55 protein-coding genes and 1 pseudogene (1 of these 56 cut by a window edge) are annotated in these 57671 nt (G+C 46.8%); 25 read left to right on the top strand and 31 right to left on the bottom strand.

Annotation, left to right across the window (positions count from 1 at the left end; all coding sequences use genetic code 11):
* Positions 1-516: the 5' portion of a hypothetical protein gene (locus Xkoz_RS14010; RefSeq protein ID WP_099142747.1), read on the bottom strand. 114 nt of this gene lie to the left of the window's left edge; 516 of the gene's 630 nt are visible here — the first part of the coding sequence; it begins with the start codon at positions 514-516; the stop codon falls past the left edge of the window.
* Between the two features lie 547 nt (positions 517-1063).
* Here Xkoz_RS14010 and Xkoz_RS14005 point away from each other — a divergent pair.
* Positions 1064-1321, top strand: a complete 258-nt coding sequence (locus Xkoz_RS14005; RefSeq protein WP_099142746.1) for a helix-turn-helix domain-containing protein — start codon at positions 1064-1066, stop codon at positions 1319-1321.
* A 385-nt stretch (positions 1322-1706) separates the two neighbouring features.
* Here Xkoz_RS14005 and fis read toward each other — a convergent pair whose 3' ends face one another.
* From fis to acuI, 9 genes are all read right to left on the bottom strand, one after another.
* A complete protein-coding gene (fis, locus tag Xkoz_RS14000; RefSeq protein WP_010847912.1) occupies positions 1707-2003 on the bottom strand; it encodes a DNA-binding transcriptional regulator Fis in 297 nt (98 codons plus the stop codon).
* Between the two features lie 7 nt (positions 2004-2010).
* On the bottom strand, positions 2011-2994 hold the full coding sequence (dusB, locus tag Xkoz_RS13995) for a tRNA dihydrouridine synthase DusB (protein ID WP_099142745.1): 984 nt from the start codon (positions 2992-2994) through the stop codon (positions 2011-2013).
* A gap of 284 nt (positions 2995-3278) precedes the next feature.
* Entirely contained in the window at positions 3279-4160 is an 882-nt protein-coding gene (prmA, locus tag Xkoz_RS13990; protein ID WP_099142744.1) for a 50S ribosomal protein L11 methyltransferase, read from the bottom strand.
* Between the two features lie 69 nt (positions 4161-4229).
* Entirely contained in the window at positions 4230-5675 is a 1446-nt protein-coding gene (gene panF, locus Xkoz_RS13985) for a sodium/pantothenate symporter (protein ID WP_099142743.1), read from the bottom strand.
* Entirely contained in the window at positions 5665-5907 is a 243-nt protein-coding gene (locus Xkoz_RS13980; RefSeq protein ID WP_099142742.1) for a YhdT family protein, read from the bottom strand. The genes panF and Xkoz_RS13980 overlap by 11 nt, the downstream gene beginning before the upstream one ends.
* Before the next feature lie 238 nt (positions 5908-6145).
* Complete coding sequence (gene accC / locus Xkoz_RS13975; RefSeq protein WP_099142741.1) at positions 6146-7495, bottom strand: acetyl-CoA carboxylase biotin carboxylase subunit; 1350 nt, start codon at positions 7493-7495, stop codon at positions 6146-6148.
* Positions 7496-7508: 13 nt separating this feature from the next.
* Entirely contained in the window at positions 7509-7964 is a 456-nt protein-coding gene (gene accB, locus Xkoz_RS13970; RefSeq protein ID WP_099142740.1) for an acetyl-CoA carboxylase biotin carboxyl carrier protein, read from the bottom strand.
* A gap of 27 nt (positions 7965-7991) precedes the next feature.
* Positions 7992-8444, bottom strand: a complete 453-nt coding sequence (aroQ, locus tag Xkoz_RS13965) for a type II 3-dehydroquinate dehydratase (RefSeq protein WP_099142739.1) — start codon at positions 8442-8444, stop codon at positions 7992-7994.
* Between the two features lie 155 nt (positions 8445-8599).
* On the bottom strand, positions 8600-9574 hold the full coding sequence (gene acuI, locus Xkoz_RS13960) for an acrylyl-CoA reductase (NADPH) (protein ID WP_099142738.1): 975 nt from the start codon (positions 9572-9574) through the stop codon (positions 8600-8602).
* A 693-nt stretch (positions 9575-10267) separates the two neighbouring features.
* Here acuI and mreB point away from each other — a divergent pair.
* The 10 genes from mreB (at position 10268) to Xkoz_RS13910 (ending at position 22008) form a co-directional block, all read left to right on the top strand.
* Positions 10268-11311: a rod shape-determining protein MreB gene (mreB, locus tag Xkoz_RS13955; protein WP_099142737.1), complete on the top strand. Its 1044-nt coding sequence runs from the start codon at positions 10268-10270 to the stop codon at positions 11309-11311.
* A 108-nt stretch (positions 11312-11419) separates the two neighbouring features.
* Positions 11420-12409 (top strand): rod shape-determining protein MreC, encoded by a 990-nt coding sequence (gene mreC, locus Xkoz_RS13950; RefSeq protein WP_099142758.1) that lies wholly within the window; start codon positions 11420-11422, stop codon positions 12407-12409.
* A complete protein-coding gene (gene mreD / locus Xkoz_RS13945; protein ID WP_099142736.1) occupies positions 12406-12894 on the top strand; it encodes a rod shape-determining protein MreD in 489 nt (162 codons plus the stop codon). Before mreC ends, mreD begins: the two co-directional genes overlap by 4 nt.
* A gap of 70 nt (positions 12895-12964) precedes the next feature.
* On the top strand, positions 12965-13552 hold the full coding sequence (locus tag Xkoz_RS13940) for a Maf family protein (RefSeq protein WP_099142735.1): 588 nt from the start codon (positions 12965-12967) through the stop codon (positions 13550-13552).
* The gene (gene rng / locus Xkoz_RS13935) at positions 13549-15018 is read left to right on the top strand and encodes a ribonuclease G (RefSeq protein ID WP_099142734.1); all 1470 of its coding nucleotides are present in this window, start codon (positions 13549-13551) and stop codon (positions 15016-15018) included. Before Xkoz_RS13940 ends, rng begins: the two co-directional genes overlap by 4 nt.
* Positions 15019-15127: 109 nt before the next feature.
* A complete protein-coding gene (gene yhdP, locus Xkoz_RS13930; protein ID WP_099142733.1) occupies positions 15128-18940 on the top strand; it encodes an AsmA2 domain-containing protein YhdP in 3813 nt (1270 codons plus the stop codon).
* Complete coding sequence (gene nit1, locus Xkoz_RS13925; protein ID WP_099142732.1) at positions 18937-19788, top strand: deaminated glutathione amidase; 852 nt, start codon at positions 18937-18939, stop codon at positions 19786-19788. Before yhdP ends, nit1 begins: the two co-directional genes overlap by 4 nt.
* 17 nt (positions 19789-19805) lie before the next feature.
* Positions 19806-21251, top strand: a complete 1446-nt coding sequence (gene tldD / locus Xkoz_RS13920) for a metalloprotease TldD (protein WP_099142731.1) — start codon at positions 19806-19808, stop codon at positions 21249-21251.
* Between the two features lie 39 nt (positions 21252-21290).
* Positions 21291-21734 (top strand): ribonuclease domain-containing protein, encoded by a 444-nt coding sequence (locus Xkoz_RS13915; RefSeq protein WP_099142730.1) that lies wholly within the window; start codon positions 21291-21293, stop codon positions 21732-21734.
* A gap of 4 nt (positions 21735-21738) precedes the next feature.
* Complete coding sequence (locus tag Xkoz_RS13910; RefSeq protein WP_099142729.1) at positions 21739-22008, top strand: barstar family protein; 270 nt, start codon at positions 21739-21741, stop codon at positions 22006-22008.
* Between the two features lie 125 nt (positions 22009-22133).
* On the opposite strand, the gene yjgA is transcribed toward Xkoz_RS13910, so the two are convergent.
* Positions 22134-22670 carry a ribosome biogenesis factor YjgA gene (gene yjgA / locus Xkoz_RS13905; protein ID WP_099142728.1) on the bottom strand — a complete coding sequence of 179 codons (537 nt, stop codon included), beginning with the start codon at positions 22668-22670 and terminating at the stop codon, positions 22134-22136.
* A gap of 198 nt (positions 22671-22868) precedes the next feature.
* Between yjgA and pmbA the strand changes: the two genes are divergently transcribed.
* Entirely contained in the window at positions 22869-24212 is a 1344-nt protein-coding gene (gene pmbA / locus Xkoz_RS13900) for a metalloprotease PmbA (RefSeq protein ID WP_099142727.1), read from the top strand.
* Positions 24213-24265: 53 nt separating this feature from the next.
* Here the strand turns inward: pmbA and rnk are convergent, their stop codons facing one another.
* From rnk to Xkoz_RS13835, 13 genes are all read right to left on the bottom strand, one after another.
* Positions 24266-24676, bottom strand: coding sequence for a nucleoside diphosphate kinase regulator (gene rnk / locus Xkoz_RS13895; protein ID WP_099142726.1), 411 nt, complete (start codon positions 24674-24676; stop codon positions 24266-24268).
* A gap of 204 nt (positions 24677-24880) precedes the next feature.
* Positions 24881-26113 carry an alanine racemase gene (gene alr / locus Xkoz_RS13890; protein ID WP_099142725.1) on the bottom strand — a complete coding sequence of 411 codons (1233 nt, stop codon included), beginning with the start codon at positions 26111-26113 and terminating at the stop codon, positions 24881-24883.
* 377 nt (positions 26114-26490) lie between these two features.
* Positions 26491-26763: a PTS phosphocarrier protein NPr gene (gene npr, locus Xkoz_RS13885; RefSeq protein WP_099142757.1), complete on the bottom strand. Its 273-nt coding sequence runs from the start codon at positions 26761-26763 to the stop codon at positions 26491-26493.
* Between the two features lie 17 nt (positions 26764-26780).
* Positions 26781-27632: an RNase adapter RapZ gene (gene rapZ / locus Xkoz_RS13880; RefSeq protein WP_099142724.1), complete on the bottom strand. Its 852-nt coding sequence runs from the start codon at positions 27630-27632 to the stop codon at positions 26781-26783.
* Between the two features lie 40 nt (positions 27633-27672).
* Positions 27673-28140, bottom strand: coding sequence for a PTS IIA-like nitrogen regulatory protein PtsN (ptsN, locus tag Xkoz_RS13875; RefSeq protein WP_099142723.1), 468 nt, complete (start codon positions 28138-28140; stop codon positions 27673-27675).
* A 165-nt stretch (positions 28141-28305) separates the two neighbouring features.
* Positions 28306-28593 carry a ribosome hibernation promoting factor gene (gene hpf / locus Xkoz_RS13870; protein WP_099142756.1) on the bottom strand — a complete coding sequence of 96 codons (288 nt, stop codon included), beginning with the start codon at positions 28591-28593 and terminating at the stop codon, positions 28306-28308.
* 38 nt (positions 28594-28631) lie between these two features.
* Positions 28632-30068 carry an RNA polymerase factor sigma-54 gene (rpoN, locus tag Xkoz_RS13865; protein WP_099142722.1) on the bottom strand — a complete coding sequence of 479 codons (1437 nt, stop codon included), beginning with the start codon at positions 30066-30068 and terminating at the stop codon, positions 28632-28634.
* A gap of 69 nt (positions 30069-30137) precedes the next feature.
* A complete protein-coding gene (lptB, locus tag Xkoz_RS13860) occupies positions 30138-30863 on the bottom strand; it encodes an LPS export ABC transporter ATP-binding protein (RefSeq protein ID WP_099142721.1) in 726 nt (241 codons plus the stop codon).
* A 6-nt stretch (positions 30864-30869) separates the two neighbouring features.
* Positions 30870-31409, bottom strand: a complete 540-nt coding sequence (lptA, locus tag Xkoz_RS13855) for a lipopolysaccharide ABC transporter substrate-binding protein LptA (protein ID WP_099142720.1) — start codon at positions 31407-31409, stop codon at positions 30870-30872.
* Entirely contained in the window at positions 31390-31983 is a 594-nt protein-coding gene (lptC, locus tag Xkoz_RS13850; protein ID WP_099142719.1) for an LPS export ABC transporter periplasmic protein LptC, read from the bottom strand. The genes lptA and lptC overlap by 20 nt, the downstream gene beginning before the upstream one ends.
* An 18-nt stretch (positions 31984-32001) precedes the next feature.
* Positions 32002-32565, bottom strand: a complete 564-nt coding sequence (gene kdsC / locus Xkoz_RS13845; protein WP_099142718.1) for a 3-deoxy-manno-octulosonate-8-phosphatase KdsC — start codon at positions 32563-32565, stop codon at positions 32002-32004.
* Between the two features lie 53 nt (positions 32566-32618).
* Positions 32619-33587, bottom strand: a complete 969-nt coding sequence (gene kdsD / locus Xkoz_RS13840; protein ID WP_099142717.1) for an arabinose-5-phosphate isomerase KdsD — start codon at positions 33585-33587, stop codon at positions 32619-32621.
* A gap of 35 nt (positions 33588-33622) precedes the next feature.
* Positions 33623-34600, bottom strand: coding sequence for a calcium/sodium antiporter (locus Xkoz_RS13835; protein WP_099142716.1), 978 nt, complete (start codon positions 34598-34600; stop codon positions 33623-33625).
* A gap of 229 nt (positions 34601-34829) precedes the next feature.
* Between Xkoz_RS13835 and mlaF the strand changes: the two genes are divergently transcribed.
* From mlaF to murA, 7 genes are all read left to right on the top strand, one after another.
* Positions 34830-35633 carry a phospholipid ABC transporter ATP-binding protein MlaF gene (mlaF, locus tag Xkoz_RS13830; RefSeq protein ID WP_099142715.1) on the top strand — a complete coding sequence of 268 codons (804 nt, stop codon included), beginning with the start codon at positions 34830-34832 and terminating at the stop codon, positions 35631-35633.
* A 10-nt stretch (positions 35634-35643) separates the two neighbouring features.
* The gene (gene mlaE / locus Xkoz_RS13825; protein ID WP_099142714.1) at positions 35644-36426 is read left to right on the top strand and encodes a lipid asymmetry maintenance ABC transporter permease subunit MlaE; all 783 of its coding nucleotides are present in this window, start codon (positions 35644-35646) and stop codon (positions 36424-36426) included.
* A gap of 4 nt (positions 36427-36430) precedes the next feature.
* Positions 36431-36943, top strand: coding sequence for an outer membrane lipid asymmetry maintenance protein MlaD (mlaD, locus tag Xkoz_RS13820; protein WP_099142713.1), 513 nt, complete (start codon positions 36431-36433; stop codon positions 36941-36943).
* Positions 36944-36976: 33 nt separating this feature from the next.
* Positions 36977-37606 (top strand): phospholipid-binding protein MlaC, encoded by a 630-nt coding sequence (gene mlaC, locus Xkoz_RS13815; RefSeq protein ID WP_099142712.1) that lies wholly within the window; start codon positions 36977-36979, stop codon positions 37604-37606.
* Between the two features lies 1 nt (position 37607).
* Positions 37608-37961 carry a lipid asymmetry maintenance protein MlaB gene (gene mlaB, locus Xkoz_RS13810; protein ID WP_099142711.1) on the top strand — a complete coding sequence of 118 codons (354 nt, stop codon included), beginning with the start codon at positions 37608-37610 and terminating at the stop codon, positions 37959-37961.
* Between the two features lie 129 nt (positions 37962-38090).
* Positions 38091-38345 (top strand): BolA family iron metabolism protein IbaG, encoded by a 255-nt coding sequence (gene ibaG / locus Xkoz_RS13805; protein ID WP_099142755.1) that lies wholly within the window; start codon positions 38091-38093, stop codon positions 38343-38345.
* Between the two features lie 58 nt (positions 38346-38403).
* A complete protein-coding gene (gene murA, locus Xkoz_RS13800) occupies positions 38404-39666 on the top strand; it encodes a UDP-N-acetylglucosamine 1-carboxyvinyltransferase (RefSeq protein ID WP_099142710.1) in 1263 nt (420 codons plus the stop codon).
* A gap of 57 nt (positions 39667-39723) precedes the next feature.
* On the opposite strand, the gene degS is transcribed toward murA, so the two are convergent.
* The 3 genes from degS to zapG form a co-directional block, all read right to left on the bottom strand.
* On the bottom strand, positions 39724-40785 hold the full coding sequence (degS, locus tag Xkoz_RS13795) for an outer membrane-stress sensor serine endopeptidase DegS (protein ID WP_099142709.1): 1062 nt from the start codon (positions 40783-40785) through the stop codon (positions 39724-39726).
* Between the two features lie 166 nt (positions 40786-40951).
* Complete coding sequence (gene degQ / locus Xkoz_RS13790; RefSeq protein WP_099142708.1) at positions 40952-42331, bottom strand: serine endoprotease DegQ; 1380 nt, start codon at positions 42329-42331, stop codon at positions 40952-40954.
* Between the two features lie 297 nt (positions 42332-42628).
* Entirely contained in the window at positions 42629-43027 is a 399-nt protein-coding gene (gene zapG / locus Xkoz_RS13780; protein ID WP_099142754.1) for a Z-ring associated protein ZapG, read from the bottom strand.
* 555 nt (positions 43028-43582) lie between these two features.
* On the opposite strand from zapG, the gene zapE reads away from it, so the two are divergent.
* The 5 genes from zapE to sspB all read left to right on the top strand — a co-directional run bounded on the left by zapE (position 43583) and on the right by sspB (position 47344).
* Positions 43583-44710 carry a cell division protein ZapE gene (zapE, locus tag Xkoz_RS13775; protein ID WP_099142707.1) on the top strand — a complete coding sequence of 376 codons (1128 nt, stop codon included), beginning with the start codon at positions 43583-43585 and terminating at the stop codon, positions 44708-44710.
* Between the two features lie 238 nt (positions 44711-44948).
* Complete coding sequence (gene rplM, locus Xkoz_RS13770) at positions 44949-45377, top strand: 50S ribosomal protein L13 (RefSeq protein ID WP_038259580.1); 429 nt, start codon at positions 44949-44951, stop codon at positions 45375-45377.
* A gap of 15 nt (positions 45378-45392) precedes the next feature.
* Positions 45393-45785, top strand: a complete 393-nt coding sequence (gene rpsI / locus Xkoz_RS13765; RefSeq protein WP_099142706.1) for a 30S ribosomal protein S9 — start codon at positions 45393-45395, stop codon at positions 45783-45785.
* A 428-nt stretch (positions 45786-46213) separates the two neighbouring features.
* Positions 46214-46855 (top strand): stringent starvation protein SspA, encoded by a 642-nt coding sequence (sspA, locus tag Xkoz_RS13755; protein ID WP_099142704.1) that lies wholly within the window; start codon positions 46214-46216, stop codon positions 46853-46855.
* A 3-nt stretch (positions 46856-46858) separates the two neighbouring features.
* Positions 46859-47344: a ClpXP protease specificity-enhancing factor gene (sspB, locus tag Xkoz_RS13750; RefSeq protein ID WP_099142703.1), complete on the top strand. Its 486-nt coding sequence runs from the start codon at positions 46859-46861 to the stop codon at positions 47342-47344.
* A 208-nt stretch (positions 47345-47552) separates the two neighbouring features.
* Here the strand turns inward: sspB and Xkoz_RS13745 are convergent, their stop codons facing one another.
* The 3 genes from Xkoz_RS13745 to gltB form a co-directional block, all read right to left on the bottom strand.
* On the bottom strand, positions 47553-48146 hold the full coding sequence (locus Xkoz_RS13745) for a hypothetical protein (protein ID WP_099142702.1): 594 nt from the start codon (positions 48144-48146) through the stop codon (positions 47553-47555).
* A 338-nt stretch (positions 48147-48484) separates the two neighbouring features.
* Positions 48485-49903, bottom strand: a complete 1419-nt coding sequence (locus Xkoz_RS13740; protein ID WP_099142701.1) for a glutamate synthase small subunit — start codon at positions 49901-49903, stop codon at positions 48485-48487.
* A gap of 10 nt (positions 49904-49913) precedes the next feature.
* Positions 49914-54371 (bottom strand): glutamate synthase large subunit, encoded by a 4458-nt coding sequence (gene gltB / locus Xkoz_RS13735; protein ID WP_099142700.1) that lies wholly within the window; start codon positions 54369-54371, stop codon positions 49914-49916.
* A 668-nt stretch (positions 54372-55039) separates the two neighbouring features.
* Between gltB and arcB the strand changes: the two genes are divergently transcribed.
* The gene (gene arcB / locus Xkoz_RS13725) at positions 55040-57376 is read left to right on the top strand and encodes an aerobic respiration two-component sensor histidine kinase ArcB (protein ID WP_099142698.1); all 2337 of its coding nucleotides are present in this window, start codon (positions 55040-55042) and stop codon (positions 57374-57376) included.
* Between the two features lie 208 nt (positions 57377-57584).
* Here the strand turns inward: arcB and Xkoz_RS13720 are convergent.
* Positions 57585-57671, bottom strand: a pseudogene (locus Xkoz_RS13720) (IS5/IS1182 family transposase); the annotation flags it as partial.

Raw genomic sequence — 57671 nt, 5'->3', positions numbered from 1 at the left:
CCCTGATATTGAAAGCACCCAAGCAAACACTTTTGTTCGTTTATATGTTTTCTCACCAGCCTTTACTCGCTCCCATTCGGCTTTGAGTAATGGCTTTGAGCTATCGATAAGATCCTTGGTGAGATTTGCAGCACCTGAGTAGTTATATGCATTGAACGCGTTTTGTATATTATTCAGAGAATCAAGAAAAGTTTGATTTATATCTCTGATTTTTAAATCCGGATCTTGTGCATTAATTCTTAGCAATAGGGAGGTACACGCCTCTACATATCGTTTATGTGAGCTTTCAATATCCTTGGGGTTTGGTGGGTTATTTGCATGTTGAGTCGAGTGGTAGTATGAAATGTAGAAAATAGATGCAATCAATCCCGATATATCTCCTCTGAGTCCATCTATCCATGCTTGTCTAAATTCTGAAACTTTTTGCTCTTTATTGTTAATAAGGGCGAATAGAGAAAATATGCCAGCCATAAAAGCTGCAAAAATGGTCCCAAATACCAATATCGATTTATCCATGAAAAATCCTTAGGTTACTAATCATTTCGAAAGGCGCTTAGTTGAACCACTACCAATGGCTCTATACACTTTAATTACTCAGCATCGCTGTTTTTGTGTTTGATTTCAATGCTCCTAACTTTTTTAAACCGACTTAACGACACTGTTTTGGTGGCATAGTCTTGGGCGCTATCCAAAGTCTGCTTCTGGTACTGTGCGACTGTCATATTTTCTTGAATCCAGAGTAGCAAGAGTGTCAGCTTGCATGAGCTGTTTAATAGCATATAACGCAAAAAGTTAAGTGTTTATACTGGTTCGCTTATTGAGTCCGATAAACCAATCAGTTAAAGTAGCCCCGCCATTGGCAAAATCCACTGGTCAAGGATCATCACCCTTGTAAAGAGCTATCCACTGGTAGGAAGTTTCTACCAGTGTGTCTGCTATCGCCCTTTCAATGGCGGTTCAGGTAAGGGAGGCTTCGGCCTCGCTGGAAGGTAGCTCCCAGTTGTGATGACCTTGCTTGAATCGCCACCATCAATTTTTTCAATTAATGGAAGGGGTAGCAGGAATGTTCAATGTTAAAAAAGGCTGGCATCAAGCCGACATTATCGCAGCATTACGTAAACGTGGTACAACCTTAGCGGCTGTTTCTCGTGAAGCGGGACTCAGCTCATCGACACTAGCGAATACGTTGTCGCGTCCTTGGCCGAAAGGCGAATGGATTATCGCTAATTATCTCAATGTACATCCCTCAGAAATCTGGCCGAGTCGCTGTTTTGATATCAACGGTCAACTCATTGAGCGTAAGGCTCGCAATAAGTCATAAAAATAGTCAAATCTCTATTAAATGTCTTCGGGAAGAGAGCCGTAACGGGATATCTTCTCACTGGCAGGGCTATCAGTTGGCTGTCAGTTCTATCGCTTAAGAGGCTCCGACGAAATACGTTGCGACCTCTATAGCTCAGAACGTTAAACGTACCAACCTACTTACTTTCGACAAAATTCGTCGTCAGTTATTAGCTCAGGATGTTTAGTGTACAGGCCTTACTACATCCCCTTAGCCTGATCTTCCTTTCACCTTGTGCTCATCTTATGCCTTGTTTGTAGATTTGTTCAGTAAACGATGTATAGACATTTATATAAACATATATAAAAAAAGCACTTCCCCAAACGGGAAAGTGCTTCTTGAACAACATGTGACTAGACTAGGATCAGTTCATGCCGTATTTTTTCAGTTTCTTACGCAGAGTACCACGGTTGATGCCCATCATCAGTGCTGCGCGAGTCTGGTTGCCGCGGGTGTATTGCATCACCATGTCTAACAGTGGCTGTTCTACTTCAGCCAGTACCAGCTCATACAGGTCATTAACGTCTTGACCGTTCAGTTGAGCAAAATAGTTCTTCAATGCTTGTTTAACTGAATCACGCAAAGGTTTTTGAGTTACCTGATCTTGTGAATTTACAGTAGCAACGGTTAGTACATCAGAATTTACGCGTTGTTCGAACATAGTTCTGTCAGCTCTTTTCTTTATTTACGCAAAAATTTTCGAAGTATGCCTTCAACGCCTCCAGCTGTTCGCTGGCATCCTCTATGGCGTTGAATGTGCGCCGAAACTGGTCATCAGGAGCATGTTCCTTGAGATACCAAGAGACATGCTTGCGTGCGATACGAACTCCTTTGCCTTGACCGTAAAAGTCATGCAGTTCTCGTACGTGCTCGCTCATTAAGCGCTGCACTTCGCCAAGAGGCATCGGTGGCAGCAACTCTCCTGTTTCCAGATAATGCTGGATTTCCCGAAAGATCCAGGGTCTTCCCTGAGCAGCGCGGCCTATCATTAGGGCATCAGCCCCAGTGTATTCAAGCACTGCTCTGGCTTTTAGCGGGTCAGTAATGTCGCCATTAGCAATAATTGGAATGGCAACAGTCTGCTTAACTGTCCGAATATTGTCGTACTCGGCTTCACCATTAAACAGGCAAGTTCGTGTCCTGCCATGTATCGTAAGAGCCTGAATACCACAACGCTCGGCCAATTGGGCAATTTCTACACAGTTACGTTCTTCCGGTGACCATCCTGTGCGGATCTTCAAAGTGACAGGGACATCAACTGCATTGACTACCGCAGAAAGGATTTTTTCAACCTGTTCTGGATAACGCAGTAACGCAGAGCCTGCCAGCTTACGATTCACCTTCTTGGCTGGACACCCCATATTGATATCGATGATCTGGGCACCATTGGCGACGTTAATTTTCGCCGCTGCCGCCATTTCGTCGGGATCACTACCGGCAATTTGTACAGAACGCACGCCGGGTTCGTCGCTATGAACCATACGCAGCCGGGATTTATCCGTCTTCCAAACCTGGGGATTGGAAGAAAGCATTTCTGAGACTGTCATTCCTGCACCCATCTGGTAGCAAAGAGATCGAAACGGGCGATCTGTTATGCCTGCCATGGGGGCGGCAATAAGACAGTTTTTCAACTGGTATTGTCCGATACGCATAAACGAAGAAAGAGTGGTCAACTGTGACTAAGGGCGCGTATATTACGCATTTTTCACAAGATATGAAAGGCCAAACTTTGAGCGAATCGCTATTTATAACGGATTTTTTCCAGTTGATTTTTTTAAATTTGGTTAATTATCGTTAAATAACATATAGTTAGATGTTATTTAAGAAATTTATTATTACTGACATTTCTAATCACAAAGAGAGCGGATTACCACCAATTCACCTCCTGGATGATCATTTTAGTGGATAATCTCGCTTTTCAATAGATGTTAAGTGATTATTTTTTAATCCCTGTGATGCGGCACCATTCTTCTTTTTCCGCTATCGGATCAATAATGAATTCATTGTCATAGGCCTGGACAACCCCTTCAGCCTGGCTCGCCAGAACACCCGATAAGCCCAATAATCCACCGGATTTAGGCAGTGAGCCGATGACAGGGGCGAGTTCACGCAGTGGGCCAGCCAGGATATTGGCAATCACGATATCGCATTCGAGGTCTTTAGGTTGATCTTTAGACAGGTAAAGGGTTAATTGATCCGATACGCCGTTGCGTTCGGCGTTATCCCGGCTGGCTTGAATGGCCTGTGGGTCGATATCAATGCCGATGGCGTGTTTTGCGCCCAGTTTCAGGGCGGCGATAGCCAATATGCCTGAACCACAACCGAAATCGATCACAGTTTTATCGGTTAGATCAAGGCCATCCAACCATTGCAGGCAAAGGGATGTGGTTGGGTGAGTCCCCGTGCCGAAGGCCAGGCCAGGGTCAAGCATGACATTGACGGCGTCTGGCTCCGGCACTTCGCGCCAGCTAGGGCAAATCCACAGGAGGTTACCGAAACGCATAGGATGGAAATTATCCATCCATTCCCGCTCCCAATCTTTATCTTCCAGTTGTTCAATCTTGTGGATAAAGCCTTCGCCCAGTTGTGGAAGTTGTTCTAATTGGCGGATAACCGCTTTCATATCCATTTCAGCGTCATACAGGCCGATCACATCGGTATCGCCCCATAAACGGGTTTCACCCGGCAGAGGCTCAAAAATGGGGGTATCGTGGCTATCCTGAAAGGTGACGGATACTGCGCCGCTTTCCATCAGCTCATCGCCCAAGGCTTCCGCTTGTTGTCCCGTGGTGTTTAATCTTAATTGTATCCAAGGCATAAAAAATACTCGTTTGGTGAATCACGTTAGTGTGCAAAATGTCATCATGTGGAGCAAATCCCGCTGTCATTATTGGGGAACAGCGGGTTGTGGTGCATATTTATTGCCCAGCATCGTTCCTAGCCAAAATGCCAATAGGCTCAGTAATAGCGATGGCACGATAGGATGGAAACCCAGGAGCTGGATGTTAAACGTTGCCAGCAAAGTATAGCTTGCCGCCCCTGTCAGCATTGAGCTGATTGCTCCGTGGGCATTGGCTTTTTCCCAATATAAGCCCAGAACCAGCGGCCAAAGGAAAACGGCTTGCAGTCCACCAAATGCCAGCAGGTTCAGCCAGATAATCATCTCTGGCGGGCGCCATGCTGCCAGTAGCAGTAATGCGCCTAAGAATAGGGTGGAGTAGCTGGAGAGGCGTGCCAGTTTTTTCTCCTGGCTTATCTGGTGTGGAAACAGATTTAAATAGAGATCCTTGACGATAGTGGCCGAAGATTGCAGCAGTTGGGCATTAATGGTGGACATAATCGCCGCCGTGGGTGCAGCCAGAAAAATGCCGGCAGCCACAGGGGGCAGGACGGTGATCATTAAGGTTGGGATCACCTGATCGGGGATCGTCAGATCAGGAATGATGGCTCGGCCAAGGGCACCGGCAAGGTGCATACCGAACATCAGGAGCGCCATTACGATCGTGCCAAGCACAATGCCGCGATGAACCGCCTTACTGTCTTTATAGGAGATACAGCGTACTGCGGTGTGTGGCAACCCAACGACACCAAAGCAGACCAGTACCCAGAAAGATGCCATAAATGGCCCAGTAAGGATATGATCGGCGCCATAAGGGGAAACCAGATTAGGGTCAATCGTGCGCAGTGTCGTCATTGCGGCTGACAATCCACCGGCTTTGTAGATAACGCCTGCCAGTAATAACGCCGTCCCCAGCAACATCACCAGCCCTTGCAAAGCATCGTTGAGGACGCTGGCCCTAAAACCACCAAATGCGGTATAGAGCGCGATTGAAATGCCAAAAATCAGTAATCCCGTATCGTAGGGGATACCTGCGGCGGTCTCCAGCAAACGGGCGCCACCAATGAATTGTACTGTCATGGCTCCGATAAAGGCGACCAGCAGGCTTAGACTGGCAATCCAGACCAGAAAGCGGCTTTGGTAGCGTGCATATAGCATGTCATTGAGAGTGACCGCATTGTAACGGCGGGCGAGGATAGCAAATTTTTTCCCCAGTACGCTCAGTGAGAGCCATATCGCAGGGAGTTGGATGAGTGATAACAACACCCAACCGATACCATACTTATAAGCGGCACCAGGGCCACCAATAAATGAGCTGGCACTGATATAGGTTGCTGTAATGGTCATTGCCAGTACAAAACCCCCCATTGAGCGGTTGCCAAGAAAATACTCATTCAGGAATTCACCGGTTTTTCGACGGCGATAAGCATAGATCGATAGCATAAAAACTAATGCCAAATATCCCGTGAGAGGCAGAATGACTTCACTTTGCATCACTATCCTCCAGCGGAATGTCTTTGAATATCAACTTCACCATCAAGGCGCAGAGGATGATGAATAAGGCGGGTAACAACAGGCAAGCCAGCTCAAACCAGCGAGGCAACCCCGTTATGCCGATGGCATCATTGGGTAAGTAAGCACATAGTAGCCAACCAACAAGATAAGCCAACGTCAGGAATATCGCCCAGCGTGCTTCTTTATGGGATTGAACAAATCGTCCGTCCATCCGTTCTCCGGGTAACTGATATGAAACAATATGGGGGGAATTGTACGGTAATGCGTAGATTTATTCAGGAGAAAATGTGCCGTGGAAATTAAAATAAAATCAGAATGCTGTCTCGATTTTTAGCAAAATAATATTTTATTGGGCTTTGTCACTATTTTGTTTTTCATCAGTAAAAATCCCATCGGAAACAGATGGGATTTCATCTCAACATGCAAAGCAACAGACGCTAAACAAGCGTCTATTTATCATTCATGCCCAGTTTCTTCTCCAGATAGTGGATATTGGTTCCACCTTTCTGGAAGTTTTCGTCACTCATGATCGCCAGTTGCAGATCGATATTGGTTTTGATGCCATCAATGATCAACTCCGCCAGTGCGTTCTTCATACGCGCAATGGCCACGTCACGGGTTTCGCCGTAAGTGATCAACTTACCGATCATGGAATCATAGTAAGGCGGTACGGTATATCCCGCATAGATATGGGATTCCCAACGCACACCAAACCCACCCGGCGAGTGGAACTGGGTGATCTTGCCCGGACTTGGCAGGAAGGTTTTTGGATCTTCTGCATTGATACGGCATTCGATCGCATGGCCTTTGATTTCGATGTCTTCTTGTTTGATAGACAGCGGCAAACCCGAAGCGATACGTAACTGCTCTTTAATCAGGTCAACGCCGGTGATCATTTCAGTCACAGGATGCTCAACCTGAATACGGGTATTCATCTCAATAAAGTAGAATTCACCGTTTTCGTACAGGAACTCAAATGTCCCCGCTCCGCGATAGCCGATTTCAGTACAGGCTTTGGCACAGCGTTCACCGATGCTACGGCGCAGTTCTGGAGAGATGCCGGGTGCTGGCGCTTCTTCCACGACTTTCTGGTGGCGGCGCTGCATGGAGCAGTCACGTTCAGCCAGATAGAGTGCACGACCTTGACCATCAGCCAGAACCTGAATTTCAACGTGACGTGGGTTTTCAAGGAATTTCTCCATGTATACCATGTCGTTGTTGAACGCCGCCTTGGCTTCTGCGCGCGTCATGGCGATGGATTGTTCCAGGTCTTTGTCGCTGCGTACAACTCGCATACCCCGGCCGCCGCCACCACCCGATGCTTTGATAATCACCGGATAGCCGATGCGGTTTGCAATCGTTTTGTTTTTCTCGGTATCGTCACCCAATGGACCATCGGAGCCAGGAACGCAAGGTACGCCCGCTTTTTTCATCGCGCTGATAGCCGAAACTTTATCCCCCATCAAACGGATGGTGTCCGCTTTCGGGCCAATGAAAGTAAAGCCAGAACGTTCAACCTGCTCGGCAAAGTCGGCATTTTCAGACAGGAAACCATAACCGGGATGGATTGCCTGCGCACAAGTGATTTCCGCCGCAGAAATAATGGCAGGAATATTCAGGTAACTTTTTGCTGAGGCCGCAGGACCGATGCAGACGGTTTCATCTGCCAGCAGGACGTGCTTCAGGTCACGGTCTGCCACAGAGTGCACAGCAACGGTTTTGATCCCAAGTTCCTTACAGGCCCTCAGGATACGCAGTGCAATTTCACCGCGGTTAGCAATGACAATTTTTTCAAGCATGGGGTGCGCCTCGTTATTCGATGACGACCAGTGGCTCGTCGAATTCAACTGGTTGACCGTCCTGAACCAAAATCGCTTTCACTACGCCAGTCTTATCCGCTTCGATTTGGTTCATCATTTTCATGGCTTCAACGATGCACAAAGATTCGCCTTGGTTGACATGCTGGCCGACTTCAATGAAAGGTTTCGCATCTGGGCTTGGTGAACGGTAGAACGTACCAACCATTGGGGAGCGAACGGTATGACCGCTAATTTCAGCCGGTTTGTCAGCCGCGGCTGGCGCTACGGGTGCAGCCGCCTGCACGGGGTGTTGGGCTGGTGCAGAAATATATTGCTGAGTCATCGGCATTGCCGCCACTGTCGCTGTCCGGCTGATGCGTACTGACTCTTCACCTTCAGAAATTTCCAGTTCAGAAATGCCAGATTCTTCAACCAGCTCGATCAATTTTTTTATCTTACGAATATCCATGAGTGTGGTTCCGTACTTTTAAGTCTATTAGTTGGATGTTGACAAGCGGTTGACCGCTGCCTGTAATGCGAAACTGTAACCATCCGCCCCCAATCCGCAGATGACGCCGACTGCAACATCGGAAAGATATGAGTGATGGCGGAATGGCTCGCGGGCATGCACGTTGGAAAGGTGGATCTCAATAAATGGGATCGCCACTGCCAGCAGTGCGTCGCGCAATGCCACGCTGGTATGCGTGTATGCCGCAGGGTTGATTAAAATAAAATCCGTGTTGCCCCGCGCTGAATGAATTCTCTCAATCAGTTCAGATTCTGCGTTGGATTGCAGATGGGATAATTCAATCCCCGATTGTTGAGCTTCTTTTGACAGTGTGTTAACGATGTCATCAAGCGTTAACGTGCCGTAGGTCTCAGGCTCCCGTGTTCCCAACAGGTTCAGGTTGGGACCATTCAAGAGTAAAATGCGAAACTTGTCTGCCATTGTGCGGGTATCTCCGGCAATCTGTCAACAATCGACCAAGATAACTCGATGTCAACGGTTTGTCATCTCTTTCTGCTATCCAGAATTGTAAATTTGACGATAAAGCCCGACATTATAAACATATCGTGGCATTTAGCAGCTAAATACTGGTCTTATCAGCATACTTTTACCACTGTCCTGCCCGTAATTTGGTTGTTAATCAATTTATTGGCGTGTTCGATCGCCTGTTCTAAGGTAATTTCATTGGCGGCTTGCTGGTAGAAGGAAGCGGGTAGCAGTGCTTGCAAACGCTGCCAAATGGCAGGGCGTTTCGAGGCAGGGACAGTGACGGATTCCACCCCCTGTAAACGAATATTGCGGAGAATAAATGGCATGACGCTGGTGGGGAGTTGGCTGTCACTCGCCATACCACAGGCGGCGACAGTACCGTTGTAACGTACCTGTGCCAGCAAGGTGGCTAATATCGTGCCGCCAACGGTATCTATCACACCCGCCCAACGTTGTTTTTCCAGTGGACGTGATGGTTGATTGAAGTCACTGGCAGGTAAAACCGTCTTGGCTCCCAGTGCGAGCAGGTAATGATGGCTGTCGGGTTTACTGCTAATCGCTGTGACGGAATAACCGAGTTGTGACAGTAAGGTGATTGCCGTGCTGCCAACACCACCACTGGCTCCCGTCACGGCAATTTCTCCGCTTTCAGGTGTTACGCCCCCTTGTTCCAACGCCATCACACATAACATGGCTGTGAAACCCGCCGTGCCGATGATCATCGCCTGTCGGGTACTGAGTGCGTGCGGCAAGGGTGTCAGCCATTCACCAGAGACTCGCGCTTGTGCTGCCAGGCCACCCCAGTGCGTTTCTCCTACGCCCCAGCCAGTCAGCAAAACAGCTTGCCCGACGTGAAAGCGGGGATCTTCGCTATGATGGACAACACCGGAAAAATCGATCCCTGGCACCATCGGAAATTGGCGGATAATTTTCCCCTTGCCCGTAATCGCAAGGGCATCTTTGTAATTGAGTGTCGACCAATGGATATCAACGACGACATTACCCGATGGCAACTGAGACGCATCAATATCTTGAATAGATGCTGACAATGTTTCGTGTTGTTCCAGTAATAAAGCTTTCATGATCATCCTCTCTTGATATACCCGTCGTTTTTCAAGTTGCCGCTTTGTTGGCTGTGCTCATTCATCCCAGTCACAGAGTTATCTATGCTTCTGGGGGTTCATTCCCTTGCCGCCGCGCTGCATCGTGAAATCCATAGGGTATAGATATCTATCTGACATGATTACCTGTTTAGCATTACCACGATTCGGGGATTACCACAATTTTGCGTCACGACCATTTTATGTCACTACAATATAGATAAAATCTGAGGCGCTGAAATAGGCAGGCAACAATGTTGTGATATCTCACCAAATTCATCTATTGTTTTTATTAATTAATGAACTATTTCGTCTTGGGACTTTCTTGGTTTATGGCTGTTGAAAACGAATTTATCAGTATCACATAGCCACAAAGATTGGGAAGCTCTCTGGGTTGCCGCATGCCAATATGCACTATAATGTTGTTTTTTTGGCGTATTAGATGATTTTGGGGGCTGTAATGAAATGATTGGTGAAATTAACCCATTTTTATGCAGTTTTTTTCTGCTCCGTTAGGGAAAAGTAACGTAGAATATCGTAATTCTGATGTGAATAACGTAGCCACTTTTATTGAAGTAGTAAAAGTAGTTAATTATGCGCCTTGTCGCTGCTTCATGTGGTTGGTAGAGTAGACGGACAATCTCCGTCCCCAGCTTGCAGGATTATCCTTTCGTTATGTTAAAGAAATTTCGTGGCATGTTTTCCAACGATTTGTCCATTGACTTGGGTACTGCCAATACCCTTATTTATGTCAAAGGCCAAGGAATAGTATTGGATCAACCTTCTGTCGTTGCTATTCGCCAGGACAGAGCCGGTTCACCCAAAAGCGTTGCAGCAGTAGGGCTGGAAGCAAAACAGATGCTGGGGCGTACTCCGGGTAATATCGCCGCTATCCGTCCCATGAAGGATGGGGTTATTGCTGATTTTTATGTTACCGAAAAAATGTTACAGCATTTTATCAAGCAGGTTCACAATAACAGCTTTATGCGCCCTAGCCCGCGCGTGTTGGTTTGTGTGCCTGTTGGGGCGACCCAGGTTGAGCGTCGTGCCATCCGTGAATCTGCCCAAAGTGCAGGGGCGCGGGAAGTCTTTTTAATCGAAGAACCAATGGCAGCGGCGATTGGTGCGGGTTTGCCTGTTTCCGAAGCAACCGGTTCAATGGTGGTGGATATTGGTGGTGGCACCACTGAAGTTGCGGTTATTTCCCTTAATGGGGTGGTTTATTCCTCTTCTGTACGTATTGGTGGTGACCGTTTTGATGAAGCCATTATCAATTACGTTCGTCGCAATTATGGCTCCCTGATTGGGGAAGCAACGGCAGAGCGCATCAAGCATGGCATTGGCTCAGCCTATCCAACGGATGAAGTCCGTGAAATTGAAGTGCGTGGTCGTAACCTTGCGGAAGGTGTGCCTCGCAGTTTCACCCTGAATTCCAATGAAATTCTTGAAGCCCTGCAAGAACCGCTAACCGGTATTGTGAGTGCTGTGATGGTCGCATTGGAACAGTGTCCACCAGAATTGGCTTCCGATATCTCTGAACGAGGTATGGTTCTGACCGGTGGTGGGGCGTTGCTGCGCAATCTTGATCGTTTACTGATGGAAGAAACGGGTATTCCTGTCATTGTTGCTGAAGATCCCCTGACCTGTGTTGCCCGTGGTGGTGGCAAGGCACTGGAGATGATCGACATGCACGGTGGCGATCTGTTCAGCGAAGACTGAAAGTGACTCTGCGAGCTGGGAGGTGGTGATGTTTTATTGGAGCCTCCTTGCTGATTGTTCCGGAGTTTTATCATTTATGAGACAACACAGCCTGATAATACGCCGTTTATGAAGCCAATTTTCAGCAGAGGGCCTTCTCTGCAACTGCGACTCTTTTTTGCTATCATTATCGCCATTATTTTGGTTGTGGTAGACAGCCGCCTTGGTGTTTTCAATAAAGTCCGTAGCTATATGGATACGGCTGTGAGTCCTTTTTACTTTCTTGCCAACGGGCCACGCCAATTTTTGGATGGCATCTCAAAATCTTTTGCTAGCCGCAATCATCTTGAACTGGAAAACAGAACCTTGCGCAATGAATTGCGCTTACAAGACAGTAAATTGCTGTTGTTGGGGCAACTGAAACAAGAAAATTCCCGTTTACGTGAGTTGCTGGGGTCGCCACTGCGTCATGATGAACACATGATGGTATCGCAGGTAATTTCTGGGGGTATGGACCCCTATCGCGATCAAATTGTCATTGATAAAGGGGCTAAAGATGGCGTGTATGAAGGGCAGCCGGTTATCAGTGATCGCGGCGTGGTAGGGCAAGTGACTTCCGTGAGTCAGTTGAGTAGCCGGATTTTGTTGATTTGCGATCCTTCCCATGCCATTCCTGTACAGGTATTGCGTAATGACACGCGTGTCATTGCCGGTGGAGCTGGGTGTACGGACGATCTCCTGTTAGAACCGTTGCCAAGCGATACTGACATTCGTGTCGGTGATGTATTGGTAACATCGGGATTGGGGGGGCGTTTTCCTGAAGGTTACCCTGTGGCTGTCGTCTCTTCTGTTAAGATTGATAACCAGCGGGCCCATGCGGTCATTCGTGCCCGTCCATTGGCCGAATTGCGGCGCTTGCGCTACTTACTACTATTGTGGGGGGGTGATAATGATCCCTCTGAACCATTGCCACCTTCAGAAGTATACCGGGCTGCCAATGAACGTTTGATACAGATGCTACCACAAGTGTTGCCAAATCCATCAAATGAGCCACCGCAGTTGCTGGCACCGAAATCAGCAGAAAAACCGACATCACCCGCTACAGGAAATCGTCAATGAGTCAATACCGTAGCCAAGGACGTTGGGTCATTTGGTTATCTTTCCTGATTGCCATCGTGTTACAGATTATGCCGTGGCCGGAGCAGTTTTTCATGTTTCGGCCCGATTTATTGATGCTGTGTTTAGTTTATTGGTTGCTTGCGCTTCCCCATCGTGTCAGTGTAGGTACTGGCTTTGTATTGGGAATTATCACGGATCTGTTGCATGGCAGTATCCTGGGGGCACATGCCCTGGCATTTAGCATTATCAGTTTTCTGGTAGCTTTCAAATTCCAGCTTATCCGCAACATGGCGCTGTGGCAGCAAGCCCTGGTTGTCGTTGGGCTTTCAACATTGATGAACCTCTGCGTATTTCTGGCCCATGCTTTGCTACTAAAGGTTATCTTCCATCCAGAAGTGTTCTGGAATGGGCTGGTCAATGGTATTCTCTGGCCTTGGCTATTCTTATTAATGCGGAAAATCCGTCGTCAATTTTCAGTTCGTTAAAGTAGGTTCCTGTATGAAGGTATATAACAAAAAATAGCGGGTTGGGAACGACTTCTAAGGATTATTCACCATGAAAACCATTTACTTAGCTTCTGGCTCACCAAGACGACGTGAGCTGGTGGGATTATTGGATTTTAACTTTGCAATCCTGGCACCCCAGGTCGAAGAAAAATGGCGTGAAGGGGAGTCACCCCAGCAATATGTTACCCGATTGGCCAGAGAGAAAGCACAGGCTGGCGTAGCCATTGCGCCACAAGACTATCCCGTTCTGGGCGCGGATACCCTTGTTGTACTGAATAACCGTATCTTAGAAAAGCCGCGAAATCCGCAACACGCGGCGGAAATGCTTAATGCTTTGTCAGGCCAGTGCCATCAAGTGATGACGGCTGTTGCTTTATCGAGCAGTCAGCATACCTTGAGTGAAATAATCGTGACAGATGTGATGTTCCGCCAGTTGTCCCAACAGGAAATACGGGAATATATTGCAACTGGAGAGCCAATGGATAAAGCCGGCGCTTATGGCATTCAAGGTAAAGGCGGTTGTTTTGTCAGAAAAATTAATGGCAGTTACCACGCTGTTGTCGGCTTGCCACTGGTGGAAACGTATGAATTAATCACACGGTTTTTAGCGTTAGCTGATGGGAAGGACTATTCATGACAGCAGAGTTATTGGTTAATGTAACACCATCCGAAACGCGGGTTGCTTATATTGATGGCGGTATATTGCAAGAAATTCATATCGAACGGGAAGCGAAAAGGGGCATTGTCGGCAACATTTACAAGGGGCGTGTGAGCCGGGTTTTACCCGGTATGCAGGCGGCTTTTGTGGATATTGGGCTGGAAAAAGCGGCTTTTTTGCATGCTTCGGATATTGTGCCCCATACGGAGTGTATTGCCGGCGAAGAACGAAAAAATTTCCATGTCAGGGACATTGCTGAATTGGTACGTCAGGGACAGGATTTACTTGTTCAGGTCGTGAAAGATCCCCTGGGAACCAAAGGTGCCCGTTTGACAACGGATATCACCTTACCGTCACGTTATTTGGTGTTTATGCCGGGGGCATCGCATGTTGGCGTTTCACAGCGCATAGAGAGCGAGGAAGAACGTGAGCGCCTAAAAAGCATCGTCATGGCGTATTGTGATGAGGAGGGTGGATTTATTATCCGCACGGCCGCTGAAGGTGTAGGAGCCGAAGAGCTGGCACAGGATGCCGCATTTTTGAAGCGCCTGTGGAGCAAAGTGATTGAACGTAAAAAACGCAATATCACCAAATATAAGGTATATGGTGAATTAGCACTGGCGCAGCGTGTCTTACGTGATTTTGTGGGTGCTTCTCTTGATCGCATTCGGGTCGATTCCCGCCAAACATTTATCCAATTGCAGGAATTTATTGATGAATATATTCCTGAAATGAACGCAAAACTGGAACATTATCAGGGAAACCAACCGATATTTGATCTGTTTGATGTGGAAAATGAAATTCAGCGGGCGCTGGAGCGTAAAGTGGAATTAAAGTCAGGTGGCTATCTGATCATTGATCAGACAGAAGCCATGACGACCATTGATATTAATACCGGCGCTTTTGTTGGACATCGCAATTTAGAAGAGACTATCTTTAATACTAATATCGAAGCAGCACAGGCAATCGCCCGGCAATTAAGGCTGCGTAATTTGGGTGGGATCATTATCATTGATTTTATCGACATGGGTAATGAAGAACACCGGCGCCGGGTATTGGCTTCTTTGGAACAGGCACTCAGTAAAGATAGGGTGAAAACCACCCTCAATGGTTTCTCACAGTTGGGTTTGGTTGAGATGACGCGCAAACGTACACGGGAAAGTATCGAACATATCTTGTGTGATAATTGTCCAACGTGTCAGGGACGTGGCACGGTAAAATCTGTCGAAACCGTCTGTTATGAAGTCTTGCGTGAAATTGTACGCGTCAATCGTGCAATTGATGCTGATCGTTTTCTGGTTTATGCCTCTCCCGCCGTCAGCGAAACCCTAAAAGGGGATGAATCCCACGCCTTAGCCGAGGTGGAAATTTTTGTAGGCAAACAGGTCAAAGTACAGACAGAACAGCGTTACAGTCAGGAACAGTTTGACGTAATTATGATGTAAAACAATCAGTTAGTTTGTGAGAGCTAATTTGTAACGGCGAGTCTGTAGGAGACGGTTTGTAAAAAAATTCGCTTACAGAGAAACAGCGCTGACAACCAAGGAGAAATGCGTGAAGCGACTGCCGGGGATATTATTAGCGACAGCCGCAATAGTCATTATCATTGTGGCTTTGCTTGTCAGCGGGTTGCGTTTCTTCCTGCCACATCTCAATGAATATCGTCAGCAATTAGTCGAAAAAATTGCTGACGTGACGGGTATTCCGGTCAATATTGGTTACATAAAAGGCCAGTGGGAATCCTTTGGCCCCAGTCTGGAAATTCGTGATATCAGTGCAAAAACGGAACAAGCCGATATTCATGCCAAAAAGATCATCCTTTCTTTGGATGTCTGGCGCTCACTTTTACAACGGCGCTGGCATTTTCGTGATTTGTCCTTTTACCAGCTTCAAGTCAATTACAATCAAGCCCTGTTTGGTGAGGATGGCGAAAACAAGCTTTCTAAGCCAGATAGCCTCTCTACGCTGTTTCTCGAACAACTTAATCATTTTGATTTGCATGACAGTCGCTTAACCTTTCTGACCCCATCTGGTGAAAAAGCTGATCTGCGATTGCCGCAGCTAACATGGCTGAATAGAGATAACCGCCATCGGGCACAAGGCAGCGTCAGCCTCTCTTCGATTAATGGGCAAGAAGGCGTTGTTCAGGTAAAACTTGACCTGAAAGATAGCAATGGGATTTTGGATAACGGCACGGTTTATTTGCAGGCTGATGATATCGACATGCGGCTGTGGTTAAGTCGCTGGCTAAAGGATAACACAGGGCTGGATAGCGCCCATTTCAGCTTAGCCAGTTGGATTACTCTCAAGCGTGGGCGGGTTGATAGTGGACGTTTGCAACTTAAACATGGCGGTGTCAACTGGCACGTCGGAGATGAAACACATCGGCTTGATGTGAGTGATCTCCTTTTGCAAATGCGCCGCCAAGGTGAAGGGTGGTTGTTTAAAATGCCAAATCTGGCGGGTCTGAAAACGGACAATCAACAGTGGCCCGCGGGAAAACTCTCGGCGCTATATATGGCACAATCACAGCAATATCAGGGGAATGATCACTGGCGTATTCGTGCCGAAAATATCCAGCTTGAATACCTGAACGGAATATTGCCGATACTCTCTTTTGTGACACCGGATACCGTCAAGGATTGGCAGCATCGACAGCCAAAGGGGATGATTGACAGTTTTGCCCTCGATATCACGCCAGTGCTGCCCGCTGAGATGGGAATTCGCCTGAAATGGCGGGGGGTAAGCTGGTTACGCTGGAAAGAACTGCCTTCAATCAACCAATTCAGTGGCATGTTAGCGGGGAACAAGCAGGGAGGGGATCTCCATTTTGCATTGAAAAACAGCACCATTGATTATGGCAACAAGTTTCAGGCTCCGCTTGAGATTGCCCGCAGCGCAGGAAAGGTATCTTGGGAAAATGCCCAAAATGGCATGGAAGTATGGAGCCAGGGGCTGGATGTGCAGGCCAAATCGCTATGGTTGAATGGAAATTTCCGTTACCTAAAACCCCGCCAGGGACAACCCGTTTTGGCAATGTTAGCCGGAATTCGAGTCAATGATCTGGGGGAAGCCTGGCGCTATTTCCCCAGGCTGCTGATGGGGGAGTCCCTGACAGACTATTTGTCCGCCGCCTTGATTAAGGGTAAGGTCGATAATGCGACGTTGGTTTTTCATGGTGATCCCCATGATTTCCCGTTTAAACAGAACAAGGGGCAATTTCAGGTACGGGTTCCCGTGCGCCATGCAACCTTCCAATACCAACCCGACTGGCCGGCTCTGTTTGATTTAGATATCGACCTGAATTTCCAGAATAACGGGTTGCAGATGCTGGCACAGAAAGCGCGTTTGGGCAAAGTGGAAGCCACTCAGGTTTCGGCTGTGATCCCAGATTATGGCAAGCATAAGCTGTTTATTGATACCACGCTATCTGGGGATGGCAAGAGCATTCATGATTATTTCAACCACAGCCCAATGGCAGACTCGATTGGTCGCGCTCTGGAAAATTTGCGGCTTGATGGCAAGGTGGATGGCAAGCTCCATCTGGACATCCCCTTAAAGCAGGGAGACGTTGTGGCGAGCGGAGAAGTGGCGCTGAAAGATGCGCGCCTGTTCATTAAGCCACTAAATAGCCAGATGAAACATCTCAATGGCAAATTCCGCTTTGACAATGGCCAGTTAAAAAGCGAAACCCTATCTGCTCATTGGCTAGGCAATCCGTTGTCCCTGAAATTTTCCACCCAAGACTTGCTAAAACATTATCAGGTGAATGTGAAACTGGATTCACATTGGGCAGCGCAGGCATTACCGGCACTTCCTGCGGAGATTCGGAACAAGCTATCTGGAACGCTAACGTGGCAGGGGGATGTGAATATTACGCTACCGTCTGGCGAATCAAAAGGTGACGTGAAATATCATGTTGCAGTTAATGCGGATTTGTCACATTTTAACAGTCAATTGCCCATGCTGGACACAGAATCGCTGAGGAAATGGCATAAGATTAATCTCCAGGCCGCAGGTGACATAAACCAACTTCAGATCAACGGCTCCGTGGGCGAACGATATACGTTCAATACCCAGTGGGGATTGGAAAAAACGCATGTCAGATTGCAGCGAGGTATTTTACATACCGGGGGGGATAGGCTGCCCGCGCTGCCGAAAAAACCGTTGGTGGCATTAAACTTGCCTGCCATTGAGGGGGAAAAATTACTGGCGTTGCTTGAACTTTTGCGTTGGAAACCCGCGGAAGAAGGTGGTTTGCTGTGGCCAAGCACATTTGAAATTTCATTGCCTGCACTGGATCTTGCTGGACAGCGTTGGAACCAGCTCACATTCCATGTTGTTCAACAAAACGGTGAAATGGCCGTGAGTGCAAAGGGGGCAGAGATAAATGGTAACCTTTTGATTGAAAAACACCGGCCGATACAAGCGTCAATCAATTATCTTTATTACGCTCCCCTGCGGGTGGCCGATCCGTCGGTTGATGGCAAAAAGTTAAGGTTAGCCAAGGCTTCTGCGCCCCATTATGCTTTGAACCGTTGGCCGGCATTGGATATCAAATGCGCAGAATGCTGGGTTGCCGGATTAAATCTCGGCAAAGTATCTGGATCGATTAAACCGGAAGGGGATTCTCTGGTCTTGACGAATGCGCAAATGGAAAATAGCGCTGGAAAATTGGCACTATCTGGGCGTTGGGATGAAAACAATACCGGAAGTCATAGCCATATCAAGGGGCAGTTATCAGGGCAAAAATTTGATGATATGGCTGCTTATTTGGGCTTCGTCGTTCCGATTGTTGATGCGCCTTTCAAATTTGATTTCAATTTGAAATGGCAAAATGTCCCGTGGCAGCCAGATCTCAAAACACTGAATGGTACGCTGACTGGAGACATGAACAAAGGGGCCATCGCCAAATTGGGGGGGGGTAGAGCTGGGCAATTATTAAGGCTCATCAGTTTTGACGCGTTGTTGCGTAAATTACAATTGGATTTTAGTGATACATTCAGTAATGATTTCAATTTCGATTCCATTCGTGGTGACGCAACGATAAAAAATGGCGTCATGTACACCGATAACTTTCTCATCGATGGATTGGCAGCGGACATCAATGCCATAGGGCAGACAGATTTAGTTCATCGCCAAATCAATATGGAGCTGGTTATTACGCCAGAAATTTCGACAACGGTGGGAGTTGCGACGGCCTTTGCAGTCAATCCTGTGGCTGGCGCGGCAATTTTTGCCGCGACAAAAGTATTGGGGCCCTTGTGGAATAAGATATCGGTGATTCGCTATCGGTTAACGGGCAGCCTCGAACAACCTAAAATTGATGAGGTTCTACGTCAGCTTAAGGAGAATAAAGGGTCATGAAAAACGTCAATGTTGCACTTTTACAATTATGCAGTGGTGCGAGTGTCAAACACAATTTAGCGCAAATTGAGCAGCAAATTAGACAGTTACCAGATACCGTAAAACTGGTTCTGACACCGGAAAATGCGCTGTTGTTCGCTGATGATGCTGATACCTACCGCGCACATGCAGAAATACAGGGAAGTGGGCCATTACAACAGGCAGTGAGCAAAATAGCACAGCATTATGGTATTTGGCTGTTGATTGGCTCTATGCCACTGGTCAGTCGCGAAGATCCCACTCGTATCACAAACAGTAGCCTGTTGTTTGATGACAAAGGAGAGCTTCAAGCCCGTTACGATAAAATCCACATGTTTGATGTCGATATCAACGATGAACACGGCGCCTATAATGAATCCGCCATTTATCAGCCTGGGGAACATATTACCGTTGTTGATACGCCCGTTGGTCGTTTGGGAATGTCTATCTGTTATGATTTGCGTTTTCCCGGACTTTTTCAGGCATTGCGCGAACAAGGTGCGGAGCTTATTTCGGTCCCTGCGGCTTTCACCCGCTTGACGGGTAAGACGCATTGGGAGCCATTGTTAAAAGCTCGTGCCATCGAAAATCAATGTATTATTTTGGCGTCTGCGCAGGTTGGTGTACATGGCACTTGCAGAACATGGGGACATACTATGGCAGTGAGTGGTTGGGGCGAAATTATCAAGAAAAATCCCCTGACCGTCAGTGCATTACCGCTTAATATCCGTCAGGATAGTTTGGCTCTCATGCGTGAGCAGATAAAATTGGTGAAACACAATCGATTCCGTCCACAACTGACTTCTTTGATAAAAAAGAATACAAATTAAGGTAAAGAGTAATCAATATGAGTTTAACTTACGTCAGTGAACATTTACTGGCTGCTAATAATTTGAATCATCAAGACTTATTTTCTGTATTGGGTCAATTGGCGGAACGTCGCCTGGACTATGCCGATCTCTATTTCCAATCCAGCTATCATGAAACTTGGGTATTGGAAGACCGCATCATCAAAGATGGCTCCTATAATATTGATCAAGGTGTTGGGGTTCGGGCGGTCAGTGGAGAGAAAACAGGTTTTGCTTACGCAGATCAGATCACATTGAATGCGTTACAGCAAAGCGCCCAGGCTGCGCGCAGCATCGTAAGGGAAGTAGGTAATGGCATTTCGCATACCTTAAGTGCTGTGACACATAAGGCACTTTATTCGGCGATTGACCCTTTGCAGAGCATGAGTCGGGAAGACAAAATTGCTTTGTTGCATCGCATTGATCATATTGCACGAGCAGAAGATCACCGCGTACAGGAAGTGAGTGCCAGCTTGACTGGGGTTTATGAACAAGTGCTGGTCGCGGCGACAGACGGGACATTGGCGGCCGATATCCGCCCATTAGTACGCCTTTCTGTCAGTGTCTTAGTGGAAGAAAAGGGTAAGCGTGAGCGTGGTGGCAGCGGTGGTGGCGCTCGTTATGGTTACGAATATTTCCTGCGTACTGAAAACGGCCAGATTCTGGCAGAGCAATTTGCTCGCGAAGCGGTTCGCATGGCACTGGTCAACTTGTCAGCGGTTGCCGCACCTGCGGGCACCATGCCGGTGGTATTGGGGGCTGGATGGCCAGGCGTTCTGCTGCATGAAGCGGTAGGGCATGGCCTTGAAGGGGACTTTAACCGCCGTGGTACTTCTGTGTTTTCGGGGCAGATTGGGCAAAAAGTGGCCTCAGAGCTGTGTACCGTCGTGGATGATGGCACCCTTGAGGGACGCCGTGGTTCATTGGCGATTGATGATGAAGGGGTTCCGGGACAATACAACGTACTGATCGAAAATGGCATTTTGAAAGGTTACATGCAGGATAAACTTAATGCTCGCTTGATGGGCGTGGCTGTGACGGGTAACGGTCGCCGTGAATCCTATGCACACTTGCCGATGCCTCGGATGACCAATACCTACATGCTGGCGGGAAATTCCACGCCGGAAGAAATTATCGCCAGTGTGGATCGTGGGTTGTATGCACCGAATTTCGGTGGTGGTCAAGTGGATATCACATCGGGTAAATTTGTGTTTTCAACCTCTGAAGCCTATTTGATTGAGAACGGCAAAATCACCAAGCCGGTAAAAGGTGCGACGTTAATTGGCTCTGGTATTGAAGCCATGCAGCAAATTTCAATGGTTGGCAATGACTTGGCTCTCGACAAAGGTGTAGGTGTTTGCGGTAAGGAAGGCCAAAGTGTGCCAGTAGGTGTTGGGCAACCGACCTTGAAACTGGATAGCCTGACCGTAGGTGGAACCGCCTGATAATTTCTTGGGCAACAGCGTGAATAGCTTGGGGTTATCATGAAAAAGAGCATGCTGGTGGCGGTATTATTGGTTCTGGCTGTTATCTATATCGCCTTTGCCAACGGATTTGGGCCATTTCGCACAGAGACAACTGAACAGAGCAAGCAAATTGATGTTCTGACTGAACAGCGCCGTGTTGCAGACTACCTTCGTCAGTATCACACATTGCCAGATTATTACATTACGAAGAAGCAGGCTCGTCGCCTTGGTTGGAACGCTCGTGCAGGTAATTTATGTGAAGTGTTACCGAGTAGGGCAATTGGTGGTGATAAATTTTCTAACCGTGAGAATAAATTACCGACAAAATCTGGCCGTCACTGGTTTGAAGCAGATGTGAATTATCGGTGTGGGCATCGGGGAAGTGACCGATTACTTTACTCTAATGATGGCCTTATTTATCTAACGATTGATCACTACAACAGTTTTACCCGACTGGAGTGATGGCATGAAAAAGGTAAAATTCGACTTTAGCCAAATCCCTGACTTAAACGCTTTCTATGATGAATTCAAAGAGTGCTTCGAGCTTGGGGATGATTTTGGTGCCAATCTGGATGCACTGTGGGATGCCGTGACGGGGCATATTCAGTTACCTGTTGAGATTGAATTTAGCCACTTTACCCCGCAAAAAAGAAAGCGCTTTGCGGCGTTAATATTGCTGTTTGAAGAAGCCGAAGAAGAGCTGGAAGGGGCGCTGTGCTTTAATGTGGTAGATTGAGTTTTTCTTCGGTATAAGTTCCTTTAGCCGCCTGTGATACGGGCGGCTTTTTACTGGTTAATGTCATGAAGAAGAAACAAAAAGAAATGACCGCCAATTCTCAACGAAATGGCGGCGAAAGGGGATTAGGGGGATTCCGATAGATCTTTCAAATATTGAAAAAGCTGGCGGTAAGATTTAGGGGGCTTGTTAGCGGCCTTTTCCTTTTTCGCATTCCGAACCAATGTGCGAAGTTGCTGGCGATCAGTATGTGGATACAGGGCGATGACTTCTTCAAAGGCATCATCACTTTCGATCAGTTTGTCACGCAATTCTTCCAGTTTATGCAAGATAACGACTTGCTGGTTGTGGCGATTTTTCAGTTTATCCAACGCCGTAGTGATGGGTTCAGGATCACGGGCACGTAACAGTTTACCAATGAGCTGTAATTGACGGCGACGTCCTTCACGCTTGATTTTCTGTGCCAACATAATCGCTGCCAGCAAATCTTCATCCAGCGGAATGCGTTCCAGTTGGTTTTTACTGAGTTCAACCAGTTCCACGCCCAACTTTTTCAGTATTTCAGCATCTCGCTTGATTTCACTTTTACTGACCCAGATTATCTCATCTTCTTCCTCTTCAGCAGGATTATTGTCGAGCCAATCTTCAGGCTGTTTTGCCATAATGGTTTTCCTTCTAAAAAGGCCGGATAAGGTCGATTTTGGGACATGACCTATCGTCCGGTGGGTGTTAACATCCTAATATTGTGTATTGTAACTGGGAAAATTGCCTGATTACCACTCGGCATTCATGTCATGAACTGGAAATGGGCATTTTTTCTGACGAATTCTCTTTTTAATTCATTGGATTATGGTTAATTAATGATAGTTACCAATCAACAAATCGCGGAACAACGCAAGTTGCTGGAAAATGCGGTTGCTCACGCTTTGGAATTAGCGAAAACCGGTTGTGATGCCGCGGAAGTTGCGGTCAATAAAACCACGGGGATGAGTGTCAGCACCCGCTTTAGTGAAGTCGAAAATGTTGAGTTTAACAGCGATGGTGCCCTGGGGATTACGGTTTATCACCAGCAGTGCAAAGGCAGTGCTTCCTCAACGGATCTCAGCCCAGAAGCGATTGCCCGTACTGTACAGGCCGCTATTGATATTGCACGTTATACCTCACCTGATCCTTATGCTGGCCCCGCGGATAAAGCGTTATTGGCCTTTGAAGCCCCTGAGTTAGATCTTTTCCATCCCGCTGATTTGGATGCCGATAAGGCCATTGAGTTGGCCGCCCGCGCGGAACAAGCATCATTGCAGGCAGATGCGCGCATTACCAATACCGAAGGTGGAAGTTTTAACAGCCATTACGGTATTCGGGTATTTGGTAATAGTCATGGGATGGTGCAAAGCTACTGCTCAAGCCGTCATTCTTTGTCAAGCTGCGTGATTGCCGAGCAAGATGGCAATATGGAACGTGATTATGCCTATACGATCAGTCGTCACTTTGACGAGTTGAAATCGCCTGAGTGGGTGGGGCAGGAGTGTGCCCGCCGTACGCTTTCCCGCCTGGGTGCGCGTAAGTTAGCAACGATGAAAGCGCCAGTTATCTTTTCTGCGGAAGTGGCTACGGGGTTGTTCGGTCATTTAGTGGGGGCGATCAGCGGTAGCAGCATTTATCGTAAGTCTTCTTTCTTGTTGGATAGCCTGGGCAAACCGATCTTGCCTTCATGGTTGACGATTGAAGAGCAGCCTCATCTATTGCGTGGGTTAGCTTCAACGCCATTTGACAGTGAAGGTGTGCGTACAACACCACGCGATATTATTAAGGATGGTGTGTTGCAGACTTGGTTGTTGACTTCCTATTCTGCCCGCAAGTTGGGCATGGTCAACACGGGTCATGCCGGTGGAATTCATAACTGGCGCATTGCAGGTCAGGGGCTGGATTTTGCTGGCTTGTTACGTGAAATGGGAACTGGCCTGCTCGTCACTGAGTTGATGGGGCAGGGCGTGAGCGCAGTGACTGGGGACTATTCTCGCGGCGCATCCGGCTTTTGGGTCGAGAATGGCGAAATTCAATATCCTGTCAGTGAGATCACCATTGCAGGAAATTTGAAGGATATGTGGGCAAATATGGTGACAATCGGTGATGATATCGAAACACGCAGTAATATTCAGTGTGGTTCGGTGTTGCTGCCGGAAATGAGTATCGCCGGTCAATAGTAGGGATACTCAATTAGCAGCAGCCAGTTCGGTATCACTGAGCTGGCTGAGAATTAGCGGTGATACTCACCTGCGGCTTCGGGTTGGTAAAGCAGTTCTAATACCTTGATGCGGGTCGCTTCGCCATTTGGCAATTGCCACGTTATTTCATCATTCACCCGCAAGCCCAAAAGCGCTGCCCCCAAAGGTGCCATGACGGACAGATGTTTGGTGCTGTCTTGTAGGGATGCCGGATAAACCAGGGTGCGAATACGTTCTTCATTGCTGCCAAGATCAATAAAGCGTACTTCACTGTTCATTGTGACAACATCGGCCGGGATATCTACCGGAGCCACGATTTCGGCGCGATCCAACTCGTCATTCAAGGCATCTGCGATGCGGGTATTGGCAAATGCAGGTTGCTCCAACAGGGAATCTAAACGTTCGGCATCCAATTCATTGATAATAATTTTAGGTTTTTTCATTCCACACTCCAAATTAAGCTCAATACAAAATAACACCCCACATCGCAAGGAGGGGGTGTTATTTTCAAAGTAATTAAAATGATATTAGGCTGTTCTGTCGCGAAAATAAAGAGATCATGATCACGAACTGTTTTGCATTGTTAATGAAACAGGGCTTAACCGCAATGGAAAAAAGAACAATTTGTCATCATTTTGGCATGCAGATTATAAACCTGTGGTAACAATACGTGGGTTGGTTTCTCCCCAAATGGAAGAAAACTCAACAACATGCATTCCACCCCATTTCTGGATATCGGACTGGGTGATTTCGTCGTTACCTTGTTTACCGAAAATGACCACTTCATCGCCACTTTTCACTTCCGGCAAGTCAGTGACATCAACCATGACGGTATTCATGGAAACGCTACCCACAACCGGTGCACGGTGGCCGTTGATAAGAACGTAGGCTTTGTTTGACATGACAGAGCTAAAACCATCAGAGAAACCAACGGGTAGATTCGCGAGCTTCGAGTCACGTTTCAGAATGTAAGTGTTGTCATAGCCGACGCCATTACCTTTAGGGTATGTCTTAACAGAAGCAACACGGGTTTTTACTTGGATCAAAGGCTTAAATTCGGGGTGGCTGGTGGTCAGAATGCCGTACAGCGCACTACCAACACGCGCCATGTCAAATTGTGCTTCAGGCATGCTCAACGATGCAAAAGAGCTTGATGCGTGCAGCGTGATTTCATCCCTGTTCAGGTTGGCTGTTTTGATCAGCCAGTCAGTTTGATCTTTAAAGTTCTTAATGCTGTTACGGATTGCATCCAGATCGGTGAATGCATGGTGGCTCATCATGCCGACCAGTTTCAAGTTAGTTAGCTGAGTCATTTTCAGCGCATCTTGTTTGCCCTGCTCAGTTTTCATTTCCAAACCATTACGGCTCATCAGACCCGTGTTCAGCATCAGGTGAGCGTGGATCTCTTTACCGTGTTTTTTGCCCAGGGCATCGAGGGCTTGGGCATGTTCCAGATCGCCGACCATCTCTTCCATGTTATAGCCTAGTGTGCTTTCGATTTCCGTTATGTCAGCAGTACGGACACGTATCAGTTGTCCTTTAAAGCCGCTTTCACGCACGATGCGGGCTTCTTCATTGCTGGTAACCCCTACGCAAGGTACGCCAGTTTTGATGATGGATGGCATCAACAGGCCGATACCATGACCATAAGCATCACCTTTCAAAACCGCACACATTTTGGTGCCTTGATTCAGTTTATTTTGCAGTGTATGGATATTATTTTCGAAAATCGCGGTATTGATTTCAACCCAAGCATTATTGGTAGCGGCGATGCTTTCTGCATGGGTGTTATCTAAAGAGAGCGCAGGTGCAGCCTGGGCAATACCGTGAGACAAGCTTAGGCCAAGAAGAATTGCCAGTGTGGCTTGATTAAAACGCATGAAGTAAACCTCCAGTTTAGGAATTGTTCATATAATGTTCTGCATGTAATTGCGCTTTAATAATAAGTTTTTTCTAATTTAATTTCACATGGTTAACTTGTTGAAAGCTAACATTTATTATCTATATTATACTATTTATAAATAGTTGGAGTAATGAACCAAATTAATCATTAAAACATCTTGTTTTTATTTTTGGTGAATGTTTAATAAACAGGTTATATTAATGTTTTTTTATCTTTGGTTGGTTTTTATCACTGATTTTACGTTTGTCTTGAAAATAGGACGCTATTCCTGAGGCGTTGCGGTAGACAAAATCATCCCCCAACAATCAAGCAGCCGTTCGAAAAGGGGATAATCTCTTTAGCAGGGGGGAAGGGTTAATCTTCGTCAAATCCGGCGTTGAAGAGTTCGATAATGGCCGCCAGTGCTTGTTGTTCATCTGGCCCATTGACTTCAACATCAATATGGCTGCCTTGTTCAGAATCCAGCATCAGCATGGCAATGACGCTACGGGCTTCGGCCTGTAAGTGATTGCTGTTGCGCAGGATCACTTCTGATTGAAACTGTTGTACCAGATCATGCAGTTTCATCGCAGGCCGAGCATGCATTCCGAGCCGATTTTTAATTTCAAGTCGTTGTTTGACTGTCATGGCGGGTGTCATTCATATTATTTGCGTTTTTCCAGTGTACGGTGACGTGATTGCACGTTTTTGCCACGGGAACGGAAATAATCAGCCAGTTGTTCTGCCACATAGACTGAACGGTGTTTACCGCCGGTGCAACCAATAGCAACCGTCAGATAGCTACGATTATTGGTTTCCAGCATGGGTAGCCAAAGCTCAAGATAGCTGCGAGTTTGGTAAATAAAATTATGCACTTCTGTATGGCGATCCAAAAACGCCGCCACCGGGCGATCCAAACCGGTCATCGGGCGTAGCTTAGGATCCCAATGCGGGTTTGGCAGAAAACGCACATCGAAAACATAATCAGCGTCAATGGGGATACCATGCTTGAAGCCAAAGGATTCAAATACCATCGTCAATTCCCGCTCCCGTTTGCCTAATAGGCGTGTCCTGAGCATTTCTGCCAGTTCATGGACGGACATTTCAGAGGTATCAATGATTAAGTCAGCACGTGAACGCAGGGGTTCAAGCAAATCGCTTTCTTTGTCAATTGCACTTTCCAGTGACAGGTTTTTGCTGGATAGTGGATGCAAACGGCGAGTGTCACTGTAGCGGCGGATCAGGGTATTACGATCTGCATCAAGAAACAGCAACTGTGGCGAAAAACTTTCCGGTAATTGCGTCAGGGCTTCTTCAAAAACTTCTGGCGACTCTGGCATATTTCTGACATCGATGCTAACCGCGGCCGAAATATCACGTTCGGCCAGTGTGTTTGCCAATTCCGGCAGCAACACAACAGGTAGGTTATCCACGCAATAGAAGCCCATATCTTCCAACGCACGCAAAGCAACGGATTTCCCAGAACCTGAACGACCACTGACTATCATCAGCACCATGAGGTGACTCCCCCTAAATGTTTATAATTATAATCGCTATTTATTCAGTAATAATTTTATACAGTTCTTCATCACTCTGCGCTGAGCGCAGGCGGCGGCAGAGATTTTTATCTGCAAGGCGCTTTGCAATCAATGATAGTGAGTGTAAATGGGTTTGACACTGGTCTGATGGCACCAATAAAGCAAACAGCAAGTCCACAGGCTGATTATCGATAGCGTCAAAGGTAATGGGTTGTTCCAGATGCAAAAACACGCCAACGGCATTCTCAGAACATTCTCTGTCCAATTTGCCGTGAGGGATCGCAATCCCATTGCCAATTCCTGTTGTGCCTACTTTTTCGCGCGAAAGTATGGCCTCGAATACGATGTTTTCCGACACTCCGAGCTGCTTTGATGCCAGCTCACTGATAATCTCTAAGGCGCGCTTTTTACTCGAACAAGGGACGTTGTTGCGTGTACATTCGGGTGAAAGCACTGAGCTTAGTGGTAAATCTGTTTCGTTGTTCATTTCTTTATTCACTTAGGGCCTTGTTATACCCGATGCCTGAGGAGGCATCCGGTATGGGTACACTGCGCTAAAACCGATCTATAGATCACACCTGTAGTGGTGCTATAGAAGGCGTTATAGATAGAACAGTGATAATTTTACGACAGCCCCGTTGCCTAAAAGCGATTAATGTTGTCTCAATTTACTTTTGTGTTTGGTCAATTGACGCGCTAGCTTATCTACCAGTGCATCAATTGCGGCATACATGTCTTCATGTTCCGAGGTTGCATGCAACTCACCTCCATTAACATACACGGTGGCTTCGGCGATCTTTTGTACCTTTTCCACTCGGAGAATGACCTGGATGAGGTTAATCTTATCGAAATATTGATCCAATTTGCCGCATTTGGTGTTCACAACGTTGCGCAGTGCATCTGTGATTTCAATATTGTGACCTGTAACATTGAGTTGCATGGTTTTGAGTTGCATCGTGTTTTCCTTCTCTGTGTTGTTCAAACCAGTTTTTTGCGCTGGTTTGAAGGCGGGATGGATAACGACTCTCTATATTTTGCGACAGTCCGGCGAGCCACCTGGATACCTTGCTCAGCAAGTATGCTGGTCAATTTACTGTCACTCAGTGGCTTGACCGGATTTTCTGCCGCGACCAGTTTTTTCACCAGGGCACGTATCGCGGTAGAAGAGGCTTCACCGCCATTGTCGGTATTGACGTGACTGGAGAAAAAATATTTCAGTTCAAAGATCCCGCGTGGACTATACAGGTACTTCTGTGTTGTCACACGGGAAATGGTGGACTCATGCATATCAATCTGATAGGCGATATCCGCCAGTACCAGGGGTTTCATGTGTTCCTCACCATACTCGAAAAAATCTTGTTGCCGCTCAACAATACAGCGGGCGACTTTCAACAACGTTTCATTACGGCTTTCGAGACTTTTGATCAGCCATTTGGCCTCTTGTAAGTTATTGCGTATGAACAGGTTGTCACTTTCATTATTGGCCCGTTGCCCCAGCGCTGCGTAGTGCTGGTTGATGCGCAGACGGGGGATGCTATCGGTATTTAGCCTGACTTGCCAGCTTTCATTTTCTTTCTGTATTAATACATCTGGAATGACATACTCGGATTCACCCGTATTAACCACTAAGCCAGGTTTAGGCTCCAGTGATTGAATGATATCAATGGCGCCCTTCAAGGCTCTCTCTTTTAATTTGCTCTGACGTAATAAATTACGGAAGTCTCGGTTGCCCAGTAGTTCAAGGTACTTGTTGACAATGAGTTTCGCATCATTCAGGTAAGGTGTCTCTGGCGGCAGTATTGAAAGCTGGATAAGCAAGCATTCGCGTAAATCACGGGCAGCAACCCCAATCGGATCAAAATGCTGTATGCGCTTAAGGACGGTTGCAACCTCTGCCAAGGTCAGTTCGTCATCGCCGATACTGGCAAGGATCTCCTCGATGGAAATGGTCAGGTATCCGGTGTCATTAATGGCATCAATAATTGACGTGGCAATGGCGGCGTCTGTTTCGGTAAATGGCGTCAACCCTGCTTGCCACATGAGATAATCTTGCAGGGTTTGGGTGGTTTCTCCCTGATATACGGGGAAATCATCCGCGCGATAGTCACTGTGGGTGCCTGAAGGTGTGCCAGCGGTATAAATTTCATCCCAACTGGCATCCAATGGTAGCTCTTCTGGCATATCCCTCTGTTCAAGCGCTTCGCGGGTATCCATGACGTCAGTAGTATCAGAAAGTCCCTGACTTTCCACTTCCTGATGCACGTCATCCTGTTCAAGCAGCGGGTTGGCCTCCAAAGCCTGCTGGATCTCCTGCTGAAGCTCAAGCGTCGATAGTTGCAACAAACGGATGGCTTGCTGGAGTTGTGGCGTCATCGTCAATTGCTGACTGAGCCTGAGTTGCAAACTTTGCTTCATAGCGTTACCACGTGTTCCTTAATCTAGCTTGAATAGTTCCTTGGATCGCGCCTGACAGAAGGATCAGGGTTAAAGGCGGAAACCCTCTCCCAAATAGACGCGTTTGACCTGCTCGTTATTCAGGATGTCATTTGGGGTGCCGTGAGCAATCAAATGACCTTGGCTGACGATATAGGCACGTTCGCAGACATCCAATGTTTCACGCACATTGTGGTCAGTAATCAGTACACCTAATCCATAATCCCGCAGGTGTTGAATGATCTTTTTGATATCCAGTACGGAAATGGGGTCAACACCGGCAAAGGGTTCATCCAACAGAATGAATTTTGGGTTGGCGGCCAATGCACGGGCAATCTCCACACGACGGCGTTCACCGCCGGAAAGTGATTGTCCAAGGTTATCACGCAGGTGAGAGATGTGAAATTCTTCCATCAACTCTTCTGCGCGTACTTTTCTCTGCTCCTGGTTCAGGTCCTTGCGGATCTCCAGTACTGCCATCAAATTGTCGAAGACACTCAAACGACGGAAGATGGAAGCCTCTTGAGGCAAATAACCTATCCCACGACGTGCGCGCTCATGCAGAGGCAGCAGACTGATATCTTCTTCATCAATGGTGATAGAACCCGCATCACGTGGAACAATACCGACAACCATATAAAAAGTGGTGGTTTTACCCGCCCCATTAGGGCCAAGTAAGCCAACAATTTCCCCTGATTTCACGTTTAGGCTGACGTTCTCAACGACCTTACGGCCCTTATAGGCTTTCGCCAGATTTTCTGCGTTTAGTATTGCCATCAGTCGTTATTTACCTTTTTTCTGCGCGTCAGCACCGGAGCCTTTTTCTTGTAGCTGAGCCGGTAACAGGACGGTGGTGACATGTTTACCTTTATCACTAAAAGCTTCCATCTGTTGGGTTGGAACCAGATAAGTGATTTTATCGCCTTTGATATTGCTGTCTAGCTGTTCAAGATAGGCGTCACCCGTTAGCGTGATCAGCTCCTTATCCATCTCATAGCGCATCTTTGATGCATGGCCTTTGAGGGGCTTGCCATCGTCTTGCAGTTGATAAAACGTGGCAGGATTACCGTATGCTTCAATCACGGTCTTGTTCGAATCCCCTTCGGGACGGGTAACAACGACTTTATTTGCATGGATGTCGATTGTGCCTTGTTTTACGATCACGTTATCCGTAAATGTGGCAATATTTCCGGTTAAATCCAGAGACTGTCTTGCTGAGTCAATGGTAATGGGCTTTTTGGTATCATCTTTTAAGGCCAATACGGGCAGGCTGACTGCAAAGAGTGTACTGGCAATAACGGTATTACGGATTAGGTTGTTCATGTGGAATCTCATATTGAGTGGTGACCTTTTCAATCAATTCAGCAGTTTTGTTTCGCAGATTGCCCCGCATTTTCATGCCAACAGATTTTAAACCGACACCGATCAGAGTGACTCGGTCATCGGAGGTGACATCTTGTGTTGTGAGGTTGACGATCGCATTGTCTGTTGTGATCCGCTGTAATTGTGAAGCATCATTCAGGCTATCCACTTGGACATCCCCATACAGATAGAGCATCTTATCTTTGGTCAGTTTGGCTTTGTTGGCACGTACTGTCCATGTTGCTATCGGGGTTCCTGGGGTGCCATTAGGGTCAAATGTTGTCAATACAGGGCGAGTAAACCAGGTCAGTTTGGTTTCCGTAAAGTTTTTAACATCGTCAGCGACCAGTTTGTAAGTCAGTTTTCCTTCCGGATCATAGACAAAAGTAATGGCTTCTTGTGTTTGATAATTGGGATAACCATCCTCCACAATCGCTGATGAGGCATCATCATTGATACCTGATAAATTCCAGCCAATCAGCGCAAGCGCGATGAGTGCCAGTACTGCGGTCAGCCAGGATTGAATTTTACTCATTCTTTTTTCAGTTTTAATTTATATGGATAACCCTTTGGCACCTTCGAGCTTATTTTGAGCGAAGAGCACCAAATCACAAAGTTCCCTGACTGCACCACGACCGCCGGCAATCTGAGTCACATAATCTGCTTTTGGCAACAGTAATGGATGGGCATCCGCAACGGCAACAGATAACCCAACTTGTGCCATGACAGGCCAGTCAATAAGATCATCACCAATATAGGCGACTTGCTCTGGCTGCAACGCTAGTTTATCCAACAGTGCCTGATACGCCAAAACCTTATCGTTTTGTCCCTGGTAAAGATGTGTAATACCTAGCGTTTTTGCCCGATTTTCCAGCAGTTTTGCTTTGCGGCCAGTGATGATGGCAACCTCAATACCCGAAGTGATTAAACAACGGATGCCATAGCCATCACGAACGTTAAAGGCTTTCAACTCTTCGCCTTCATTGCCCATGTAGATAAGCCCATCAGACATGACACCATCAACATCACAAATCAGCAGACGGATTTGACGGGCTTTTTCAATAATTGTTTTGTTAACTGGGCCATAACAGGTGTCCAGGTACGCTTTTTGACTCATTAAGAAATTCTCTTAAGATTTATCTTATGCTTGTTTGTATCAGTTTACTTGCTTTATACGACACCGGCTTGCAAAAGATCGTGCATGTGTAGCACACCCAGTAATTTGTCGCCCTCTGTGACCAATAGTGAGGTGATATGACGTGATTGCATCAGGTTTAAGGCATCAACCGCCAGTGCATTGGGTTTGATACGGATGCCGCCAGCCGTCATGACATCAGAAATTTTTGCATTGTTTAAATCGATGCCCATATCGAAAACCCGGCGCAAATCGCCATCGGTAAAAATCCCCTTGATCTGCATGTCATCACCACAGATAACGGTCATGCCCAATTTTTTACGGGTAATTTCCACCAGCGCCTCACGCAGAGTTGCGGTACGGGGGACACGGGGAATGTCAGCGCCTGTGGTCATCAAATCACTGGCTAGCAGCAGAAGTTTGCGCCCAAGTGTTCCGCCAGGATGGGAAAGGGCGAAGTCCTCGGCAGTAAAGCCACGGGCTTGCAAGAGTGCAAGGGCTAATGCATCTCCCATGACGAGTGTCGCGGTGGTGCTGGTGGTGGGCGCTAATCCCAATGGGCAGGCTTCTTGTGGAACTTTGATGCACAAATGAATGTCTGCGGCTTTGCCCATGTTGCTGTTGCGATTGTTGGTCATGCAGATGAGCGGGACTTTTTGGCGCTTGAGAACGGGGATCAATGCCAGAATTTCATTCGATTCACCTGAATTGGAAATCGCCAGTACGATGTCCTTTGCTGTTACCATGCCGAGATCGCCGTGGCTGGCTTCACCAGGATGGACAAAGAAAGAAGGTGTACCGGTGCTGGCAAATGTGGCCGCGATTTTTCGCCCAATGTGACCGGATTTGCCCATCCCCATCACAATAACTTTCCCTTCGCAGTTAAACATGAATTCACAGGCTTGGCTGAAATCGTCATTAATATATTGTTCCAGGCCGGCCAGCCCTTCGAGTTCAATATGTAATACTTCCTTACCTGCTTGCTGAAAATCGATCTTAGGCATTTTTATTTCCCACTCTTTTCCCACTCAATCGGTAATTACTCAATACCGTCATAATTAGAAACAAAAAGTACGACAAAATAAGCGATAAAACAGCCCAGTAACAAGATGCCGTTCAATCGGTTTAATCGATGCTTTCTTCCCAGACAAAATACTGTGAATAGCACACTCGCTGCCACCATGACCCAAAAATCACGGGAAAACGCTTGAGGCGAAAAGACACTGGGGGACAGCATGGCGGGGACACCCAGAACAAGGGTTACGTTGAATACGTTTGAGCCAATAATATTGCCCATTGCCATGTCATTCTCCCCTTTGATAGCCGCGGCAATGGCGGTAGCAAGCTCAGGCAAGCTGGTTCCTACGGCCAGAATCGTCAGGCCAATCACCAGTTCGCTGATACCATAAATACGCGCAATAACGGTTGCATTGTCAATCACCATGCGCGTGGATATGGGAAGAATAATTAACCCCAGAACAACCCAAAGAAGTGCAATTCCATTGTTGCCTTCGACAGGCAATTCTGCATTTCGTTCTTGGGTATAACTATCAACACCGTTGTGTTGGGATAACGCGGTCATCTTTATCATCAGTGAGATAAAGAAGAGGGCAGAAAGCACTAACAGGATACCATCCAACCGGCTCAGGTATCCATTGGACAGCAAATACCCGGCAAATAAAGTGATCGCTAACATCAGGGGGACTTCTTGGCGTAGAATTTCGGATTTCACCCTGATTGGCCGAATGCAAGCTGCCGCTCCCGTAATAAGCAGCAGGTTAGTAATATTGGAACCGATGGCATTACCCACAGCCATGTCTGGCTGCCCGTCTAACATTGCTGTGACAGATACCATCAGTTCTGGCAGCGAGGTTCCGATTCCCATAATCACCAAGCCGACAATAAAAGGGGGAATTTTCATAGTACGGGCAAAAACGGCCGCACCATAAACTAATCTATCGGAACCATACACCAGTAAAATCAACCCGGTAACGAGTAGTACAATAGTCAGAAACATGGATGTCCCTTAAGTCAGTTTTATTCCGAGCACAATGCCAATGATGGTTGATTTTTAAACATGGAATGTTTATTCAGCTAGACTTATACATTCTGACGATCAAGCGATAAAAAGTAAAATTTGTCACAACTTTGCTAACGCAAATTAGGCAATTTTTTGTAGTATGCATGATTAATTACTTCAATACAGTCATGAAGACAGTTCTATTAACGGTTAGGGGCTATCAATAATGAGTCAACAAACAGCAAATCTTATTGAGATCTGCGGAATGCATTTCACCAGAGGTCAACGCCCGATTTTTGCTGATATTAATCTGACCGTTCCGAAAGGAAAAATTACCGCCATTATGGGACCTTCCGGCATAGGAAAAACCACCTTACTACGCCTGATTGGGGGACAGATTCGCCCTGAACGGGGTGAAATCTGGTTTGATGGCGATAATATTCCGGCCTTGTCCCGCCCACGACTTTATGTTGCACGTAAGAAAATGAGCATGTTATTTCAGTCAGGTGCCTTGTTCACCGATCTGAATGTTTTTGACAATGTGGCTTTTCCCCTGCGTGAGCATACCCAACTGCCTGAGGCGTTGATTCATACCACCGTGATGATGAAGCTGGAAGCTGTGGGATTACGTGGCGCTGCGCACTTGATGCCATCGGAACTCTCTGGCGGTATGGCTAGGCGGGCAGCCTTGGCAAGGGCGATTGCCCTCGATCCTGATTTAATCATGTTCGATGAGCCGTTTGTTGGCCAAGATCCTATCACGATGGGGGTTTTGGTGAGGCTTATTGATGAACTAAATCATGCGCTTGGGGTGACGTGTGTTATCGTTTCTCACGATGTACCGGAAGTACTGAGCATTGCCGATTATGCTTATATTGTGGCTGAGAAGAAAGTGATCGCACAAGGTACGGCAGAACAGTTGAGAATGAATCAGGATCAACGGGTACGGCAGTTCCTTGATGGTATTGCTGATGGGCCAGTACCTTTCCGTTTCCCTGCCGGGGATTACAAAACTGAGTTATTAGGATAATGGAATGTTAATGTTAACACGGGCATTGGCGGCAATAGGCCGACGCGCGATTGAGGTGACCGCGTCATTCGGGCGTGCGGGCTTTATGCTGTTCAATGCCATCATTGGTAAGCCAGAGCCTGCCAAACAATGGACACTATTGCGTCAGCAACTTTATAGCATCGGTGTTCAATCACTTCTGATCATTGTCGTTTCAGGACTGTTTATTGGCATGGTGTTGGCCTTGCAGGGTTACCTGGTTTTGACCACATTTAGTGCGGAAGGTAGCCTCGGTATGATGGTGGCGTTATCACTGCTGCGTGAATTGGGGCCTGTGGTGACGGCACTGTTGTTTGCCGGGCGGGCGGGTTCAGCCTTGACCGCAGAAATTGGTTTAATGAAAGCCACTGAACAGATCTCCAGTCTGGAAATGATGGCCGTTGACCCGCTGCGTCGAGTCATTGCTCCGCGTTTTTGGGCCGGTTTTATCAGCATGCCTTTGCTCTCTTTGATCTTTGTTGCTGTGGGGATCATGGGGGGAGCAATAGTCGGTGTTGATTGGAAAGGCATTGATGGGGGCTTTTTCTGGTCGTCCATGCAATCTGCGGTGGAATGGCAAAAAGATTTGCTCAACTGTTTTCTCAAGAGTGTTGCTTTTGCGATTACGGTAACCTGGATTGCGCTGTTCAATGGTTATGATGCTATCCCAACATCAGAAGGGATCAGCAGGGCGACGACGCGTACGGTTGTTCATGCGTCGTTGGCGGTATTGGGTTTGGATTTTGTGCTGACAGCACTGATGTTTGGGAACTAAGTCGATGCAAAACAAGAAAAATGAAATTTGGGTTGGGATTTTTGTCTTGATTGCGCTGGCAGCAATCATTTTTTTATGCCTAAAGGTTGCCGATATCCGATCTTTCGGCAATCAGCCAACTTATCGTGTATATGCGGCATTTGACAATATCGGTGGTCTGAAAGTACGTTCACCGGTGAAAGTCGGCGGCGTCGTGATTGGTCGTGTGGAGAGGATCTGGCTGGATCATAAAACGTATACACCACAAGTTGAATTGGATATCTTCACGCAATACGACAATATTCCCAATACCAGTTCGCTTTCTATCCGAACGTCAGGGTTGTTAGGGGAGCAATATATTGCCCTCAATATCGGGTTTGATGATCCTGAATTAGGCACGTCCATGCTAAAAGATGGCGATCGTATTGAAGATACCAAGCCGGCAATGGTACTTGAAGATTTGATTGGTCAGTTCTTGTATAAGAGTAGTAGCGGAAACCAGGAAAAATCCGCTTCGGCACCTGAACAAGCACACTAAGTATCAATCTACTGATGAGGAGAAATAGCACTTATGTTTAAGCGATTACTTATGGTTGCGTTGCTGGTGGTTGCCCCATTAGCCAGCGCGACAGATCAAACTAACCCCTATGCATTGATGAAAGATGCAGCGGAAAAAACATTTAACCGTTTGAAGGAAGAGCAACCGCAGATCCGGGCCAATCCAGACATTTTGCGCCAGATTGTGCGACAAGAATTGCTGCCTTATGTACAGATAAAATATGCCGGTGCACTGGTTCTGGGACCTTACTACAAACAAGCGACCCCCGCCCAGCGTGATACCTATTTCAAGGCGTTTGAATCCTATTTGGAGCAGGCCTATGGCCAGGCTTTGGCGATGTATCACGGACAAGATTATCAGATTGCACCCGAACAGCCGTTGGGCGATAAGACAATAGTGGCTATCCGTGTCACGATTACTGATCCTAATGGACAACCGCCAATTCGTTTAGATTTTCAATGGCGTAAAAACAGTAAAACAGGTCATTGGCAGGCTTATGACATGATCGCAGAAGGTGTGAGTATGATCACGACCAAGCAGAATGAGTGGATGGATATCCTGCGTCAGAAAGGCGTTGATGGTCTGACTGAACAATTGATTCTTAGCGCGAAAGCGCCAATCACTCTCGAAAAGAAACAGTGATATGGAAAAAGGCACTCTCGACAACGGTATGATCAATAGCGAAAGCGTCAACCAAGCAACGGTGAGCTGGGAAAAAGCCGGTAACACATTGTTTCTGCAAGGTACATTGGATCGTGATAGTTTGCTTCCCCTTTGGCAACAAAAAGAGCGAGCTTTGGAAGACATCGACAACATTGATGTCTCCCAACTGAGCCATGTGGATTCTACGGGGTTGGCGCTGTTTATCCAATTAAAGGGCGAATGTCAGAACCGTGGCCGGGCATTGACCTTTTCAGGTGTCAGTGAACGCTTAAACACGTTGATAACCTTATATGGCCTGCAAGCTATTCTTAACGATAATCAGCCCACGGCGTAATTTTTTTGTTAATCAACGCCCTTGTAAGCCATCGACTTACAAGGGCGTTTTTCTTGGTTTAAGAGTTGGTTGGATTCCATTAGGATAGATATCTATTATTATTTTCTAATAACAAGTGTGAGCAACTTTATGGATACGAATGAAATTAAACAAGTGCTGATGGAAAAATTGGCACTTGATGAAGTCATCGTGAGCGGTGATGGCAGCCATTTTCAGGTTATTGCCGTTGGCGCACTTTTTGATGGCCTAAGCAGGGTTAAACAACAGCAAACGGTCTATGCGCCTTTGATGGAGTATATCGCTGATAACCGCATTCATGCATTGTCAATCAAAGCCTATACACCTGCCCAGTGGCAGCGTGATCGTAAACTCCAAGGGCTTTGAGGTTGTTTGCCCTCGCCGCGAACAGCACGTTTTAAATTAAACAAGAGAGTCATAACAGATGGATAAATTTCGTGTGAAAGGGCCTACCTGCTTGTCAGGAGAGGTGACTATTTCTGGGGCAAAAAATGCCGCCTTACCAATTATGTTCGCAGCGCTACTGGCAGAAAAACCCGTTGAATTACAGAATGTTCCTGAACTGAAAGATATTGATACCACGATCAAACTGCTCAATCGTCTGGGAACAAAAGTGGAACGTAATGGCTCTGTTTTTATTGATGCCAGTGGCGTCAATGAATATTGTGCCCCTTATGAACTCGTCAAAACCATGCGGGCTTCCATCTGGGCATTGGGACCGTTGGTGGCGCGTTTCGGTCAAGGGCAAGTCTCTTTACCCGGTGGTTGCGCGATTGGGGCGCGTCCGGTTGATCTCCATATTTCTGGCTTAGAGCAGCTTGGTGCAAAAATTGTGCTGGATGAAGGGTATGTCAAAGCCACTGTAGATGGCCGTTTGAAAGGCGCCAGTATTGTTATGGACAAAGTCAGTGTTGGGGCAACGGTTACGATCATGACGGCGGCAACCTTGGCGGAAGGCACAACGACCATTGAAAACGCCGCCCGTGAGCCTGAAATTGAAGATACGGCTAATTTTCTCAATACCCTGGGTGCCAAAATCAGCGGTGCGGGCACTGATCGCATTGTGATTGAAGGGGTTGAGCGTTTAGGGGGGGGCATCCATCGTATACTGCCTGATCGTATCGAAACGGGCACCTTCTTGATCGCGGCTGCCATTTCGCGGGGTAAGGTGATTTGTCATCATGCGAAACCTGATACTCTGGACGCCGTTTTAGCCAAGCTGCGTGAAGCCGGGGCGGATATCCAAGTAGGGGATGATTGGATTAGCCTTGATATGCATGGGCAGCGGCCGAAAGCAGTGACTTTCCGCACCGCACCACATCCGGGTTTCCCAACTGACATGCAGGCACAATTCAGCCTGTTAAATATGGTTGCGGAAGGAGCCGGCATGATCACTGAAACTATTTTTGAAAATCGTTTCATGCATATCCCTGAGTTGATTCGCATGGGCGCCAGGGCTGAAATTGAGAGTAATACCGTGCTGTGCCATGGCGTTGAAAAATTATCGGGCGCGCAGGTCATGGCGACGGATTTGCGGGCTTCTGCCAGTTTAGTGTTGGCGGGTTGCATCGCTGAAGGAACGACAGTCGTCGATCGTATTTATCATATTGACCGTGGTTACGAGCACATTGAAGATAAGCTGCGTGGCCTTGGCGCCAACATTGAGCGCATCAAGAACGCCAGCTAAACGGAATTAACTATTTTCCTCGCCCACCCTTTTTATCATCGTGGGCGAGGAAACATATTAATAGCCATCAAACTCATCAATGGTGACGTTAAATGTGAGGGAAACGCCATCGCGCAGCACAGCGACAGGAACGACACTGCCCGGACGAATTTCTGCGACTCGATCCATCGTTTCGACAGGGGAGATTGCAGGCTGATGATTGACGCTGGTAATGATGTCCCCCACTTTGATCCCGGCTTTGTCGGCAGGCCCGTTGGGCGCGATCTGGAAAACCCGCAATCCTTGAATTTGATTGATATTACTGCCTGATGAACGAATATAGGGTAATTCTCTGGCGGTGATGCCGATATATCCCCTGATAACCCGGCCATCACGGATCAATTTCTGCATAATGGTTGTTGCCAGTTTCGTTGGAATAGCAAACCCCAATCCTTCCGGTGTTGAACCAAACTCAGACTTATCGAACGTCAACGTATTGATGCCAACCAATTCTCCCAATGTATTGACCAAAGCGCCACCGGAGTTGCCCTGATTAATTGACGCATCCGTTTGCAGGAAATTCTGGCGACGGGTTGGGCTAAGGCCAACGCGCCCAGTTGCACTAATAATGCCTTGCGTGATGGTTTGCCCCAGATTGTACGGATTGCCGATAGCCAACACGATATCCCCAACATGAGCCACTCGCTTAGGATTGATCGGGATCACGGGGAGGTTTGTGGCATTAATTTTTAAGACTGCCAGATCCGTTGGGCCATCTGATCCGACTAACAGTGCTTCATAAAAGCGCCCATCTTGCAATGCGACGATAATGGAGCCGGCTTTATTGATGACATGCCTATTCGTGAGAATATAGCCCTGTTCGCTCATGATGACACCCGAACCCAAGGGCAGGAGTTCTCGGCTTTGATGGGAAAAACTGCCCATGCTGCTGCTGTAAATATTGACGACGGCAGGTGCAGCCCGGCGGACAGCTTTGCTGAAACTGGATATTTTATCGCTGCTGTTGTTATCACTCAGGACATTTTTCAAACCACTGGGACGCAGGGAGGGTATTAAGACCAGCAAAATAGCGGCAATCAATAATCCTATGAGTATAGAGCGCAATAACTTGATCAGCATGACATTATTCAGTAATAAGTGATTGAAAGAAGAATAGCATAGAAATGGACAGACACAGCATCGTACTGTGTCTGTCAGGGTACTTCAACTTGCAAATTGCGACTTGATGGGGGGTGTCGCAGTTTGAAATCGATTAGGTACAAGCTGTTTTTTTATACTCAACAGATTAATTACGCAATAATAGATAGACATTATCGTCACCACGTAAAACGTTCAATGCGATAATGGAAGGCTTCGCCTCAGTGATCTTGCGTAAGTCACCGATATTTCGTGTACGCACGTTGTTGGCACCAATAATTAAGTCATCCTTCCGCAAACCCGATATTGCAGCCGGGGAATTCTGGGCAATCGAATCCACTTTGATACCTTGGGCATTGTTAATGGTGGCATTGCTCAACGTTGCGCCTTGCAGGGCGGTACTTAAGTTTTCTGCTTTAGTAGACTCGCCATCACTGTTATCCAGTATTACGGTGACTTCAAGTGGCTTCCCTTTGCGTAACAGGCCAATTTTAACCTCTTTGCCTGGGGCGGTTGTACCCACCTTCGCGCGCAGTTCAGCGAAGCTGTTAACTTTCTTACCATCAAAGGAAATCAGGACATCGCCTGACTTGATACCCGCTTTGGCGGCGGCTGATTTAGGAATAACTTCGCTGACGAATGCCCCTTTTTGTGCTTCAACATTGAGTGCCTTGGCAATGTCTGCGGTCATCTCGGTTCCCTTGATACCCAGTATGCCGCGTTTCACTTCTCCGTGGGCAATGAGCTGGGTGGAAAGGGCCTTAGCCATATTACTTGGGATGGCAAAACCGATACCGACGTTACCCCCGCTTGGTGCGATGATAGCCGTGTTAATCCCGATCAACTCCCCTTTCAGGTTAATCAATGCGCCCCCGGAGTTACCACGGTTAATGGAGGCATCGGTCTGGATAAAGTTTTCCAAACCTTCCAGACTCAGACCGCTGCGGCCAAGGGCGGAAATGATCCCGGATGTCACAGTTTGCCCTAAGCCAAACGGGTTACCGATTGCAATAGCGTAATCGCCAACGTGCAGTTGGTCGGAATCAGCGAACTTGATGGCAGTCAAGTTCTTGGCATCTTTCAACTGTAAAAGTGCAATGTCGGTTTGTGGATCACGCCCAATGAGTTTTGCTGAGTATTCACGGCCATCATTTAACTGAATGTGTATTTTATTTGCGTTATTAATGACATGGCTATTGGTCAATACATAACCTTTATTAGCATCAATGATCACCCCAGAGCCTAACCCCGTGAATGGACGTTTTTTGGGTTCTTGTGGCGGAAAACCAGGCCCAAAGAAGAACTGGAAATCTTCGGGTAATTGAAGCTGCTGGCTTTGTACCTCTGTCCCTGAGACCTGAACAGTCACAACGGAGGGCAGCACTTTTTCCAGCATGGGAGCGAGACTGGGGAGTTCTTGACCGGCCATTGCCGCCGGTAAGGCTGCATGACTGACCATTGGAACTGAAGCTAAGGACAGTCCGATACTCATAGCGAGTGCGCTGAGCAATGTATTTTTTCTTTTCATGAATACGTTCTCTTACATACCTAAGCTAGAAAAGGAAATTGTACTTAAGAAACCTATCCTATCAGGCCATTTGGCACTTTGGGAATTACGCTTATTTGGATAGGTTCTAAGCATCATTGTTTCAATGCTGTTATGACTCTCAATGATTCAGCAAAGTTCACTAATAAAGTCGTTTTAATGATTTTCTTTACAGGTATTTACGTGAATAAAAAATAAAAAACAAAACTTTTTCCATTGGATGAAATGGCATCACAGCAAGCCGTGGCAACAATGGCTACCACGGCAAAGTTTAATGAATTATTTATCTTGAACTGGACGGAATAGGCCAGATGCGCCCTCAGAATAATCCCGTGGCGGCATGTTATCAGTCACTTTATTTTTCTCAGCGTCGGATTCGCTCAGACGATAATTGAAAGGATTATCCTGTACTGACAGGTTAGGCATCAGTTCATTGGAACTTTTAGCCATGTGCTGATACAACTGACGGTAATCGCGCGCCATATTATCAAGTAATTCAGCGCTATGGGCGAAATGGCTGACCAGCTCTGTGCGGTATTCTTCCAGTTCAGCCCGACTTTTCTCCAATTCAGCCTGTAGGGCACTTTGTTGGCGAAGTTTTGAACTGCCAAAGCGGACAGCCAGCGCGCCGACAATAAAACCAATGATTAATCCGATCAGTGCATATTCCCAAGTCATGGCAACTCCTTTAGTAACCTCATTGTTCTGCAATGTTCTATATAGCTTTTCATCATAGTAAGACCCCCGAACCCAGTTCATCCCTGACTCCTCGCCGCGCGAGGAGTCAGGGAGTGTCCTACAATTTTGAAATCTTATTTAGAGCTTTATCCCATTAGGCCGTTCTGTTCTCGAGGATAACAACTATTGGGATAAGCTCTTGGTTCATGATGACCACTATAACCGCTAATTTAGTCAGAGTGGAATATTGTTTATTATTTAATTCATTTATCTGCTACCTAATAGATTAATTTTATACAGGTTTGCCAAAGTATGTAGTCGAAAATTCTTAATCCAAAATAGCGATCCCAAGGGTTCCTGAGTTGCAATGTGATGGCAAGAGTGGGGGCTAATAGCGTCAACAAGGCTGCAATTTGAAAGCGGAAAGGTATAGTTAAGATGCCTGATAGATCGTAATTTGCCGTGCACAGTAAAGAGTCAGTAGGATAGGTGATTCCCTGCTGTCAAATTGACGATACGCATTGAAAATAAAAAATTTTAAGGATTGCCATTTTCATGTCACCGATTACACCTTCATCTCTCTATCAATCAGCACTGTCTGATAGTCAGTATCAGCCTGACGAAGTACAGCGCAAGACTGTTGAGCGTCTCGATATCATTCATCGCGACCTTATCAATGCCCAATCCTGCCACACTCCTCAAGCCAATGGACTGAAAGGTCTATTCGACAAGTTGTTTGGTCGGCAAGCCCCAGAGCAATGTCGCCCTGTCCAGGGGCTTTATATGTGGGGAGGTGTCGGGCGAGGCAAAACGTGGTTGATGGATATGTTTTACCAGAGCTTGCCCACAGAACGAAAATTGCGTCTCCATTTTCACCGTTTCATGTTGCGGGTACATGAAGAGCTTACAACGTTACAAGGCCATGAGAACCCTTTAGAAATAGTCGCTGAGGGTTTCAAAGCGCAGACAGACATCCTCTGTTTTGACGAATTTTTTGTCTCTGACATTACGGATGCCATGCTGCTTGGCACCTTGCTGAAAGCCCTGTTTGCACGGGGAATTGCCTTGGTAGCCACATCCAACATTCCCCCTGATGAGCTATACCGGAATGGATTGCAGCGCGCCCGATTTTTGCCCGCTATCGAGCTGATCAAACAATATTGTGATGTCATGAATGTCGATGCCGGTATCGATTATCGCCTACGGACACTGACACAAGCTCATCTCTATTTAACGCCATTGTCGGAAAAGAATCGGCAGGAGATGCAGCATATATTCCAGCGCTTGGCCGGGCGAGAAGGCGAGCCGAATCCAGTATTGGCGATCAATCATCGCAGCATGCCGGCAATCAGCAGCGTTGATGGGGTCTTGGCCATCGATTTCAAAACGCTGTGCCAGGATGCACGCAGCCAACGGGACTATATTGCCCTGTCGAAGATTTATCACTCGGTTTTATTGCACGAAATGCCAATTATCACGATATCGGATGAAAGTGCTGCGCGGCGTTTCATTGCCTTGGTGGATGAATTTTATGAGCGCCAGGTGAAGCTCATTATTAATGCCGACGCCCCGATGGAACAGATTTATCAAGGTGAGTTGTTGACGTTTGAATATCAACGGTGCCTATCCCGATTGCAGGAAATGCAAAGTGAGGAATACCTGAAACTCCCGCATTTACCCTGAGTTCTTTCTTTGCCAATTGGATAATTATTGAATTTGGGGTCGATTTTTTATGATGAGTTCTCTATAATCTTGCGACCCCACGTTACAGCAGGATTTTTTTTCCCAAAAAACTTGCATTAGTGCCGGCATAGGCTATTCGAAGGGGTAGGTTTGCTGGACATGAGTCGTGTGAACCTCAATAACAGTTTCTGAACATCGAGTGTTCACCAACGTGTAACTTATAATTGGGTAAGCTTTAATGAAAACTTTTACAGCTAAACCAGAAACCGTAAAACGCGACTGGTATGTTGTTGACGCGGATGGCAAAACTTTAGGCCGTCTTGCAACTGAAATAGCTCGTCGCTTACGCGGCAAGCACAAAGCGGAATATACTCCGCACGTTGATACTGGTGATTACATCATTATTGTTAACGCAGAAAAAGTTGCTGTAACTGGCAATAAACGTGCTGACAAAATTTATTATCACCACACTGGCCACATCGGTGGTATCAAGCAAGCGACCTTTGAAGAGATGATTGCCCGCCGTCCTGAGCGTGTCATTGAAATCGCGGTTAAAGGCATGCTGCCAAAAGGGCCACTGGGTCGTGCAATGTACCGTAAACTGAAAGTTTACGCGGGCAGCGAGCACAACCACGCGGCACAGCAACCACAAGTTCTGGACATTTAATCGGGATTATAGGCAATGGCTGAAAATCAATACTACGGCACTGGTCGCCGCAAAAGCTCTTCCGCTCGTGTCTTCATTAAGCCAGGTAGCGGTAACATCGTAATCAACCAGCGCAGTCTCGAAGTTTACTTCGGTCGTGAAACTGCACGCATGGTTGTTCGTCAACCTCTTGAGCTGGTTGACATGCTGGGCAAACTGGATCTGTACATCACTGTTAAAGGTGGTGGTATTTCTGGTCAGGCAGGCGCAATCCGTCACGGTATCACCCGTGCACTGATGGCTTATGACGAAACTCTGCGTGGCGAACTTCGCAAAGCTGGCTTCGTGACTCGCGATGCTCGTGAAGTTGAACGTAAGAAAGTGGGTCTGCGCAAAGCGCGTCGTCGTCCACAGTTCTCCAAACGTTAATTTATTGCCGCAATTGTGGCAGTGGATTAAAGTTAAAAGCCCGTCATTTTTATGGCGGGTTTTTTTATCCCTTCAGGTGTTTCATTCTTCGATAATTCACTCTTTTTTTGCCAAAAAATAGCATTTTTGAGAAATAAACACTTAGACTCTACTATTTCATCATTAATTCTTAATCTACTTCCCCCCAAAATGTGCAAAATCTGGTAGACTAGTAGCAATTTTTTGCCTTATCCATGAGTTTGCCCGATTTGGCAGAGGTAATATATCCCAAGAGATTTCTCGTTACAGCCAATTACAGCAGTCACCAGAAGCGAAAGGGAATAACCTCGGAATAATAAGTGCGAAACAGGATGAGAATATGAGCGAGAATAGCCGCTGTTCATTAAAGGGCTGTTCGTTCCTTTTTTTAGATAAACTTGGAGGTTTTCATGGCCGTCGCTGCCAACAAACGTTCGGTAATGACTCTGTTTTCCGGCCCGACCGACATTTTTAGCCATCAAGTAAGAATTGTACTGGCGGAAAAAGGGGTCAGCGTCGAGATTGAACACGTTGAAGCAGGTAATTTGCCCCAGGATTTGATTGACTTGAATCCTTACCAATCTGTTCCTACTCTCGTTGATCGTGAGCTGACCCTGTATGATTCTCGCATCATTATGGAATATCTGGATGAGCGTTTCCCGCATCCACCACTCATGCCTGTGTATCCTGTCGCACGAGGTTCCAGTCGCTTGATGATGCATAGAATTGAAAAAGATTGGTATTCCCTGATGTACAAAATTCAGGAAGGAAGTGTTCAGGAAGCGAATGCTGCCCGTAAACAACTTGCTGAAGAATTGTTGGCAATTGGGCCGATTTTCAGAGAAATGCCGTTCTTTATGAGTGAAGAATTCAGCTTGGTTGATTGCTATTTGTCTCCTCTGTTGTGGCGTTTGCCTGTCTTGGGGGTTGATCTGTCAGGGCCAGGTGCAAAAGAACTTCAGGTCTATATGCAGCGTGTATTTGAGCGTGATGCATTTTTGGCCTCATTGACAGAAGCAGAACGTGAAATGCGTTTACAATCACGGAGTTAATGTATGGAGATGACTCAAATGTCTCCACGCCGCCCTTATCTATTGCGGGCACATTATGAATGGCTGTTGGATAATGACATGACCCCGCATCTTGTTGTGGATGTTAACTTTTATGGCGTTAACGTCCCGATAGAATATGCACAAAATGGGCAAATTATTTTGAATATCTCGCCGAGAGCGGTTGGCAATTTGCAATTGACGAACGATGAAGTGAGGTTCAATGCCCGATTTGGTGGTGTTGCTCGCCAAGTGACTGTTCCAATGGCGGCTGTGATTGCGGTTTACGCCCGTGAAAATGGCGCGGGAATGATGTTTGAGCCAGAACTCGCCTATGACGCGGATAATACTGAGTCAGAAGAAACGGTTATACCGGCAGAGGATAATCTGGTCCTGATCCATGATAGAAAATTTTCTCGCGATGATGATTCGCCAGATGACGAGCCACCTCAGCCGCCAAAGGGCCGCCCAACCTTACGTGTCGTAAAATAATTGTTCAAAGATCATACCCAATAGATTTCAACTTGCAGCCCGCAAGGTGGCGGCTTAGAAAGTGAAGGGGATCGTTAAAGATAAAAATAGAGGAGATATTGATCTCCTTTATTTTTAACCACGTTCATCTTGATGTGATATTTATCATTTTCAAGTTACCGTGTTGACAACCAAGCAGTAACTTGAAAGGTGAAAAATAAAGCCGATATTACAAGTAAGCGCTATGCATTCTCTCAAATTCCCAGAGACAGGTTTCGATATTATCCAGGTTTTCCCCTCTATTATATTTTTCCGCCGCTCTTAGGCTGGTTACCATTTTCTTGGCAAAATTTCTTTGTTGGTTTAGCCCTTTGATCGTTGAAGGTATATTACAGATATCAGGAAATGAGAGGGTGCGGTGTGCTTTTGTCAGCGCCAATATTTCTACAGGGTGTTCAATTAGGACATCTGATAAAGCGTCAATAATTTGCTGGGAAAATTTTGGATGGGTATTAGGGTATAGTTTAAAAGCAATTTGTAACCATTGCTTATCACCCGTCTTAATATTCTGGATGATTTTTTCCTGTCCATATTCTGCGTTTATTTCCGCCACAACCGAATTGACTCCTCTTTCTCGCACCTGCTGCATGATTTTGTCAGGAGTGGAAAATTTGGTTAGTGGGGGTACATCTGCCGCAACAGAATTGACTTTTCTTTCTCGCATTTGCTGCATACTTTCGTCAGAAATAGAGGTTTTAGCGAGTGAGGGTGAACTTGCTAACGATATGAAAGAGAAGCAGAGTACCTGGGTAAGTAAGTGCATATATTTCTACCTGTTATTATTACTTTAATAATCTTTTATTTCATCTCTATTTAATCAGTTCCACTCAGCAATTTTCTTTTCGAAAAAAATAAACCTTGTTGCTGTATTAGGGTATTGCTCTATAGGTATATTGCTATAATGAGCGGGAGATTAAATCGATATATTTAACTTTAAGATCTAAGAATAGTCGTATAAATCCGAAAAATACAACCAATCTGGTAGTAAAACAAAATAAAAAAATGGGGATATGGGTATTGGAGGAGGGCTTCTCCGACAGAAAAGTCGGAGAAGCCATTAGAAAAAAGAATTGAATGCTACTTTGAGTCTTACATTGAATACTACACTTCGAGATAATCAAGAATACCGGAAGCCGCTTTTCTGCCTTCATCAATGGCGGTCACGACCAGATCAGAGCCACGTACAGCGTCCCCACCTGCGAATATTTTCGGGTTGTTGGTTTGGAAAGGCAGCGCATTGGTGCCAGGCGCGATAATACGGCCTTTTTGATCGAGCTTGACTTGATGTCCATCCAGCCAACTCATCGTGTGGGGTGTGAAACCAAATGCCATGATCACGGCATCGGCTTCTATCAAAAATTCGGAACCTTGAATAATTTCAGCCTGCCGACGGCCTTTTTCATCGATGGCACCCAGTTGTGTTTTCACCACCTTGGCACCACAAACCCGCCCCATGCTGTTAATCTCAATGCTCATTGGTTGCAGGTTAAAGCGGAACTCAACCCCTTCTTCTTTAGCATTTTTAACTTCACGGCGCGAGCCAGGCATATTTTCTTCATCCCGCCGATAGGCACAGATAACCTGGGTTGCGCCCTGGCGAATCGAAGTACGGACGCAGTCCATTGCTGTATCACCGCCGCCCAGTACCAAAACACGTTTACCCTTCATATCAATATAAGGTTGTTCAGGCAAGGAAGGATAACCCATCAAATGGCGGGTGTTGGCGATTAGAAAAGGCAAGGCGTCAAATACCCCATCGGCGTTTTCATTCGCGAGTCCACCATGAATGGATTGATATGTACCCACCCCAAGAAATACGGCATCAAACTCTTTGGTGAGCTCATCCAATGTGATGTCCCGGCCAATCTCTGTATTGAGACGGAATTCAATGCCCATCCCGGAAAATATTTCACGGCGGCGAATGATGACCTCTTTTTCCAGTTTAAAGGCGGGAATACCAAATGTGAGCAAGCCACCAATTTCAGGATGGCGATCATAAACCACGACCTGTACACCATTACGGGTCAGGACATCAGCACAAGCTAATCCTGCTGGTCCTGCCCCAACCACGGCGACACGCTTTCCTGTTGGAATAACGTGCGACATATCCGGTTTCCAGCCCATCGCAATAGCCGTGTCATTAATGTAGCGCTCAATGTTGCCGATGGTGACAGCACCGAAATCATCATTTAGCGTACAGGCACCTTCACACAGACGATCTTGCGGACAAACGCGCCCACACACTTCCGGTAAGCTGTTGGTCTGGTGCGATAATTCTGCTGCTTCAATGATGCGCCCTTCGTTGGCGAGTTTCAGCCAATTCGGGATGTAGTTATGAACGGGACATTTCCATTCACAATAGGGATTACCACAGGAGAGACAGCGATCGGCTTGTGCCTGTGCCTGAATTTCAGAAAAGGGTTCATAAATCTCAATAAATTCTATTTTTCTGATTTTCAACGGTTTCTTAGGTGGATCGACACGCTGTAAGTCGATAAATTGATAAACATTCTGACTCATTATTGACTCCTTACTGTGCCTGAACCCGTAATTCGGCAGAAGAACGGCTACGGTGCCCTAACAAGGCATTGATATCACTGGATTTAGGTTTAACCAACGCAAACTTATTGACCCATTGAGACCAATTTTCCAAGATACATTCACCGTGTTGAGAGTTTGTCAGACGGACGTGTTCGGTGATTAATCCCCGCAAATGTTCTTTGTGAATGGCAAGGGTATCGATTGAAAGCACTTCCACCAGTTCTGGATTGACGCGTTTGCGGAAATCATTGAATTCATCAAGTACATAAGCAAACCCACCGGTCATGCCTGCGCCAAAATTGACGCCAGTATTGCCTAACACACAGACGATCCCGCCGGTCATATATTCACAGCCATTGTCGCCTATCCCTTCAATAACGGTGATAGCGCCTGAATTACGGACGGCGAAACGTTCACCGGCACGTCCGGCAGCAAAGAGTTTTCCGCCGGTTGCCCCATAAAGGCAGGTATTGCCGATAATCGTGGTTTCATGACTTTTAAATGCTGAGCCAATGGGAGGAAGGATCGTAATGCAGCCACCCGCCATCCCCTTACCGACATAATCATTGGCATCGCCAATTAACGTCAGTTCGACACCGCCAGCATTCCAGACGCCAAAACTTTGTCCGGCGGTTCCATTGAAATACAGTTTGATAGGGTCGGCGGCTCGCCCTTGATCACCATACCGAGCCGCAATTTCACCGGAGAGGGTGGCACCAACAGAGCGATCGGTATTTTGGATATCAAAATAGAACGTCTTGCTTTGTGCGCTTTCCACATAGGGCATCGCCTGGGTGACGATCGCTTTATTCAGTGAACCCTGGTCAAAAGGCGGGTTGTCTTCTGTACAATGCAGCGCCTTGCCGATGTGAGGCTCTGCTGTTTCCAGCAAGGGTTCAAGATTGAGTTTACTTTGCTTCGCCGAAATGCCCTCAAGGATCGCCAGCAAGTCTGTTCGACCAATCAGGTCAGTCAGTTTTTTCACCCCTAGTTGCGCCAGCAGCTCACGTGTTTCCTGCGCAATAAAGCGGAAATAGTTAATGACCCTTTCTGGCAGGCCATGATAATGAGACTGGCGTAGTTTTTCGTCTTGCGTAGCGACACCGGTGGCGCAGTTATTGAGGTGACAAATGCGCAAATATTTACAGCCGAGGGCAACCATTGGGCCAGTACCAAACCCGAAACTTTCTGCCCCTAAAATAGCCGCCTTAATAATATCCAGCCCCGTTTTCAGCCCCCCATCAACCTGAAGGCGGATTTTATGGCGTAGTCCATTGGCAACCAGTGCTTGTTGGGTTTCCACAACGCCCAATTCCCACGGACAACCCGCGTATTTGACAGAAGAGAGTGGGCTGGCACCCGTTCCACCGTCATAACCGGCAATGGTGATCAGGTCGGCATAGGCTTTGGCTACACCTGTGGCAATGGTGCCTACCCCAGGCTCTGAAACCAATTTGACGGAGATCAGCGCTTTTGGATTCACCTGCTTAAGATCGAAAATCAATTGGGCGAGATCTTCAATGGAGTAGATATCGTGATGGGGGGGGGGAGAAATCAGGGTCACTCCCGGCACGGAGTAACGCAATTTGGCAATATAAGGCGTAACCTTATCCCCAGGTAATTGACCCCCTTCTCCGGGTTTTGCACCCTGGGCGACTTTTATCTGGATCACATCGGCACTGGCCAAATACGCTGGCGTCACGCCAAATCTGCCGGAAGCGACTTGCTTGATACGGGAAACTTTCTTTGTACGATAACGGGCAGGATCTTCCCCGCCTTCGCCAGAGTTGGAAAACCCGCCCAGCGTATTCATGGCCTCTGCCAGCGCTTCATGGGCTTCAGGGCTGAGTGCGCCAATTGACATGGCGGCGGTATCAAAACGTTTGAACAGTTCTTCTGCGGGTTCAACCTCTTCAATGTTGATCGGATCACCTTGAGGAGCAAGGGCGAGCAGATCCCGCAACGTTGTGATAGGACGTCCATTAACCCGTTCGGAGTATTTCAGGTAATCACGGTAGTTGCCACTGTGAACGGCGGCCTGCAATGTACTGACAATATCCGGGTTATAGGCGTGATATTCTCCATTATGGACATATTTCAACAGCCCCCCTTGATCGATAGGGTAGCGATGTAACCATGCCCGTTTGGAAAGATTACGCAGATCTTGTTCAAAATCACTGAAATCTGCCCCGCCAATACGACTGACGACACCATTGAAGCAGATATCTGTCACATCCTGATGCAAGCCGACGGCTTCGAACAATTTAGAGCAGCGGTAAGAGGAAATGGTAGAGATGCCCATTTTGGACATAATCTTATACAGCCCCTTATTAATGCCATTGCGATAATTAAGCATGACGCGGGCATATGGCGCATTGATTTTGCCATCATCCACCATTTTACCCAGCGATTCATAGGCTAAATAAGGGTAAACCGCGGTGGCGCCAAAGCCAATCAATACCGCAAAATGGTGCGGATCACGCGCACTGGCGGTTTCCACGATCAGGTTAGTATCGCAGCGCAGGTTTTTCTCGACCAGGCAGTGTTGGATCGCACCGACAGCCATTGGCGCAGGAATTGGCACTCGTTCGGGGGCAATATCGCGATCGGATAACACCAGCAATACCGCCCCATTGCGTGCCAGTTCTTCTGCCTTTTCACATAACGTTGAGACAGCACATTTCAGCGTGATTTCCTGTGGATTGAAGGTCAAATCCAACTTTTCAGCCCGATAATAGGATTCCTGATGTGTTGTCAGTTGGACAAAATCAGAGTAGAGCAGGACGGGGGACGCAAAGCACAGTCGATGAGCCTGTCCCTCTGCCTCACAAAAGACATTCATTTCGCGCCCAATACGGGTAGCCAGAGACATCACATGAGCTTCACGCAAGGGATCGATGGGCGGGTTGGTGACTTGGGCGAATTGCTGACGAAAATAATCGTAGATAATGCGTGGGCGGCTGGAAAGCACGGCAAAGGGGGTATCGTCCCCCATTGAACCGGTTGCTTCTTGGGCATTTTCACCGAGGGTATGAATAACCTGATCCAACTCCTCATTACTGTAGGCAAACTGCTTGTGATAAGTTGCCAACAGGCGGTCATCTAAATCCCGCTGCCCAACCTGTTCTTCCGGCAGCTCTTCAAAGGGAATCAACCGCTTGACGTTTTTCTCCAGCCATTCTTTATAAGGGTGGCGGCTTTTCAAATCATTGTCCGTTTCGGCCGAGTGGAGAATACGCCCCTCATAGGTATCGATAACCATTAATTCACCTGGCCCAACACGGCCTTTCTCGACAACTTCATCCGGTTTGTAATCCCAGATACCAATTTCAGACGCACAGGTGATGAGCTTATCTTTGGTAATCACATAACGGGCAGGGCGCAAGCCATTGCGATCCAGATTACAGGCGGCATAGCGTCCATCGGAGATAACGATACCGGCTGGACCATCCCAAGGCTCCATGTGCATGGAATTAAAATCGAAGAACGCCCGCAGATCGTCATCCATATCGGGATTATTTTGCCATGCCGGTGGGACGAGCAAACGCATTGCGCGGATTAAATCCATACCGCCATTGAGAAACAGCTCCAGCATGTTATCCAGTGAGCTGGAATCGGAACCGGTTTCATTAACAAAAGGCGCGGCGGTATGTAAATCAGGGATAAGTGGAGTACGGAACTTATAGGCCCTGGCCTTAGCCCATTCACGGTTTCCCGTAATGGTGTTGATTTCCCCATTGTGAGCCAGATAGCGAAAAGGCTGTGCCAGCGGCCAACGGGGGACGGTATTCGTTGAAAAGCGTTGGTGGAATAAACAGATGGCAGATTCCATGCGTAAATCGGCCAAATCGGGGTAGAAACGCGGTAAATCCGCCGCCATGCACAGCCCTTTATAAATCGTGACCAGATTGGATAGGCTGCAAATATAAAAGTCGTTATCGCTGATGCGTTTTTCTATGCGGCGTCGGCAAACAAACAGGCGGCGTTCCAGATCTTGTGGCCGCCACCCGGCTGGTGCATTGATAAAAACTTGCTCAATGCGAGGGAGGCTTGATAGGGCAATATCACCCAGAATATCGCGATTGATAGGCACTTCCCGCCAACCCACAATGGACAAGGTTTCGTGCTGTAATTCTTGTTCGATAATATCACGACATAATTGGGCGGCTTGGGCATCCTGGCTTAAGAACAACATGCCGACAGCATAATTTTTAGCGAGCCGCCATGACTGCTCCTTGGCGATCATATGAAAGAAGCGGTCTGGTTTTTGCATTAACAAACCGCAACCGTCCCCTGTTTTTCCATCCGCTAAAATCGCGCCCCGGTGTTGCATCCGAGCCAGTGCGTGTATGGCTGTGCGGACTACTTTATGGCTTGGCTCCCCTTCAATATGGGCGATTAATCCAAAGCCACAGTTATCTTTTTCCTGCAATTGATTATACAACATTGTAAAGCTCCCCAAGTTCTGTCCGGCTCTCACATCACTCGCGAGATGACATCGATTCTATTATTTCTACAGGCGTCTAATTCGCGCCCTCAGTAAAACGCCACTTGTTTTATTGGCATTAACAAGCGGTGAATCAAAATGATGTTATGTCACTATCACTGCATAAATATGAGTCAGGGAATTACCTGACAGGTGACTTTCAGTGAATTCCCAACTTAACGGTAAAATTGGAGTAGGTCAAATCGCATCAAATCACGTATTTTACCGGCATTTTTTGTTTATTTTATTGATTTTAATGAGTAAATGGCGGGTTTTTGTATTTTGTGACTCAGATCATCTCTCTTAAATGATGTGAGTTATATCACTAAAATAACCCTATTATCTGTTTTAGATATGCTTTAAAATCCATCAATTTCGGAATTTTATTCTGGTTTTTAATGATAAGGCAAATTTATATCGTGTATTTTTCGATTTGTAAGAGGAAGTGATTGGTTGTTTATTAGCCCAAAGAGAAATGGCTTAGGTGTATTTGAATAATTATTCCTGTTTTTTGGGATTTTATTCTTGATCGGAAATGGGACAGGATATCCCTCAACGAAGTTGGGACTTTTTTACGTTATGATTCAATCTGGTGATTTTTCTGGGAACGATTTTACTGGGAGCTGGTTATGAAGCTGATCCGAGGGCTTGCCCAATATTATGTAGATTTGATGATGAAACTGGGGTTGGTGCGTTTTTCTCTCTTACTTGCATCGGCTTTGGTGATTCTGGCCATGGCAATGCAGATGGCGGTGACATTCGTACTGCATGGCGAAGTACAGCGCATTGATTTAATTCGCTCCATCTTTTTTGGTTTACTCATTACCCCTTGGGCGGTCTATTTCCTCTCTGTCGTCGTAGAACAACTTGAAGAATCCCGTCAGCGTTTATCGAGTCTGGTCGCAAAACTTGAAGAAATGCGTCAGCGTGATGCGAAATTAAATCAACAACTTAAAGAAAACATCACCCAATTAAACCAGGAGATCAGCGACAGGGAAAAGGCAGAAACAGCCCATTTGATTTTGCTGGATAAACTGAAATTGGAAATGGAGCAGCGTGAAAAAACCCAGATTGAACTTGAGCAACAGTCAATTCTATTGCGCTCATTTTTGGATGCCTCCCCTGATTTGGTTTATTACCGCAATGAAGATAATGAATTTTCCGGTTGTAATAGGGCAATGGAATTGTTGACTGGCAAAAGCGAAAAACAGCTTATCGGCTTGACGCCGACCGAGGTTTACGATGAAGAGATTGCCAGCAAGGTGATGGAAACTGATGAAAAAGTATTTCGCCACAATGTCTCCCTGACCTATGAACAATGGTTAGTTTACCCCGATGGCCGTAAGGCCTGTTTTGAACTCAGGAAAGTCCCTTTTTATGATCGGGTTGGGAAACGACATGGGTTAATGGGATTTGGGCGCGATATAACGGAGCGTAAGCGCTATCAGGACGCATTGGAGAATGCCAGCAGGGATAAGACGACTTTTATCTCAACGATTAGCCATGAGCTTCGTACGCCTTTAAATGGCATTGTCGGCTTGAGTCGGATACTGCTAGATACCGATTTAAAACCAGAACAATGTCAATATCTGGAAACCATTCATGTCAGTGCCATTACTTTGGGGAATATTTTCAACGATATCATAGAACTAGATAAAATTGAGCGCCGTAAAGTCCAGCTTGATAATCAACCGGTTGATTTCACTGGCTTCATGACAGACCTGGAAAACATTTCAGGTTTATTGGCGCAGCCGAAAGGACTTAAATTTGTTCTGGAACCCGTGTTGCCACTCCCAACAAAAGTGCTGACCGATGGCACCCGTTTGCGGCAAATTTTGTGGAACCTGATTAGCAATGCGGTGAAATTTACGCCTAAAGGTGAAATTAAGGTGCGTATCTGGAGTGAGGAAGAACGCCTGTTCTTTGAAGTGACAGATTCCGGTATTGGTATTCCTTCTGACGAGCTGGAAAAAATCTTCGCCATGTATTATCAGGTTAAGGATAGTGCTGGCAGGCATCCTGCAACCGGAACAGGAATTGGCCTTGCAGTTTCGAAGCGCCTTGCCCAAGGCATGGGGGGAGACATTGAAGTGAAAAGCACGTTAGGTAAAGGTTCTTGCTTTACTCTGTCTGTCATTGCCCCTGCTGTTGACGAACACCCGGAAGAGAAGCGTAAACAAGAGACGATGCCATTACCGGCGCTGAATATCTTATTGGTCGAGGATATTGAATTGAACGTTATTGTGGCCCGTTCTGTCCTGGAAAAATTGGGGAACAGTGTGGATGTCGCCATGAATGGTCGTGATGCACTGGCAATGTTTGACCCTGATGAATATGACCTGGTGTTACTGGATATCCAATTGCCGGATATGACGGGGTTGGATATCGCCCGCCAATTGCACCAGCGTTACGCTTCCCAATCCTTGCCGCCTTTGATCGCCCTGACAGCCAACGTATTGAAGGATAAAAAAGAGTACCTTGATGCGGGTATGGATGATGTGCTCAATAAACCGTTGTCTGTCAAGGCATTGACTGCCGTGATAGAAAAATATTGGGGTAATGGCGCGGGATCTGGCAACACCTTAGCGGGAATTGATATTGCGGGTCAGGGTACAGAACGGCTGGATACGGAGATGCTTAACCAGTATATCGAATTGGTTGGGCCAAAAATGATTGCAGACAATTTGGTTATTTTTGAAACCATGATGCCAAGCTACCTTGCCTTGCTGGATTCCAATATGACCGCCAGAGATCAAAAAGGGATCACGGAAGAGGCGCATAAGATTAAGGGGGCGGCGGGTTCAGTCGGGTTGCGCCATTTGCAGCAATTGGCTCAGCAGATCCAGTCACCCGATTTACCTGCGTGGTGGGATAATGTTCAGGAATGGGTGGATGAGTTAAAGTTAGAATGGAAACAAGATATAGAAATATTAAGAAACTGGTTGTCTGGTTTTACAAAAAAATAACCCCAACCGAAGTTGGGGTGCGCTAATACTGCGCCAACACCAGGGAAACTTGTTTACCCGCTTATCTAAGATTTATTTTCGGTGCGAGTGATTAAAGAATTCTTTCACACAGAACACAAGTACCAACATAGCAAAGATAAGATTTTTTGTTACAAGATTCATTAAAATCTGTGATGAAGATTGGTGTTTAACCCTCTAGACGATGTCGTCATGAGATTTTCAGCCAAAGAACAAGGCAACGGATTTGCACTGCGGCAAGAAAAGACGCGCTATTTTTTGCATAGCGAGTGGCTAT

The organism is Xenorhabdus kozodoii, assembly GCF_002632875.1.
GTDB lineage: Bacteria > Pseudomonadota > Gammaproteobacteria > Enterobacterales > Enterobacteriaceae > Xenorhabdus > Xenorhabdus kozodoii.
The sequence above is the reverse complement of the archived record's forward strand: the minus strand, read 5'-3'. Positions and strand labels throughout refer to the sequence as shown.

Coding starts and splice junctions, on each gene's coding strand:
- mreD (WP_099142736.1), top strand. CDS start 12,406: ATGAGTCAATACCGTAGCCAAGGACGTTGGGTCATTTGGTTATCTTTC.
- lptA (WP_099142720.1), bottom strand. CDS start 31,409: ATGAACAACCTAATCCGTAATACCGTTATTGCCAGTACACTCTTTGCA.
- degS (WP_099142709.1), bottom strand. CDS start 40,785: ATGCTGATCAAGTTATTGCGCTCTATACTCATAGGATTATTGATTGCC.
- sspB (WP_099142703.1), top strand. CDS start 46,859: ATGGAGATGACTCAAATGTCTCCACGCCGCCCTTATCTATTGCGGGCA.
- ptsN (WP_099142723.1), bottom strand. CDS start 28,140: ATGAACAACGAAACAGATTTACCACTAAGCTCAGTGCTTTCACCCGAA.
- lptB (WP_099142721.1), bottom strand. CDS start 30,863: ATGGCAATACTAAACGCAGAAAATCTGGCGAAAGCCTATAAGGGCCGT.
- panF (WP_099142743.1), bottom strand. CDS start 5,675: ATGCAAAGTGAAGTCATTCTGCCTCTCACGGGATATTTGGCATTAGTT.
- zapG (WP_099142754.1), bottom strand. CDS start 43,027: ATGACTTGGGAATATGCACTGATCGGATTAATCATTGGTTTTATTGTC.
- dusB (WP_099142745.1), bottom strand. CDS start 2,994: ATGCGTATCGGACAATACCAGTTGAAAAACTGTCTTATTGCCGCCCCC.
- arcB (WP_099142698.1), top strand. CDS start 55,040: ATGAAGCTGATCCGAGGGCTTGCCCAATATTATGTAGATTTGATGATG.
- mreC (WP_099142758.1), top strand. CDS start 11,420: ATGAAGCCAATTTTCAGCAGAGGGCCTTCTCTGCAACTGCGACTCTTT.
- mlaC (WP_099142712.1), top strand. CDS start 36,977: ATGTTTAAGCGATTACTTATGGTTGCGTTGCTGGTGGTTGCCCCATTA.
- pmbA (WP_099142727.1), top strand. CDS start 22,869: ATGATAGTTACCAATCAACAAATCGCGGAACAACGCAAGTTGCTGGAA.
- kdsC (WP_099142718.1), bottom strand. CDS start 32,565: ATGAGTCAAAAAGCGTACCTGGACACCTGTTATGGCCCAGTTAACAAA.
- Xkoz_RS13745 (WP_099142702.1), bottom strand. CDS start 48,146: ATGCACTTACTTACCCAGGTACTCTGCTTCTCTTTCATATCGTTAGCA.
- prmA (WP_099142744.1), bottom strand. CDS start 4,160: ATGCCTTGGATACAATTAAGATTAAACACCACGGGACAACAAGCGGAA.
- alr (WP_099142725.1), bottom strand. CDS start 26,113: ATGCGTTTTAATCAAGCCACACTGGCAATTCTTCTTGGCCTAAGCTTG.
- rnk (WP_099142726.1), bottom strand. CDS start 24,676: ATGAAAAAACCTAAAATTATTATCAATGAATTGGATGCCGAACGTTTA.
- accB (WP_099142740.1), bottom strand. CDS start 7,964: ATGGATATTCGTAAGATAAAAAAATTGATCGAGCTGGTTGAAGAATCT.
- gltB (WP_099142700.1), bottom strand. CDS start 54,371: ATGTTGTATAATCAATTGCAGGAAAAAGATAACTGTGGCTTTGGATTA.
- lptC (WP_099142719.1), bottom strand. CDS start 31,983: ATGAGTAAAATTCAATCCTGGCTGACCGCAGTACTGGCACTCATCGCG.
- tldD (WP_099142731.1), top strand. CDS start 19,806: ATGAGTTTAACTTACGTCAGTGAACATTTACTGGCTGCTAATAATTTG.
- rng (WP_099142734.1), top strand. CDS start 13,549: ATGACAGCAGAGTTATTGGTTAATGTAACACCATCCGAAACGCGGGTT.
- mlaE (WP_099142714.1), top strand. CDS start 35,644: ATGTTAACACGGGCATTGGCGGCAATAGGCCGACGCGCGATTGAGGTG.
- Xkoz_RS13835 (WP_099142716.1), bottom strand. CDS start 34,600: ATGTTTCTGACTATTGTACTACTCGTTACCGGGTTGATTTTACTGGTG.
- mlaF (WP_099142715.1), top strand. CDS start 34,830: ATGAGTCAACAAACAGCAAATCTTATTGAGATCTGCGGAATGCATTTC.
- zapE (WP_099142707.1), top strand. CDS start 43,583: ATGTCACCGATTACACCTTCATCTCTCTATCAATCAGCACTGTCTGAT.
- aroQ (WP_099142739.1), bottom strand. CDS start 8,444: ATGGCAGACAAGTTTCGCATTTTACTCTTGAATGGTCCCAACCTGAAC.
- yjgA (WP_099142728.1), bottom strand. CDS start 22,670: ATGGCAAAACAGCCTGAAGATTGGCTCGACAATAATCCTGCTGAAGAG.
- mlaB (WP_099142711.1), top strand. CDS start 37,608: ATGGAAAAAGGCACTCTCGACAACGGTATGATCAATAGCGAAAGCGTC.
- acuI (WP_099142738.1), bottom strand. CDS start 9,574: ATGAAAGCTTTATTACTGGAACAACACGAAACATTGTCAGCATCTATT.
- Xkoz_RS13940 (WP_099142735.1), top strand. CDS start 12,965: ATGAAAACCATTTACTTAGCTTCTGGCTCACCAAGACGACGTGAGCTG.
- Xkoz_RS13980 (WP_099142742.1), bottom strand. CDS start 5,907: ATGGACGGACGATTTGTTCAATCCCATAAAGAAGCACGCTGGGCGATA.
- rpoN (WP_099142722.1), bottom strand. CDS start 30,068: ATGAAGCAAAGTTTGCAACTCAGGCTCAGTCAGCAATTGACGATGACG.
- degQ (WP_099142708.1), bottom strand. CDS start 42,331: ATGAAAAGAAAAAATACATTGCTCAGCGCACTCGCTATGAGTATCGGA.
- rplM (WP_038259580.1), top strand. CDS start 44,949: ATGAAAACTTTTACAGCTAAACCAGAAACCGTAAAACGCGACTGGTAT.
- rpsI (WP_099142706.1), top strand. CDS start 45,393: ATGGCTGAAAATCAATACTACGGCACTGGTCGCCGCAAAAGCTCTTCC.
- kdsD (WP_099142717.1), bottom strand. CDS start 33,587: ATGCCTAAGATCGATTTTCAGCAAGCAGGTAAGGAAGTATTACATATT.
- fis (WP_010847912.1), bottom strand. CDS start 2,003: ATGTTCGAACAACGCGTAAATTCTGATGTACTAACCGTTGCTACTGTA.
- Xkoz_RS13910 (WP_099142729.1), top strand. CDS start 21,739: ATGAAAAAGGTAAAATTCGACTTTAGCCAAATCCCTGACTTAAACGCT.
- Xkoz_RS13740 (WP_099142701.1), bottom strand. CDS start 49,903: ATGAGTCAGAATGTTTATCAATTTATCGACTTACAGCGTGTCGATCCA.
- sspA (WP_099142704.1), top strand. CDS start 46,214: ATGGCCGTCGCTGCCAACAAACGTTCGGTAATGACTCTGTTTTCCGGC.
- Xkoz_RS13915 (WP_099142730.1), top strand. CDS start 21,291: ATGAAAAAGAGCATGCTGGTGGCGGTATTATTGGTTCTGGCTGTTATC.
- hpf (WP_099142756.1), bottom strand. CDS start 28,593: ATGCAACTCAATGTTACAGGTCACAATATTGAAATCACAGATGCACTG.
- Xkoz_RS14005 (WP_099142746.1), top strand. CDS start 1,064: ATGTTCAATGTTAAAAAAGGCTGGCATCAAGCCGACATTATCGCAGCA.
- ibaG (WP_099142755.1), top strand. CDS start 38,091: ATGGATACGAATGAAATTAAACAAGTGCTGATGGAAAAATTGGCACTT.
- mlaD (WP_099142713.1), top strand. CDS start 36,431: ATGCAAAACAAGAAAAATGAAATTTGGGTTGGGATTTTTGTCTTGATT.
- murA (WP_099142710.1), top strand. CDS start 38,404: ATGGATAAATTTCGTGTGAAAGGGCCTACCTGCTTGTCAGGAGAGGTG.
- accC (WP_099142741.1), bottom strand. CDS start 7,495: ATGCTTGAAAAAATTGTCATTGCTAACCGCGGTGAAATTGCACTGCGT.
- nit1 (WP_099142732.1), top strand. CDS start 18,937: ATGAAAAACGTCAATGTTGCACTTTTACAATTATGCAGTGGTGCGAGT.
- rapZ (WP_099142724.1), bottom strand. CDS start 27,632: ATGGTGCTGATGATAGTCAGTGGTCGTTCAGGTTCTGGGAAATCCGTT.
- mreB (WP_099142737.1), top strand. CDS start 10,268: ATGTTAAAGAAATTTCGTGGCATGTTTTCCAACGATTTGTCCATTGAC.
- npr (WP_099142757.1), bottom strand. CDS start 26,763: ATGACAGTCAAACAACGACTTGAAATTAAAAATCGGCTCGGAATGCAT.